This window comes from Amycolatopsis anabasis (genome assembly GCF_009765355.1).
In the GTDB taxonomy this organism is placed as follows: Bacteria; Actinomycetota; Actinomycetes; order Mycobacteriales; family Pseudonocardiaceae; genus Amycolatopsis; species Amycolatopsis anabasis.
The window spans coordinates 1-51767 of sequence record NZ_VTHK01000059.1 but is presented as its reverse complement, the minus strand read 5'-3'; the positions used below and the strand labels follow the sequence as shown (position 1 = coordinate 51767).

At 68.2% G+C, this 51767-nt stretch carries 47 protein-coding genes and 1 tRNA gene; 36 read left to right on the top strand and 12 right to left on the bottom strand.

Features of this window, described 5'->3' with window-relative positions; all coding sequences use genetic code 11:
• Nucleotides 1–461: 461 nt before the first annotated feature.
• Nucleotides 462–674 carry a hypothetical protein gene (locus FXO23_RS42345; protein ID WP_158893121.1) on the bottom strand — a complete coding sequence of 71 codons (213 nt, stop codon included), beginning with the start codon at nucleotides 672–674 and terminating at the stop codon, nucleotides 462–464.
• Between the two features lie 471 nt (nucleotides 675–1145).
• On the opposite strand from FXO23_RS42345, the gene FXO23_RS42340 reads away from it, so the two are divergent.
• Nucleotides 1146–5552 carry an AAA domain-containing protein gene (locus FXO23_RS42340; protein WP_158893119.1) on the top strand — a complete coding sequence of 1469 codons (4407 nt, stop codon included), beginning with the start codon at nucleotides 1146–1148 and terminating at the stop codon, nucleotides 5550–5552.
• A 2-nt stretch (nucleotides 5553–5554) separates the two neighbouring features.
• Nucleotides 5555–6493 (top strand): hypothetical protein, encoded by a 939-nt coding sequence (locus FXO23_RS42335; protein ID WP_158893117.1) that lies wholly within the window; start codon nucleotides 5555–5557, stop codon nucleotides 6491–6493.
• A gap of 571 nt (nucleotides 6494–7064) precedes the next feature.
• Here FXO23_RS42335 and FXO23_RS42330 read toward each other — a convergent pair.
• From FXO23_RS42330 to FXO23_RS42320, 3 genes are all read right to left on the bottom strand, one after another.
• Nucleotides 7065–8366 carry a hypothetical protein gene (locus tag FXO23_RS42330; protein WP_158893115.1) on the bottom strand — a complete coding sequence of 434 codons (1302 nt, stop codon included), beginning with the start codon at nucleotides 8364–8366 and terminating at the stop codon, nucleotides 7065–7067.
• 276 nt (nucleotides 8367–8642) lie between these two features.
• Nucleotides 8643–10445: a tyrosine-type recombinase/integrase gene (locus tag FXO23_RS42325; protein WP_158893113.1), complete on the bottom strand. Its 1803-nt coding sequence runs from the start codon at nucleotides 10443–10445 to the stop codon at nucleotides 8643–8645.
• Nucleotides 10446–10527: 82 nt separating this feature from the next.
• A tRNA-Arg gene (locus FXO23_RS42320) sits at nucleotides 10528–10600 on the bottom strand.
• Between the two features lie 224 nt (nucleotides 10601–10824).
• Here FXO23_RS42320 and FXO23_RS42315 point away from each other — a divergent pair.
• Nucleotides 10825–11751 (top strand): cation diffusion facilitator family transporter, encoded by a 927-nt coding sequence (locus FXO23_RS42315; RefSeq protein ID WP_158893111.1) that lies wholly within the window; start codon nucleotides 10825–10827, stop codon nucleotides 11749–11751.
• Here the strand turns inward: FXO23_RS42315 and FXO23_RS42310 are convergent, their stop codons facing one another.
• Nucleotides 11752–12471 (bottom strand): DUF305 domain-containing protein, encoded by a 720-nt coding sequence (locus FXO23_RS42310; protein WP_246258353.1) that lies wholly within the window; start codon nucleotides 12469–12471, stop codon nucleotides 11752–11754.
• A gap of 6 nt (nucleotides 12472–12477) precedes the next feature.
• On the bottom strand, nucleotides 12478–13314 hold the full coding sequence (locus FXO23_RS42305; protein WP_158893109.1) for a thioredoxin-like domain-containing protein: 837 nt from the start codon (nucleotides 13312–13314) through the stop codon (nucleotides 12478–12480).
• 141 nt (nucleotides 13315–13455) lie between these two features.
• Here FXO23_RS42305 and argS point away from each other — a divergent pair, with 141 nt between their 5' ends.
• The 6 genes from argS (at nucleotide 13456) to rho (ending at nucleotide 22109) form a co-directional block, all read left to right on the top strand.
• A complete protein-coding gene (gene argS, locus FXO23_RS42300) occupies nucleotides 13456–15114 on the top strand; it encodes an arginine--tRNA ligase (RefSeq protein ID WP_158893107.1) in 1659 nt (552 codons plus the stop codon).
• Nucleotides 15115–15121: 7 nt separating this feature from the next.
• Nucleotides 15122–16561 carry a diaminopimelate decarboxylase gene (gene lysA, locus FXO23_RS42295; protein ID WP_158893105.1) on the top strand — a complete coding sequence of 480 codons (1440 nt, stop codon included), beginning with the start codon at nucleotides 15122–15124 and terminating at the stop codon, nucleotides 16559–16561.
• A 2-nt stretch (nucleotides 16562–16563) separates the two neighbouring features.
• On the top strand, nucleotides 16564–17871 hold the full coding sequence (locus FXO23_RS42290) for a homoserine dehydrogenase (protein WP_158893123.1): 1308 nt from the start codon (nucleotides 16564–16566) through the stop codon (nucleotides 17869–17871).
• Complete coding sequence (gene thrC, locus FXO23_RS42285; protein WP_158893103.1) at nucleotides 17868–18938, top strand: threonine synthase; 1071 nt, start codon at nucleotides 17868–17870, stop codon at nucleotides 18936–18938. The genes FXO23_RS42290 and thrC overlap by 4 nt, the downstream gene beginning before the upstream one ends.
• Complete coding sequence (gene thrB, locus FXO23_RS42280) at nucleotides 18935–19819, top strand: homoserine kinase (protein ID WP_246258352.1); 885 nt, start codon at nucleotides 18935–18937, stop codon at nucleotides 19817–19819. The genes thrC and thrB overlap by 4 nt, the downstream gene beginning before the upstream one ends.
• A gap of 376 nt (nucleotides 19820–20195) precedes the next feature.
• Nucleotides 20196–22109, top strand: a complete 1914-nt coding sequence (gene rho, locus FXO23_RS42275; RefSeq protein ID WP_158893099.1) for a transcription termination factor Rho — start codon at nucleotides 20196–20198, stop codon at nucleotides 22107–22109.
• A gap of 162 nt (nucleotides 22110–22271) precedes the next feature.
• On the opposite strand, the gene FXO23_RS42270 is transcribed toward rho, so the two are convergent.
• A complete protein-coding gene (locus FXO23_RS42270; protein ID WP_158893097.1) occupies nucleotides 22272–22817 on the bottom strand; it encodes a CHAP domain-containing protein in 546 nt (181 codons plus the stop codon).
• Nucleotides 22818–23052: 235 nt separating this feature from the next.
• Between FXO23_RS42270 and rpmE the strand changes: the two genes are divergently transcribed.
• Complete coding sequence (gene rpmE, locus FXO23_RS42265) at nucleotides 23053–23280, top strand: 50S ribosomal protein L31 (RefSeq protein ID WP_158893095.1); 228 nt, start codon at nucleotides 23053–23055, stop codon at nucleotides 23278–23280.
• An 89-nt stretch (nucleotides 23281–23369) separates the two neighbouring features.
• On the top strand, nucleotides 23370–24443 hold the full coding sequence (gene prfA, locus FXO23_RS42260; protein ID WP_158893093.1) for a peptide chain release factor 1: 1074 nt from the start codon (nucleotides 23370–23372) through the stop codon (nucleotides 24441–24443).
• Between the two features lie 515 nt (nucleotides 24444–24958).
• Here the strand turns inward: prfA and FXO23_RS42255 are convergent.
• Both FXO23_RS42255 and FXO23_RS42250 read right to left on the bottom strand, forming a co-directional pair.
• Entirely contained in the window at nucleotides 24959–25765 is an 807-nt protein-coding gene (locus tag FXO23_RS42255) for a TIGR03619 family F420-dependent LLM class oxidoreductase (protein WP_158893091.1), read from the bottom strand.
• Nucleotides 25750–26541 (bottom strand): alpha/beta fold hydrolase, encoded by a 792-nt coding sequence (locus FXO23_RS42250; protein WP_158893089.1) that lies wholly within the window; start codon nucleotides 26539–26541, stop codon nucleotides 25750–25752. Before FXO23_RS42250 ends, FXO23_RS42255 begins: the two co-directional genes overlap by 16 nt.
• Before the next feature lie 573 nt (nucleotides 26542–27114).
• On the opposite strand from FXO23_RS42250, the gene FXO23_RS42245 reads away from it, so the two are divergent.
• The 19 genes from FXO23_RS42245 (at nucleotide 27115) to FXO23_RS42155 (ending at nucleotide 43437) form a co-directional block, all read left to right on the top strand.
• A complete protein-coding gene (locus FXO23_RS42245; RefSeq protein ID WP_158893087.1) occupies nucleotides 27115–27459 on the top strand; it encodes a MerR family transcriptional regulator in 345 nt (114 codons plus the stop codon).
• A gap of 191 nt (nucleotides 27460–27650) precedes the next feature.
• Nucleotides 27651–28520 (top strand): peptide chain release factor N(5)-glutamine methyltransferase, encoded by an 870-nt coding sequence (prmC, locus tag FXO23_RS42240; protein WP_158893085.1) that lies wholly within the window; start codon nucleotides 27651–27653, stop codon nucleotides 28518–28520.
• 129 nt (nucleotides 28521–28649) lie between these two features.
• The gene (locus FXO23_RS42235; protein WP_158893083.1) at nucleotides 28650–30650 is read left to right on the top strand and encodes a M6 family metalloprotease domain-containing protein; all 2001 of its coding nucleotides are present in this window, start codon (nucleotides 28650–28652) and stop codon (nucleotides 30648–30650) included.
• Nucleotides 30651–30815: 165 nt separating this feature from the next.
• A complete protein-coding gene (locus FXO23_RS42230) occupies nucleotides 30816–31466 on the top strand; it encodes an L-threonylcarbamoyladenylate synthase (RefSeq protein ID WP_158893081.1) in 651 nt (216 codons plus the stop codon).
• An 87-nt stretch (nucleotides 31467–31553) separates the two neighbouring features.
• Complete coding sequence (locus FXO23_RS42225) at nucleotides 31554–32714, top strand: glycosyltransferase family 4 protein (RefSeq protein WP_158893079.1); 1161 nt, start codon at nucleotides 31554–31556, stop codon at nucleotides 32712–32714.
• Nucleotides 32711–33169 carry a Cg1360 family ATP-synthase-associated protein gene (locus FXO23_RS42220; protein ID WP_158893077.1) on the top strand — a complete coding sequence of 153 codons (459 nt, stop codon included), beginning with the start codon at nucleotides 32711–32713 and terminating at the stop codon, nucleotides 33167–33169. The genes FXO23_RS42225 and FXO23_RS42220 overlap by 4 nt, the downstream gene beginning before the upstream one ends.
• A 321-nt stretch (nucleotides 33170–33490) precedes the next feature.
• Nucleotides 33491–34285 carry a F0F1 ATP synthase subunit A gene (gene atpB / locus FXO23_RS42215; RefSeq protein WP_158893076.1) on the top strand — a complete coding sequence of 265 codons (795 nt, stop codon included), beginning with the start codon at nucleotides 33491–33493 and terminating at the stop codon, nucleotides 34283–34285.
• Nucleotides 34286–34339: 54 nt separating this feature from the next.
• Nucleotides 34340–34600: an ATP F0F1 synthase subunit C gene (locus FXO23_RS42210; protein WP_425484959.1), complete on the top strand. Its 261-nt coding sequence runs from the start codon at nucleotides 34340–34342 to the stop codon at nucleotides 34598–34600.
• A 29-nt stretch (nucleotides 34601–34629) separates the two neighbouring features.
• A complete protein-coding gene (locus FXO23_RS42205; protein WP_158893072.1) occupies nucleotides 34630–35181 on the top strand; it encodes a F0F1 ATP synthase subunit B in 552 nt (183 codons plus the stop codon).
• Nucleotides 35182–35187: 6 nt separating this feature from the next.
• Entirely contained in the window at nucleotides 35188–36009 is an 822-nt protein-coding gene (locus FXO23_RS42200) for a F0F1 ATP synthase subunit delta (protein WP_158893070.1), read from the top strand.
• A gap of 61 nt (nucleotides 36010–36070) precedes the next feature.
• Nucleotides 36071–37714 (top strand): F0F1 ATP synthase subunit alpha, encoded by a 1644-nt coding sequence (gene atpA, locus FXO23_RS42195; protein WP_158893068.1) that lies wholly within the window; start codon nucleotides 36071–36073, stop codon nucleotides 37712–37714.
• 11 nt (nucleotides 37715–37725) lie between these two features.
• Complete coding sequence (locus tag FXO23_RS42190; protein WP_158893066.1) at nucleotides 37726–38661, top strand: F0F1 ATP synthase subunit gamma; 936 nt, start codon at nucleotides 37726–37728, stop codon at nucleotides 38659–38661.
• Nucleotides 38661–40085, top strand: coding sequence for a F0F1 ATP synthase subunit beta (gene atpD / locus FXO23_RS42185; protein ID WP_158893064.1), 1425 nt, complete (start codon nucleotides 38661–38663; stop codon nucleotides 40083–40085). The genes FXO23_RS42190 and atpD overlap by 1 nt, the downstream gene beginning before the upstream one ends.
• A 113-nt stretch (nucleotides 40086–40198) precedes the next feature.
• Complete coding sequence (locus FXO23_RS42180) at nucleotides 40199–40564, top strand: F0F1 ATP synthase subunit epsilon (protein ID WP_158893062.1); 366 nt, start codon at nucleotides 40199–40201, stop codon at nucleotides 40562–40564.
• A gap of 21 nt (nucleotides 40565–40585) precedes the next feature.
• Nucleotides 40586–41020: a DUF2550 domain-containing protein gene (locus tag FXO23_RS42175; RefSeq protein WP_158893061.1), complete on the top strand. Its 435-nt coding sequence runs from the start codon at nucleotides 40586–40588 to the stop codon at nucleotides 41018–41020.
• A 48-nt stretch (nucleotides 41021–41068) separates the two neighbouring features.
• Nucleotides 41069–41236 carry a hypothetical protein gene (locus FXO23_RS42170; protein WP_158893059.1) on the top strand — a complete coding sequence of 56 codons (168 nt, stop codon included), beginning with the start codon at nucleotides 41069–41071 and terminating at the stop codon, nucleotides 41234–41236.
• Between the two features lies 1 nt (nucleotide 41237).
• The gene (locus tag FXO23_RS42165) at nucleotides 41238–41384 is read left to right on the top strand and encodes a hypothetical protein (RefSeq protein ID WP_158893057.1); all 147 of its coding nucleotides are present in this window, start codon (nucleotides 41238–41240) and stop codon (nucleotides 41382–41384) included.
• 144 nt (nucleotides 41385–41528) lie between these two features.
• Nucleotides 41529–42803: a UDP-N-acetylglucosamine 1-carboxyvinyltransferase gene (gene murA / locus FXO23_RS42160; RefSeq protein ID WP_158893055.1), complete on the top strand. Its 1275-nt coding sequence runs from the start codon at nucleotides 41529–41531 to the stop codon at nucleotides 42801–42803.
• 58 nt (nucleotides 42804–42861) lie between these two features.
• Nucleotides 42862–43437, top strand: coding sequence for a Uma2 family endonuclease (locus FXO23_RS42155; protein WP_158893053.1), 576 nt, complete (start codon nucleotides 42862–42864; stop codon nucleotides 43435–43437).
• Nucleotides 43438–43442: 5 nt separating this feature from the next.
• On the opposite strand, the gene FXO23_RS42150 is transcribed toward FXO23_RS42155, so the two are convergent.
• From FXO23_RS42150 to FXO23_RS42140, 3 genes are read right to left on the bottom strand one after another with little or no spacing between them, the layout of a single operon-like run.
• Nucleotides 43443–44063, bottom strand: a complete 621-nt coding sequence (locus FXO23_RS42150) for a LysE family translocator (protein WP_158893051.1) — start codon at nucleotides 44061–44063, stop codon at nucleotides 43443–43445.
• Nucleotides 44060–44683, bottom strand: a complete 624-nt coding sequence (locus tag FXO23_RS42145) for a LysE family translocator (protein ID WP_158893049.1) — start codon at nucleotides 44681–44683, stop codon at nucleotides 44060–44062. Before FXO23_RS42145 ends, FXO23_RS42150 begins: the two co-directional genes overlap by 4 nt.
• Before the next feature lie 45 nt (nucleotides 44684–44728).
• Nucleotides 44729–45346, bottom strand: a complete 618-nt coding sequence (locus FXO23_RS42140) for a LysE family translocator (RefSeq protein ID WP_158893047.1) — start codon at nucleotides 45344–45346, stop codon at nucleotides 44729–44731.
• 127 nt (nucleotides 45347–45473) lie between these two features.
• Here FXO23_RS42140 and FXO23_RS42135 point away from each other — a divergent pair, with 127 nt between their 5' ends.
• The 6 genes from FXO23_RS42135 to FXO23_RS42110 all read left to right on the top strand — a co-directional run bounded on the left by FXO23_RS42135 (nucleotide 45474) and on the right by FXO23_RS42110 (nucleotide 51639).
• Entirely contained in the window at nucleotides 45474–47492 is a 2019-nt protein-coding gene (locus FXO23_RS42135; protein WP_158893045.1) for a protein meaA, read from the top strand.
• Between the two features lie 279 nt (nucleotides 47493–47771).
• Entirely contained in the window at nucleotides 47772–48656 is an 885-nt protein-coding gene (gene ehuB, locus FXO23_RS42130; RefSeq protein WP_158893043.1) for an ectoine/hydroxyectoine ABC transporter substrate-binding protein EhuB, read from the top strand.
• A 19-nt stretch (nucleotides 48657–48675) separates the two neighbouring features.
• Nucleotides 48676–49386 carry an ectoine/hydroxyectoine ABC transporter permease subunit EhuC gene (gene ehuC, locus FXO23_RS42125; protein ID WP_158893041.1) on the top strand — a complete coding sequence of 237 codons (711 nt, stop codon included), beginning with the start codon at nucleotides 48676–48678 and terminating at the stop codon, nucleotides 49384–49386.
• A complete protein-coding gene (gene ehuD / locus FXO23_RS42120) occupies nucleotides 49386–50045 on the top strand; it encodes an ectoine/hydroxyectoine ABC transporter permease subunit EhuD (RefSeq protein WP_158893039.1) in 660 nt (219 codons plus the stop codon). Before ehuC ends, ehuD begins: the two co-directional genes overlap by 1 nt.
• A 7-nt stretch (nucleotides 50046–50052) precedes the next feature.
• On the top strand, nucleotides 50053–50817 hold the full coding sequence (gene ehuA / locus FXO23_RS42115; RefSeq protein WP_158893037.1) for an ectoine/hydroxyectoine ABC transporter ATP-binding protein EhuA: 765 nt from the start codon (nucleotides 50053–50055) through the stop codon (nucleotides 50815–50817).
• A gap of 48 nt (nucleotides 50818–50865) precedes the next feature.
• Nucleotides 50866–51639 carry an enoyl-CoA hydratase-related protein gene (locus FXO23_RS42110; protein ID WP_158893035.1) on the top strand — a complete coding sequence of 258 codons (774 nt, stop codon included), beginning with the start codon at nucleotides 50866–50868 and terminating at the stop codon, nucleotides 51637–51639.
• The last annotated feature ends 128 nt before the right edge of the window (nucleotides 51640–51767 follow it).

Genomic DNA, 51767 nt, shown 5'->3' with positions numbered 1-51767 from the left:
AGTTGCTGGTATCCGGTCGATCCTTTGCGTGACGACGTCGTCCCATATCCGGCGGAAGCGCTCCGCTTGATCAACAAAGGCGAAATCCTCGTCACGCACGGGCGGACTTAAATTTAAAGGCTGGCCAGCAGCATTCTTCACTGCAGGGGGTCATTCGCGTAGGTACTGCGGATCGCTTCGGCAAGAGCTTCCCGCGAGACGTCCGGGCCAGGGATGGAGTGAACCACAGCCGACTCCCTCACAGCCGCGACCAAGGACGGAAACGCCATCATCCCAGACCGCACACGACCGAGCGACAGGGACTCAGTTTGACGCAAGTAGGCACGGTACGTCCGCTCGTAGGTGTGAACCGCGCAAGTCGAACGTCGGAGTCGGCCGAACTAATCCGGACCGAGGCAACAAACGAGCCACATGCGCAGACAAACTGGTTCGCCACCCGAGAGGCTGAACTCTGGCCACCGTCACTCGACCAGGACGGCCCGTTCTACGATCCCGAGCCGTACGACACTCAGTAGCGCGGCCTGATCCACCGGTAGTTCCAGGTGGAATCGAACAATGACCCGGACGCCGAGCCGCTGCTGGATCGTCGGGCGCTGGAACGCGCTCGCCGGGTCGGGCTCGTCGACATCGCTCACCGCCTCGGCGTGCCGTGTCAGCGCACCAGCGGTCACCATCCCAGTGATCCACACGGCGATCGCCGCCCGGACGCCTGGCGAGGCTCAGCCGCGGCCTTGCCGCTGGTCGAGGAGTACCAGGTGGAAGAGAGCGACGACAGCGACCGCTCGCTGGTCACCATTCGTATTGCGCGCCACCGGATCTGGTCGCCTCTGACCGGGGCGGCGCAGTTGGCGTGCAATCCACACCGCGCCACGACGGTGGGGGCCATCGGGAAGGGAGTGCGACGATGCCGGTGCCGGGCATCGCGCCAATCGGAGGTGTCCGGTCCACGACTAGCGGGGCACCGCTATCGGTCGACAGTCGACTGGGCAATACCTCGTTTGGTGAAACTAGTGGTATCCGGTGTTGACTCTGTGTAGTACGTGGCGGTTGCTGTGCGGCCGTTCCAGTGTCTTTGACCAGGTGTGGTTGATCCTCCCTCGACTGTTGGGGATTCTGGCCTGTTGCTCATCGGAGAGGGGATTGTTGTGACCGACGCGGATCGCATGCGTCCGGATGACCCGGCTGTACGCCGCGAGGTGATCAAGCTCGTGCAGTATCTGCGGGACATGGCTGTGTCGAGCCGGTCGGACGTGCTGCGCCTTGAGGGTTTTGAACGCTGCTGGTGGTTAGCAGAGTTGCCGACCGGGGTGGAGTTCGCCAACTCTCCTCGTCGCGATGGCTCGCTGATGCGTGTTGCCCACGTACGCCTTCCGGAGCCGCCCAGCCTGTCCTCTGTGCTTCGGGATCACGTGAACATGCGGGAATGGGTGGACCCCGAGGTGGCTAAACCGCGGGTTTCTGATGAGTTGTCGACCGCTCTCCACCGCGGCGAGAACGGCGAGAGCGACAACGCTCTGCGCGGTGTCTACGAGCGCGCCGTGGTCAGCCGCGACAGGTGGTTGGATGAGGTCGAGGCGATGCGGCCGCGTCGTGAGTTCTATGAAGACTTTCGCCGTGTCGCTCGACAATTGTCAGCTCGTGATGACGAGTACGAATTGGTGCTGTGCTCGGGGTTGGTAGTGGGGCAGGACGCCCAGGCGAACGCGATTAGTCGTCACCTGCTGGCGAAGCGACTGTTTGTGCAGGTGGACGACAAGTCCTCGGTGGTTTTGGTGGGACCGGACGATGATGCGCCACTCCAGCTCGAAGACCGACGGTTTCTGGTTGCTGCTCTCGGCGATCGGCTGGGCATGGCCGACTCGGTGCGGGAAGAGGTCGAGAATTCAACACTGCTTCCACATAGCGAGGGGGCGGACAAGTGGCTGGCGGAATGGGTGGGGCGCATGCTTCCCGAGTCACCGCCGTACGTCCCGCTGCGCACTCCACCGGACTCGTTGGACGGCACCGTTCTGACGGTGACCACTTCTCCTGCGTTGATTCTGCGGCGTCGGGACCGGGCAAGCATCGTCGGTTTCTACGACCAGATCTTGGAGGAGTTGCGCTCGGGAAAAGTGACGGTCCCGCTGGGGCTCGTGCAGTTGCTGCGCACGCTGACGCCTGAACAGCAACGTGAGTGGTTGGCGGCGACCGGCTCTCCCACCGGTGATCTGTTTGAAGCCGATCCGCTGTTCCCCAAGGAATACAACGCGGAGCAGCGCCGTGTGCTTGATCGGGTGCGGGAGGACAATGGAGCAGTCGTGCAAGGGCCGCCAGGCACAGGCAAGACACACACCATCGCGAATCTGTCGGTCGCGCTGTTAGCAGCCGGCCTTCGGGTGTTGGTACTGAGCCAGCGTGAGCAGCCGCTGCGGGTGTTGCGGGACAAGCTGCCGAAGGACATGCAGAGCCTGTGTGTGTCGTTGGTCGGAGCGCGGCGAGGACGTTCCAGCCAGTTGGAATCGAGTGTGCAGGCGATGTCGGCGTATGTCGCCGGCACGGATCTTCGGACGGTCCAGCAAACTGTCGATCGGCATACTGCAGGGCGGGAGGCCGCGCAACGCAAGGTCGCCAGCCTCGAGAAGGAACTCACAGCTCTGCGCGATGCCGAACATATCGAGCACGCCGAGGTCGTCCGCGGGTACCAGGGTCGCCTTGCGCAAATCGCCGAGCAGGTGGTGGCCCAACGAGAGCGCTTCTCTTGGCTGCCACCTCTGCCCGATGGCGCCCCATCGGAGTGTCCACTGTCGGCTGCTGAGCTGGCTGAGTTGCGCCGCATGCTCCTGGACCATCCTCACGGCCCCACGCGAGCCGACGAGAGCGTCCCCGGTGTGGACGACGTGCTGACGCCGGATGCCGTAGGGCAATGGCTACGCGCGATCACGCCTCCGCAGGTGGACGACGAGACACTGCGGCTAGCCGATACCCTCACCGGCCTTCCCACGGACCTCGTGGCTGACTGCCAGCAGCATGTGCAGCGACTGCTCGACCTCGCCACCCACTTGAATGCGCTGGGCGAGCGCGGCCACCCCTGGCTCATCCGTGCAGTGGACGATCTGCTTGCGAACCACAACATCGGACTGTGGCGTGATGTCGTTGGCTATCACGGTCAGGCGACTCAGCTGTACCAACGGGCTCGGGATCCGATCTTCCGCGATGTCGCAGTTGCCGAGCCTGACCCGGGCGCGTGGTCGACTCTGCGGGATCAGGCAGCGGTGCTGCGGGATGGCCTTCAGGCAAAGCAACGTCTGCGCAGGAGGGTCATCGGAACCGACACGGAACTGGCGCGGTCCACGGCGCTGGTTCGGGCTAACTGCAAATTCCGCCAGACGGAGCCGGACACGCCCCAAGCTGCCCATACGGTGCACGAGTACCTTGACATCCTCGCGGGAATCGCGCTCCTGGACCATGTGTGGCGCTACGTAGCATCACCACCCGGCACGGCGACAACTCCGATGGAGCGGCTGGCCTGGCTCCACACCACGGAACCGCACCTGCCTTACGTTCACGAGCTCGACTGGCTCACCCACACGGTGCGTGTCGGCTTGGCGAGCCAGTCGGCGCTCGCCGTGCTCGCCTCCCACCGGGATTGGGTACGACTCGCCAATGCGATGAACGTGGCACGTCACCGACACCAAGCTCACGATGACCAGGGTCGTTACGCCGAGTTGGTGGACTGGTGGGGCGGGCAAGCTCAACGACACGACGCGGTTCCCGAAACCGCGGTGGTGTGGCGTGCGCTCGACGCGCGCAATCTCGACGATTATCGCGATGCGATCGAGAGCCTTGGCCAGGTTCGGCCGATCATCGACCGCCATCGACGTCACCGCGCGCTAGTCGATCAGATGCGGCAGGCTCACCCCGCGCTGGTGTCCGCGCTGACTTCGACGCCGTCCGACGTCGCATGGGATACCCGGATCGCCGAGGTGCACTCGGCGTGGGCGTGGGCACTTGCTGAACGGTTCGTACGCACGTCGCACCTGCCTGGCCTGGATGCCGAACGAGAGGCAGACTTGATGGCTGCCAAGTCCGCGCTGCGGAAGGCCACAGCGGATTTGGCGACGGCGCGGGCGTGGGAACACTGTCTCCGCGACATGAATAATGGCGAACTGCGGGCGCTCCGCAACTTCGGGCACTTTGCCCGGAAGGAAGGACCGGGGCGGGGCAGCTACACGGCCGACTACAGACGTGCCGCCACGGCGGCGATGCGGGCGGCCAAAGGAGCTGTGCCGGCCTGGGTGATGCCGATCAACCGTGTCCCGGAGGTGTTTCAAGCCAAACCGAACTCTTTCGACGTCGTCATTGTGGACGAGTCGAGCCAAGCAGGGCTGACATCGTTGTTCCTGCTGTGGCTCGCACCCCGCGTGATTGTCGTCGGCGACGACAAGCAGTGCACTCCGCTAAGCAGCCAGCGAAACCTTGGCGAAGCGCAAGACCGCTTGCGCGCCGACTTTCCCGACGTACGCGATGACATCCGCATGCAGATGCTCCCCAACGGCAATCTGTACAGCATCCTCGGCAGCGCGTTCCCGACGGTGATCCGGCTCCGCGAACACTTCCGGTGCATGCCGGAAATCATCGATTGGCCCTCGTCCCAGTTCTACGACAAGGAACTGGTTCCCCTTAGACAGTATGGTGCCGACCGCCTTGAGCCGGTAATGATCAACTACGTCCGCGGCGGTCACACCGACGGCACCAGCGATCAGATGACCAACCAGGTCGAAGCAGAGCACATAATCACCAAACTCTCCGAATGCCTCGCCGACCCTGTCTACTCAGAAAGATCATTCGGCATTATTGCTTTGCAGAGCCCCAAACAATGTAAGCTCATTGAGCATCTGTTGTTTGAGCGTATCCCCGCCGAAGACATCGATCGTCACAACATCGCCGTGGGTTCCGCGGCCGACTTCCAGGGCGATGAACGCCACGTCATGTTCGTGTCCACCGTGGTTGCTGGTCGCGCGCGTCAGCAGCGAACCAGCATCAGCTACCAGCAGCGTCTCAATGTGGCCGTCAGTCGAGCGCAAGACCAACTCTGGATCATCACGTCGTTGGGTCCGGATGACCTCGACAGCGACGACCTGCGATACCTGATGATGAATCACTACCGACACGTCGGGAGAAGGAAGGACGTCACCTTAGACGTCGAACAGGTGCCGACACATGTGCTGCGGGATCCTTTCAGTTCCCTATTGCAGCAGCGGGTGTATCGCGCTATCCGTAAACGCGGCTACGAGGCTCACCCGCAAGTGCTCGTCGGCGAGCGCCGCCTGGACATCGTAGTACGCGGGCACGATTCCTCAGTGGCCGTTGTCTGCAACGAATACACGGGGGCTGACCCAGAACAACGCCAAGCCGACGCCACAGCCCTGCGTGAACTGCACCGGGCGGGCTGGCCGTTCTGTCGCGTCTCACACAGCCAGTTCATTCTCGACCCGGAGTCGGCGATGCGCCCGGTCTGGCAAACGTTGGAACAGCACCAAGTGCACCCAAGGACAGGTCACGGGGAGGTGTGACCGTGGAGCCACTGGATGAACAAACGCTTACCGCCCTTGCTGGCCTCATCTGCGGCGACGACACGCTCTACTACCGCAGAGCAGTGGACCTGGTCTCCTTCTTTCGGCGCGCCGGCTGGACCGACATCGCAGACTATAACGGCGACACCCGTCGATCTTGGACAATCGAACAACTCCAACGAAAGCGCAATGACACCAGTGCGATCGAACAAGTCCTGTGCCGCCTGGTGGACCGCCGCGAGTATCCGCATCAACCAGACGTGGTCACCGACATCGAGGTGGACTTGAATCGTTTACTGGAAGCCGAGGGAATCCACGTCGAGATTGACGACGATCTCCGCCCCCACGTCAGAGCCGGTCGGGCAGCTCCCAAACCAAGTGCCTGGGAAGAGCTGAGCAGATCCCAACTTCTGTACCGTATCGAAGATATTGTCACAGACACAGATTTGGTGCCACTGCTCAATCAACGGGTCCGGGAGATCTATGCCTGCCGCGACACCAGTTGCTACCTAGCCGCCATCATCCTCTCCGGCAGCCTGTTGGAGGGTATCCTGCTCGATGCCGCCGAAACCCGTCCGATACCCGACGAGTTGTGGAACGACGCCGAAGTCAAGAAAAGGAACATCAAGAAACCGAGGAACAGTGGTGACTGGAAGCTCTACGCGCTGACCTATGTGGCCCATCGTCTCGGCTGGATCGACAGCGACGTCCACGAGGTGATCGACGCGCTCAGGAAGTTCCGCAACCTGGTCCACGCCAACGAACAACGACGCATCATCGGCGACGTGCCCGACGAAGATACCCTCAACATCTACTGGCCCATAGTGGTCGGAACCATCAACGACCTCGGCCGTACACGACCAAGCCCGGCAAGCCAACCCCACCCCATAGCCAGAGCCAAACGCATGCACGAGCAAGGCCCCTGGGGAGTGTCGACATGACAGCCCCGCGGTGGGATCAGCGCTCTGACGGCGCCCGGCACACCTCGATTACAACCGACCGTAACGCAATTGCCACTGATGGTCACGAACTATCCGGCTCCATCACTTCACCCCAGTTGGTCGGGTGTTTCAGAGTCCACGCCTTCGACAGGGTGTGGGCCACCGCCGGACCGCTCAGCACCTCAACGGGTGCGCTTGTTGTGCGTGTAACCGGGGCAGTCCTTCGTCGTTCCTGGTGAGCAGTGCTTTTTCGGGCGGAAGTCTTTCGTCTCGGGCACTCGTCGGTCACAGGCAGGGCACTGGATGCCTGACTTCTTGCCGTCGGCAATGACGGCCGCGGTCGGCCTGATCCCTTCAGGAGTCGCGCCCCGACACGGTTTCAGCTCGTACCCGATGAGCTTCGTGACATTGACATAGTGCATGACACGAAGGCCGGACCCGTCTTTCCTCTGTCGACAGCGTCTCTCACAAACCGGGCACACACCTGTGCTAGCCACGATTTTCTCCCGTCCGTCGGCGTGCTCCATGCGGTGTGGCGGCGACCGGGCGTTGGGATTTCGCTGGCAGTGCTCTATTTGGTGAGCGCCATCGCGATCCTGGTTGTCCAGCCATTCCCACCCTGCCGTTGTTGAAGATGGCGGCACACGGTGTCGATGCGGCGGCAGGCGAACAGGTAGTCAAGCGCAAGTCGATCCAGGTTGCGGGCTTGCTCCCAGCACAACTGCAGTGCGGGCTCCTCGATTGTCGCATCGTCGTAATCACGGTCGCCATCGCGTCGTTCGAACCTGCGGGCCAAGTGATCGCTGAAGCGTTTCTGGGCATCGACCCGGTCGGAGGCTGCGCCGAGTTCGAGTCGATGATTGTCCATGCTTCCGACGATGGCGACCCCCAGGTAAACCGCCTCGGTGTCCACCGGCTTCAGCAGCCGCTCGACGGAATCGCTCAAGCCCGACTCGGCGATCTCCGCTAGGACGGCGTTGACCCGATCGATCACCTCGTCCACTGCCACCGCCGCAGGACTAGGCCAGGTGGCGTCGCTGCCACGCTGCAGCCGGATGGGTGCTCGGTCGAAGTCCAGCCGCCCATCCTTGCGCCAGGTGACGGTGTTGTCGCTGGCTTCGGCGACAGCGCGGTAGAGCAGGTGGTGACGGTTGGCGGTGCCCAGGATGTCGCGGTGCACCTGATGGACAGTGGAGGCCAGCGGCACGAGGGCACCGTTGAGGCTGACCAAATGGCGGGCTGCGGCGCGGGTGGCTTCCTCGCGGAACCGCAGACGGTCCAGCACGCCTCCGCGACTGACGATCACGACAAGCGCGATCACGGCCGACGCGGAGGCCAGCACCGCTTGCAGCGAACTGTGCGTCACCCAGGAGACGGCCACGGCGAGTTGCCGCCAGGCGGCCGGCACCTCGATCCACGGCGGGCGGACCCAGGCGACAGCGGCAGCCGCGAGCACGACCGACAGGAGCCGGTTTGCCCGGCCCACCAGCGCTACCACGTTCACCGCCCGGTCGATGCCCCGGGCAACCGGCCAGGCACGACGCACATGGGCGCACAACCGGGCACCAGACAGATGCGGCGGAGCCAGCACACCCCCGACCCAAACGCGAACCCGATCCCAATGAAACCCGGCGACCGGTGCGTCCACACGCAGCCACCGGCTCCCGAGCCGCACCGTCCACCATCTGTCGAGCCGCGTGCTTATCACTCGGCCGTGCAGGCGAGCACCGAGCCTGACGAGTCCGCCCACCAGCAACCGCGTCACGACACTCGTGGCGACCACGGTCACTACAACGTAGACGAAGTAGCGCACTGGCCACCACGCCACCGTCCGGTCGATTCCCCCGTAGAGCTGCTCCAGCAACCAGCGCATTCGCCCTTCCCCAGCTCGCTCGGTCGCCCTCCCGGCGTACTAGTCAAGCACTGCTGGCCGACACCGCAAGAGAGCCCCGCGTCCGTTGGTCCCGACGACCCAGGCACGGCGGGCACAGCACTGGCTCACGTCGTAGCGAATGGGACTGCGTGTCAGTGGCCAGTGCGCATTATTCCCTGGGCCAGGGAACGACGGCACAACAAGCCGTCGTGATCCGGTCGTCCGGTCGCGAGCCGCCCCGGCTTCACCGAGCGTTTATCAGCGGATTGCGTTGACCTACAACGCCGCGAAGGTAGTCACCAGGTCTCCTGTATCCGCCAGGCGCACCTCCAGCTCGTAATCATCGAGGTCCACGTCAGCACCACCGTGGCGGCGGGCCGATGCCCTCAGCAGCCGTTCGAGGTGCGTCGGGTTCGCCGGATCGGCGTTGGCCTTGAACATCTTGACCTCCTCGCCGAGGGCGAGTAGCCGCAGGTCAAGCAGGGCCTCGCCGGAGGTGGCCGCGCTGCCGAGATCCATGGGCGTCGATTCGGCGACCGGAGCAGCCGACACGGATTCCTGCGCGGGGTCGGCGGGGCGAATGATCAAGGGACGGCGACCTCGACCGCCTTCGGACAGGAGGCCCCAACTCCGTAGCAGCCCGTGGACACGGTGTGCCGTCCCGATGCTGACGCCGTGGGCTTGGGCCACCTCTTTCACGGAGGGGGCCGGGGTGTCCGCGGGCAGGACGCCATGCAAGATGTCGAGACGCAGTGAGGCGGCGACTTCTTCGTACGGGGCTTGCGGGTTGGTCTTGGCGCGCTCAAGGGGGTCCGGCGGTGCCTCCGGCCGTTTCGGCACACGGGAGAGCAGCGTCTGGGAGGCGCGCTGGTCGGCTTCAGCGACGAAGGCCGCGTAGACCTTGAGGGTGGTGGTGCCGCCCCCGGCGTGGCCGAGGCGGCCCGCAACGGTGCGGATGTCCACGCCGGCGGCAATGAGCTCGGTGGCCGAGTAGTGGCGCAGCTGCTTGATGGTGGTGTCGATGCCGAGCCGCTCGACGAGCCGGTTGTATCGCTGGGTCAGTGAGCGTGGCTTGCGCTGGGTGCTGCCGTCGGGGGCGAGGGAGAAGATGAACGACTCCGGGCTCAACGTCAGCCCCGCTGCGGCTGCCAGTTGTTCGCAGTACTTCTTGAAGTCCACGAGCAACGCGACGGTCTCGGCGTCGAGCGCGACCCTGCGTATCTGGTGGGTCTTGGTGTCCTTGTCCCAGAGATCTTTGCCATCTTGAGCTGCGGCCCGTCGATAGACCAGGACACCTCGCTCAGGCTCGAAGTGCTTCCACCGCAGGCCGCAGATCTCGCCCCGGCGCGCGCCGGTGACCATGAGGACCCAGACCAGGACACCGAAGGCCAGGTCCTTCCACGCTTCGTTCAGGATCCGGGCGGCCTCCTGCGGTGAGGGCGGCCGGGGGTCGGACGGGGGCGGCGGTGGAGGTGTGGCCAGCGCCGCAGGGTTGGCCGAGACCCACTTCCAGATCTTCCGGGCACGCTCGAAGGCGCCGGAAATAATGAAGTGGATCTTGCGGATCGTCCACGCGCCCAGGGGCTCACATTCGTGCGGGTGGCAGCGTGCATCGCACACATGCTCGCGTGAGGTCCGGTGCTCGATGAAGTTCGGGTTGGTGCAGTGGAGGCGGCAGCGCTGCAGCTCGGCGTAGAGAGACTCAAGGAGGTCGGCGTCGACCCGGCGCGCCTTCTCGTCGCCGATCAGCGGGAGAATGTGATTCTTGACATGCCGCTCTTCCGTGCGCTTGGTGGTCTCCTCGCCCTGGTAGTGCTTGAAGTACTTCTCGAACAGCTGGCGGACCGTGGCGTTGGTCTTCGGGTTCCGCCGTTCGTTGACTTCATGGAGTAACCGGATTAAGGCCGCGTCGGCCTGCTCCGCGGCGTCCGGCCCGGCCGGGATGGTCTCTTTCAAGTCGAGGCGTTTGCCGGTGAGCGCGTCAGTACCGGCGTACACGTGGACGCGGAGCGCCCCGCTGGGCAGTTCCTCGATATGACCCTTCTGGGGCCGTTTCGGGCGCGTGGATGATCTCGCCATAGACCCGAGGGTACGGCGCTTTGTTCCATGTTTCGTTCCACGCATGGTGTCCACCGGGCCGAAACTATGGCTCTGACCTGTGTGCCCTCGGCAGGATTCGAACCTGCGACACCTGCCTCCGGAGGGCAGTGCTCTATCCCCTGAGCTACGAGGGCGCCGCTGTGCGACTGGGGGAAGCCTAGCGCATGGCGTTTTGGGGTTGTGCAGGCGGGCATCGGTTTCGAGGGGTGGGAAGAACGGCGGCTTATGCCATCGGGGTATGGGCCGGTCGTAGGTGTCGCCAGTACCGTCGGCGGTGGTAGGTTAGCCTCGCCTGTATTGCTCACATGCGCATATCACTATATGTTGGCCCTGGGGACGACGAACGGGAGGCTTCTCCATGGGACAGGGGCACGGTCACGGGCATGGGCTGACGCCCGACCAGGCGGTCAGCGCCGGCGGCAAGTACCTGGCGCGGCTCTGGATCGCGGTGGGGCTGGGCTGCGTGACCTTCGTGATGCAGGTTTCGGTCGGGCTGGTCACCGGATCGCTGGCCCTGCTCGCCGACTCCGCGCACGTGTTCACCGACATCTTCGGGGTCACCCTGGCGGCGGTGGCCGTCATGGTCGGCCGGCGGCCCGCCCGGAAACGCGGGCGCACCTTCGGCCTCTTCCGGGCCGAGGTGCTCGCCGCCCTGGCCAACGCGGTGCTCCTGTTCGCGGTCGCCGCCTGGGTGCTGTACGAGGCGATCACCCGCATCTCCGCGCCACCCGAGGTGCCCGGGCTGCCGGTGACGCTCGTCGCCTTCGTCGGCCTGCTGATGAACCTCGCCGCCTTCCTGCTGCTGCGCGGTGGCTCGAAGGAGAGCCTCAACGTGCGCGGGGCCTACCTCGAGGTGATGGCCGACATGATCGGCTCGGTCGGCGTGCTGGCCAGCGGTGCCGTCACGCTGTTCACCGGCTGGCCCTACGCCGACCCGATCATCGGGGTGGCGATCGGCCTGTTCGTCCTGCCGCGGGCCTGGCGGCTGGGCCGCAGCGCCCTGCGCATCCTGTTCCAGCACGCCCCGCAGGACGTCGACGTCACCGAGATCAGCACCGAGCTGAACGCGCTGCCCGGCGTGGACAACGTGCACGACCTGCACGTGTGGACCCTGACCTCGGGGATGGAGGTCGCCTCCGCGCACCTCGCCGTCGCGCCGGAAACCGAGACCGCGCGCGTGCTGGCCGACGCGCAGAACCTGCTGGCGACCCGCTACTCGATCGAGCACGCCACCCTGCAGGTCGAGCCCCGGGAATCCGCGAAGCGCTGCCACCTCTCCTGGTGACTACTGCAGCGGCTGGGCGTTCCGGGCGGTGAGCATCTGGCGCATGAGTTCCATCTCGGCGCCCTGGGAGACCAGCATGCTCTGGGTGAGCGCCTGCACGGCCGGCAGCGGGGAATGGTCCTTCGCGTACTGGGCCATCGAGGTGCCGCCCTGGTGGTGCCGGAGCATCAGCTGCAGGAAGTAGACGTCCATCGCCTTGCCGGTCAGCGACCGCAGCTTGGCCAGTTCCTCGGTGGTCGCCATCCCGGGCATCGGCGCACCGCCACTCGCGGCCTGCGTCTGCCCGCCTCCGTGGGAATGGCCGCCCGGTGCGGTCATCCAGGTCATGTACGCCCCGGTCGCCTGCTCCGGCTGCCCCCACAGCATGAGCCAGCCCTTCATCCGGCCGACCTGCTCGGTCTGCGTGCTGAGGATGTCGAAGGCGAGCTGCTTGACCTCGGGGTCGGCCGAGTGGTCGCGCGCCCAGTTGGCCATGGTCACCGCCTGCAGGTGGTGCACCGACATGTCCTGCGCGAACCCGACCTCGACCGAACCGGCGCCGGGTGACGCGGGCGCCTCGTCGATGAGCGACTGGGTGAGCAGCATGCCGACGGTCGCGCCGACGAGCAGCACCGCCGCCATCGCGGCCCCGATGATCACGATCCGGGGCCAGCCGGGCCGTTCCGGCTCACCTTCGTCGACGACCACCGGCTCGGCCGCGGGGTGTTCCTGGTCAGCCAACGAGGTTCAGCCTCCCGGCGGCGGGACCGGCTGCTGACCGCCCGGCATCTGGTCCTGCTGCGCGCCCTGCGAGCCCTTGTAGTCCATCGGTTTGGCGTCCGGGCCGGGCGGGGTCGGGTCGAACGGCGGGGGGTTGTCCGGATCGAACTGGCCCGGGCCGATCGCGTCGCAGGAGGCGCCGACCTCGGGGTAGGTGTTCTGGTTCTGCCGGAGCGCGACGATGAACTGGTCGATCCGCTGGTCGTCCGGCGAATCGAGCTTGAGCTGGTGGCCCCAGGACTGCAGCGAGATCGGCTTGTCCAGCCCGGGGTACGGCGACATCATCGTGTACGGCTTGCCCTCGACGCGGACCTTGAGCTTGTTCACCGCGTCGCCGGTGATCTGCTGCGGGTTGTACGCGATCCAGATCGCGCCGTGCTCCAGCGAGTGCACCATGTTCTCGGTGCGCACCGCGTTCGGGTAGACGATCCCGGTGCAGGCCGCCCAGAACCCGTCGTGCGGCCCGCCGAACGCCGGGGTCCTGTCGTACTTGACCCGCTCGGTCGGCAGCACGTGCACGCTGCCCGGGTAGTCGGCCTTGACCACGCCTTCGATCTTGGTCGACGGGTCGGGGTTGCTCGGCGAGGGCGCGAACGCGGCGGCCGCCTCCTCGCGCGACTTCTGCTCCCGCTTGTCGGCGGACTGCACGTAGTAGTAGCCGAACACCACGCCCGCCAGGGCCAGCACGCCGACGACCGAGAGGACGGTGAGCCACGGCACGCCCTTCTTGCTCACCACCGACGTTGTGCGGGTCGCCTTGGCGACCTTCTTGGGCGTGCCCTTCTTCTTCGTGCCGCTGGCCATGGCTCCCGCATTCTCCGAAGTGCTGTAGCGCCGACGTGGTATGCCTGAAAGGCAAGTGTAGGGACCGCGTGTCTGATCACCGTCAACGGCCGGGGACGGGCGGCTGAGCGGGCCGCCGACCTCGCCTCATACACTCGCGTGGTGACTCCCGCCGCCCTCGCTGACCTGGTCCGTTCGTCCGCCGTGCAGGTCCTTTCCGCACGTGGCCTTGACCACGCCGTGCTTCCGGACCCGGTGACGATCGAACGCCCGCGCAATCCCGAACACGGAGACTACGCGACCAACCTGGCCCTGCAAGTAGGGAAGAAAGTAGGAATCCCGCCGCGCGAACTGGCCGAGGCGCTGGCCGAGGAACTCGGCAAGGCCGACGGCGTCGCCGCCGCCGAGGTCGCCGGGCCGGGCTTCCTGAACCTGCGGCTGGCCGCCGACGCCCAGGGCGAGCAGGTGCGCCAGGTCCTCACCGCGGGCGAGGCCTACGGGCGTGGTGACGCCCTCGCCGGGCGGAAGATCAACCTCGAATTCGTCTCGGCGAACCCGACCGGTCCGATCCACCTCGGCGGCACCCGGTGGGCCGCGGTCGGCGACGCGCTCGGCCGGGTCCTCGCCGCGCAGGGCGCCGACGTCACCCGCGAGTACTACTTCAACGACGCCGGTGCGCAGATCGACCGGTTCGTGAACTCGCTGATCGCGGCGGCCAAGGGCGAGCCCGCCCCGGAGGACGGGTACGCGGGCGCGTACATCTCCGACATCGCGGCCGAGGTCCTCCGCGCCGAGCCCAGCGCGCTCTCGCTGGACGACGCGCAGCGCCGCGAGACCTTCCGCCGGATCGGCATCGACCTGATGTTCACCCAGATCAAGCAGAGCCTGCACGAGTTCGGCACCGACTTCGACGTCTTCTTCCACGAGGACTCGCTGCACGCCTCGGGCGAGGTCAACCGGGTGGTCGAGCAGCTCAAGGAGTCCGGGAACCTCTACTTCGAAGACGGCGCCTGGTGGCTGCGCAGCAAGGAATACGGCGACGACAAGGACCGGGTCGTCATCAAGCAGGACGGCAACCCGGCCTACATCGCCGGTGACCTGGCCTACCTGCGCGACAAGCGCGAGCGCGGTTTCGACCTGTGCATCTACATGCTCGGCGCGGACCACCACGGCTACATCGCCCGGCTGAAGGCGGCCGCGGCGGCGTTCGGGGACGACCCGGCGGTGGTCGAGGTCCTCATCGGACAGATGGTCAACCTGGTCAGCGACGGCAAACCGGTCCGGATGAGCAAGCGCGCCGGGACCGTGATCACCATGGAGGACCTGGTCGAGGCGGTCGGCGTGGACGCGGCCCGCTACGAGCTGACCCGGTACTCGGTGGACTCCACCCTGGACGTCGACCTCGACCTGCTGCGCAAGCACAGCAACGAAAACCCGGTGTACTACGTCCAGTACGCGCACGCCCGGCTGGCCTCCCTGCAGCGCAACGCGGCCGATCTCGGGCTCAAGTTCGACGCCGCCACGGTCGACTTCGGCCTGCTCACCCATCCGCGCGAAGGCGACCTGATCCGCACGATCGGCGAGTTCCCGACCGTGGGAAAGCGCGCCGCCGAACTGCGCGAGCCGCACCGGGTCGCCCGCTACCTGGAGAGCTTGGCCAGCGCCTACCACAAGTTCTACGACGCCGCGCGCGTGCTGCCGCAGGGTGACGAGGCGGCGACCCCACTCACGTTCGCCCGCCTCGCGCTGTGCGAGGCGGCCCGCCAGGTCCTCGCCAACGGTCTCGCCCTGCTCGGGGTCTCCGCCCCAGAACGGATGTAGCAACCACATGTGCGCTCACCCCGCCGGTCCCCGGCACGCCGACGTCTACCCGCACGCCGACACCTCGGGCCTGCCACCGTCCACTTCGGACGAACTGGACCGGCTCTACCCGAAGGTGTGGCCCCGCAACTCCTTCCGCGCCCCGGACGGGGTGGTCCGCATCGCCGGTGTGGACGTGCGCGAACTGGCCGAAACCTACGGCACGCCGCTGTTCGTGATCGACGAGGCCGACTTCAAGTCGCGCTGCGCCGAGTACGCCGAAGCCTTCGACGACCCCGCGCTGGTGCACTACGCGTCCAAGGCGTTCCTGTGCACCGAGGTCGCGAAATGGGTCGCCGCGGCCGGGCTGAGCCTGGACGTCTGCAGCGGCGGCGAGCTGGCCATCGCGCAGCGGGCCGAGTTCCCGCCGGAGCGGATCACCTTCCACGGCAACAACAAATCGATCGCCGAACTGGAAGAGGCGGTCGCGGCCGGGGTCGGCACGATCGTGCTCGACTCCTATTTCGAGATCGCCCGCCTGGCCGACATCGCCGCGCGGCGGGAGATCGTGCAGTCGGTGCTGGTGCGGGTCACCGTCGGCGTCGAGGCGCACACGCACGAGTTCATCGCCACCGCGCACGAGGACCAGAAGTTCGGCTTCTCGCTGGCGTCCGGCGACGCGGCCGAGGCCGTGCGCCGGGTGCTGAACGCGCCCTCGCTGAAGCTGGTCGGCCTGCACAGCCACATCGGCTCGCAGATCTTCGACCCGGACGGGTTCGAGGTCGCCGCGCGCCGGGTCGTCGGCCTGATCGCCGAACTGGCCAAGGAGCACGGCAACGGGCTGCTCGAGCAACTGTCCGTTGTGGACCTTGGTGGCGGGTTCGGCATCGCCTACACGGACAAGGACAACCCGCCGCCGCCCGCGCAGATGATCACCCAGATCCGGGAGATGGTGCGCAAGGAGTGCGAGTTCGCCGGGTTGCCGGTGCCCCGGATCGCCGGGGAGCCGGGCCGCGCGATCGCCGGCCCGGGCACGGTCACGCTGTACGAGGTCGGCACGATCAAGGACGTCTCGCTCGGCGACAACGCGGTGCGCCGTTACATCAGCGTCGACGGCGGGATGAGCGACAACATCCGCACCTCGCTCTACGACGCGGTCTACGACGTGCGCCTGGTGTCCCGCAAGAGCGTGGACGGCGACCAGGAGACCGTGGGCGCCGCGCTGTCCCGCGTGGTGGGCAAACACTGTGAATCCGGCGACATCGTGGTCCGCGACTGCTGGCTGCCCGACACCCTGACACCCGGCGACCTGATCGCGGTCGCGGCGACCGGCGCCTACTGCTACTCGATGGCGAGCAATTACAACCGGCAGCCGCGGCCGCCGGTGGTCGCGGTCCGCAACGGCAGCGCCCGGCTGCTGCTGCGGCGCGAGACGACGGAGGACATGTTGCGCCTGGAGGTGTCGTGAGTTTGTCCACTGCGGACGGGCGCGCCATCAAGGTGGCCCTGCTGGGCTGCGGAACCGTCGGCGGCGAGGTCGCGCGCCTGCTCACCGAACAGGCCGGCGAACTCGCCGCCCGCGCGGGCGCGCCGGTCGAACTGGCCGGGATCGCGGTGCGCCGGCCGGACAAGCACCCCGAACTGCCCGCCGAATTGCTGACCTCGAACGCCGCCGAACTCGTCGAACGCGAGGACATCGACGTGGTGGTCGAGCTGATCGGCGGCATCGAGCCGACCCGCACCTGGCTGCTTTCCGCGCTGCGCGCCGGGAAGTCCGTGGTGACCGCGAACAAGGCGCTGCTCGCCGAGCATTCGGCCGAACTGTCCGAGGCGGCCGACACGGCCGGGGCGGACCTGTACTTCGAGGCGTCCGTGGCCGGGGCCATCCCGCTGCTGCGGCCGCTGCGCGAGTCCCTGGCCGGTGACCGGATCACCCGCGTGATGGGGATCGTCAACGGCACCACGAACTACATCCTGTCCGCCATGGACGCCACCGGCGCGGGCTACGCGGAGACCCTCGACGAGGCGAGCCGGCTCGGGTACGCCGAGGCGGATCCGACCGCGGACGTGGACGGTTACGACGCCGCGTCCAAGGCGGCGATCCTGGCCGCGCTCGCGTTCCACAGCCGGGTCACCGCCGCGGACGTGCACCGCGAGGGCATCGCCGGGGTGTCCGCTTCGGACATCGCCGCGGCGAAGATGCTGGGCCGCACGGTCAAACTGCTCGCGATCTGCGAGCGGGTCACCGCCGAGGACGGCGGCGAGTCGGTCTCCGCGCGCGTGCACCCGGTGATGATCCCGCGCGGCCATCAGCTGGCCGGGGTGAGCGGCGCTTTCAACGCCGTCTACGTGGAGGCCGACGCCGCGGGCGAGCTGATGTTCTACGGGCAGGGCGCGGGCGGCGCGCCGACCGCCAGCGCGGTGCTCGGCGATCTGGTCGCGGTGGCGCGCAACAAGGTCGTCGGCGGCCGGGGCCCGCGGGAATCCGCGCACGCCGCGCTGCCGGTGCGCCCGATGGGGCTGACCCCGACCCGCTACCACATCAGCCTCGACGTGGCCGACATCCCGGGCGTGCTGGCCCAGGTGGCGCAGGTGTTCGCCGCGCACGACGTGAGCATCGCGACCGTGCGGCAGCGGGACAAGAACTCCACGGCGAGCCTGGTGATCGTGACCCATCTGGCCCAGGACGCCGCGTTGCAGTCCACTGTGGACGAGATCGCGAAGCTGGACGTGGTGCGCGAGGTGGTCAGCGTGATGCGCGTGGAAGGCGAAGAATGATGAGTCAAGTGAAACCCGGCTGGCCGGGCATCATCGAGGCCTACGCCTCCCGGGTTCCGATCCCCGCCGGCGCGAAGGTGATCACCCTCGGCGAGGGCAACACCCCGCTGCTGCCCGCGCCGCACCTGTCCGAGCTGACCGGCTGCACGGTCTACCTCAAGGTCGAGGGCGCCAACCCGACCGGTTCGTTCAAGGACCGCGGGATGACCGTCGCGATCACGCACGCGCTGGCCAGCGGTCTGCAGGCGGTGATCTGCGCGTCCACCGGCAACACCTCGGCCTCGGCCGCGGCCTACGCCGCCCGCGCGGGCCTGACCTGCGCGGTGCTCGTGCCCCAGGGCAAGATCGCGATGGGCAAACTCGCCCAGGCGGTCCTGCACGGCGCCCGGATCCTCCAGGTGGACGGCAACTTCGACGACTGCCTCGAACTCGCGCGCAAGACCGCGGCCGATCATCCGGTGACCCTGGTCAACTCGGTCAATCCAGTGCGCCTGGTCGGCCAGAAGACCGCCGCGTGGGAAATCTGCGACGTGCTGGGCGAGGCTCCCGACATCCACTGCCTGCCGGTCGGCAACGCGGGCAACATCACCGCCTACTGGTCCGGCTACGCCGAGTACGCCGCCGACGGTGTGGTGGAAAGCACACCGCGGATGTTCGGTTTCCAGGCGGCGGGCGCGGCCCCGCTGGTTTCCGGTGAACCGGTCAAGGAACCGGACACGATCGCCACCGCGATCCGGGTCGGCAGCCCGGCGTCCTGGGACTCCGCGGTCAAGGCGAAGAACGCCAGCGGCGGGCTCTTCGAGAAGGCGACCGACGCGCGGATCCTGGACGCCTACCGGCTGCTGGCCCGCCGGGAAGGCGTGTTCGTCGAGCCCGCCTCCGCGACCAGCGTGGCCGGGCTGCTGCTCACCGCCGCGGACGGCCGGATCCCGAAGGGCTCGACCGTGGTGTGCACGGTGACCGGGCACGGCCTCAAGGACCCCGCCACCGCGCTGGAAGGCAACGTCGAGGTGGAACCCCTCGCGGTCGACCCGAACGCCGTGGCGGCCGCGCTGGACCTCTCGTGACAAAAGAGTTCAAAGTCACCGTTCCCGCGTCCACGGCGAACCTCGGTCCCGGGTTCGACGCGCTGGGCCTGGCGCTCGGCCTGCAGGACGTGGTCGAGGTGCGGCTCGCCGACGCGGGGCTCAAGGTCGAGGTGCTCGACGCGGGCGCCGGTGGGATCGCGGACGTGCCGACCGACGAGTCGCATCTCGTCGTGCGCGCGCTGCGGGCCGCCTGCGCGCGGCTGGACTGCCACCCGCCCGGTCTGCATCTGCGCTGCCACAACGCGATTCCGCACGCGCGGGGGCTCGGTTCGTCCGCGGCGGCGGTGGTCGCCGGGGTCGCCGCCGGATACGCGCTGGCCGGGCGGGAACTCGACGCGGAGGCGTTGCAGATCGCGGCGGAATTCGAGGGCCACGCGGACAACGCGGCCGCCAGCCTGCTCGGCGGGCTGGTGATCGCGTGGTGCGCGGGCGGGCGCTTCCACGCCGAACGGCTGGACCCCCACCCGGGCCTGAGGCCGGTGCTCGCCGTGCCCGAGGCGCGCTCGTCCACCGACGCGACCCGCGGCCTGCTGCCCGCGCACGTCCCGCACGCCGACGCCGCCTTCACCGCGGGCCGGGCCGCGCTCGCCGTGCACGCGCTGACCCGCCGCCCGGACCTGCTGCTCGCCGCGACCGAGGACCGGCTCCACCAGGACTACCGCGCCCCGGCGCTCCCGGAGAGCGTGCGCCTGGTGCGCGCGTTGCGGGCGCACGGCGTCGCCGCGGCGGTGTCCGGCGCCGGGCCGTCCGTGCTGGCGTTGACTACGGAGGGAATACTCCCGGGTAGTGTAGACGTTGACGGGTTTACCATCGCCGAAATGCCGATCGACCTGGTCGGGGTCAAGGTTGAGGTGCGGTAACACGCCAGGCCCAACAAGGGGGTGGTTGTTGCACCTGGCTCCGGCGCGGTCTACCCTCGGGGGCGTTCGATCACCGTGCGCAGTCCGCACCCGGTGTCGGTCCCGGGGAGTCCTTCCCGGATCGCATCTTTCATTGAGCCGATAACTCCGCATCAAGGTGCAGGGGTTGACCTAGGCGGGTACCCGGCGGCGGTGGCGGATTCCGCGTGTTCCACCTGGGACACGCACACTCCCGTGCTGGCGGCTCCGCCGCTGTGACCTGCACGTCTCGGCAGGACGGGCCGGCACCGGGAACGAGCAAGCCGTCTCGCAATTCGGACGCGGGCGGCAGTCCGCTGATCCACCTGGAGGCGTGGATCGGTCAGGAAGGACATGTGTGAGCAACACCGATCTCTTAAGTGGCGACGTGGATACCCAGGCGACACCGCAGGTGGAGTCCGGGGCAGGGGAGAAGGCCAACGGCACCACCGCCGCACCGAAGCGCCGCACCGGCGGCCTGTCCGGCATGGTGATCGCTGACCTGCGGGAACTCGCCACCGAACTGGGCGTCGGCGACACCACTGGAATGCGAAAAGGTGACCTGATCGCCGCGATCCGTGAACGCCAGGGCAAGACCAAGCGCCGCACCAGTGCGGCGAGCAACAACACGCTTCCGCTCGACGGCATCGGCGGCGACAAGCCCGCCGAGAAGACCGCCGAGCCCGCCCAGCCGGAGCCTCAGCAGCCCGCCCAAGAACCGAAGGCGCGCACCGAGGAGACCAAGGCTCCGGCCGCCGAAGCGCAGCAGCAGGGGGGCTCCGCCGAGGCCCAGCAGGGCGAGGACACCGGCCGCCGCGAGGGCAGCCGCCGGCGCCGCAGCTCCAGCCGCGCGGCCGGCAGCCCGGACGCGGGCGGCCAGCGTGGTGGCGACCAGTCTGGTGACCAGCGCTCGGGGCAGCAGCAGCGCGGTGACCAGGGCGGTGGCGACCAGCGCCGGCAGAACGACCGCCAGCAGAACAACCAGCAGAACCAGCGTGGCCAGCAGGGCAACCGCTCGGACGACGACGAGGACGGCGGTGGCCGTCGCGGCCGCCGGTTCCGCGACCGCCGGCGCCGGGGCAGCGGCGGTGGCCGGGGCGACGGCGGGCCGGACACCGAGATCCGCGAGGACGACGTCCTGCTCCCGGTCGCCGGGATCCTGGACGTGCTGGACAACTACGCGTTCGTCCGCACCTCCGGCTACCTGGCCGGGCCGAACGACGTGTACGTCTCGCTCTCGCTGGTGCGCAAGTTCGGCCTGCGCCGCGGTGACGCGATCACCGGCGTGGTCCGGCAGCCGCGGGAAGGCGAGCAGCAGCGGCAGAAGTTCAACCCGCTGGTGCGCGTCGACACGATCAACGGCCTCGAGCCGGAGCAGGCGAAGAAGCGCGCCGAGTTCACCAAGCTGACCCCGCTGTACCCGAACGAGCGCCTGCGGCTGGAGACCGAGCCGCACAAGCTCACCACCCGCGTCATCGACCTGGTGATGCCGGTCGGCAAGGGGCAGCGCGCACTGATCGTCTCGCCGCCGAAGGCCGGTAAGACGACGATCATGCAGGACATCGCGAACGCGATCACCACGAACAACCCCGAGTGCCACCTGATGGTCGTGCTGGTGGACGAGCGGCCGGAAGAGGTCACCGACATGCAGCGGTCGGTGAAGGGCGAGGTCATCGCCTCCACCTTCGACCGCCCGCCGTCGGACCACACCTCGGTGGCCGAGCTGTCCATCGAGCGCGCGAAGCGCCTGGTGGAGATGGGCATGGACGTGGTCGTGCTGCTCGACTCGATCACCCGCCTCGGCCGCGCGTACAACCTGGCGGCCCCGGCGTCCGGCCGGATCCTGTCCGGTGGTGTCGACTCGACGGCGTTGTTCCCGCCGAAGCGGTTCCTCGGCGCGGCGCGCAACATCGAGAACGGCGGCTCGCTGACCATCTTCGCCACGGCGATGGTGGAGACCGGGTCCACCGGTGACACGGTGATCTTCGAGGAGTTCAAGGGCACCGGTAACGCGGAGCTCAAGCTCGACCGCAAGATCGCCGAGCGGCGCGTCTTCCCGGCGGTGGACGTCAACCCGTCCGGTACCCGCAAGGAGGAGCTGCTGCTCTCGCCGGACGAGCTCGCGGTGACGCACAAGCTGCACCGGGTGCTGCACGCGCTGGACTCGCAGCAGGCCATCGACCTGCTGATCTCGCGCCTGCGCAAGACGAAGACCAACATCGAGTTCCTGATGCAGGTCTCCAAGACCGCGCTCGGCCCGGACGAGGACTGACCCGAAACGGGGGGGGGGTCGTGAGTGTTCCGACCGGTTCTAACCGGTCTGTCCACTCACGACCACCGCGGCGGCAGGAAGGGAGCTTCACTCCCGCCGGACAGCAGCGAGGGACCTTTACTACGGTTCTGCCGTAGTAAAGGTCCCTCGCTATTTTTGGGTCTACCGGTGGGGCACGGCGGCCGGGGTCCAGCCGCGGTAGTTCTTGAAGTAGTTCACGCTGCTCGCGTGGCCGATCTTGCCGCCGATGCTGGTCGCGTAGATGCCGCCGTTGCCGTCGGCGATGCCGACGTGGCCGTAGGCGCTGATGTTCCAGTAGACGAACGCGCCGAGCGGGGGCCGGCTGCCGTCGGTGTGCTTCGGGCTGGCGCCGTTCCAGTGCGCGTTCGCCGAGGCCCAGACGCCGGTGGTGCCGTAGGCGTTCTCCACGGCCTTCTCGCAGTAGCCCTGCCAGCCGGTGCTGCCCATGTGGTTCTTGAACCACTGGACCGCGCCCGCCGGGGTGCCGTCGCCGGCGCCGAGGACGGCCAGTTCGCTGTCGGAGACGGTGGTGAACTCGATGGCCGGGTTGATGTCGGCGGCCGTGATCTCGGCCGAGGTGCTGGCACTGCCGACTGCCGGGGCCGCCACCACCGAGGCGGCCGCGACGGCGGCCACCGCGACCGACCTCGCTAGCAGGGTGCGGAGATTCCTGGTGGACTTGAGCACGATTCCACCTTCCTCGATCGGGTGAGCAAATCACTGACCGCGCCAGGTTCCCGGCATCCTGTACAAAAGACGTACATGGTTGATGACCCACCGTGTACATCCGCCCGGGAATACTCCCTGCCCGGGGCGCGTTGACCCCGCTGTCAGCACGTCTGGCAGAATTACCCGCTGAAGTCCGGCTCCGGTTCACCTCGCGCTGTTTCGGGGACCCGGCGGCCAGTCAAGAGAGGACACCATGAAGAGCGGTATTCACCCCGAGTACGTGGTCACGACCGTGACCTGTGGCTGCGGTAACACCTTCACCACCCGGAGCACGAAGACCTCGGGCAGCATCCACGCCGAGATCTGCTCGAACTGCCACCCGTTCTACACCGGCAAGCAGAAGATTCTGGACACCGGTGGCCGGGTCGCGCGCTTCGAGGCTCGCTACGGCAAGCGGCAGAAGAAGACCGACGCCAAGTAGCTTCATCGACGGCGCCTGTTCCCTGTTGCGGGGAACGGGCGCCGTTTTCATGTTTTTCGTGCTGTGTCCGACAGAAACGAGGTAGGGCCGTGGATTCGAGTTCCCTGGGCGGGCTGCTCGACGAGTACGCCGAGCTGGAGAAGCAGCTCGCCGACCCGGCCGTGCACGCCGATCAGTCCCGTGCCCGGAAACTGGGCCGCCGGTATGCCGAGCTGAGCCCGGTGATCAAGGCCATCGGCGAACTGGACACGGCGCGCTCCGATCTGGAGGCCGCGCGCGAACTCGCCGCCGAGGACCCGGCCTTCGCCGCCGAAGCCGACGAGATCGCCGCGAAGATCCCGGCGTGCGAGTCGCGGCTGACGGAGTTGTTGCTGCCCCGCGACCCCTACGACGCCTCGGATGTCGTCATGGAGATCAAATCCGGCGAAGGCGGCGAGGAGTCCGCCCTCTTCGCGGGCGATCTCCTGCGCATGTACCTCCGCTACGCCGAACGCCACGGCTGGAAGGCCGAGGTGCTCGACTCGGTCGACTCCGACCTCGGCGGCTACAAGGACGTCACCCTCTCCATCAAGGGCAAGAGCGACGGCCCGGACGGCGTGTGGGCCCGCCTGAAGTTCGAAGGCGGCGTGCACCGCGTGCAGCGCGTGCCCGCGACCGAATCCCAGGGGCGCATCCACACCTCGGCCTCCGGGGTGCTGATCTACCCGGAACCGGAGGAGGTCGAGGTCGAAATCGACCCGAACGACCTGCGCATCGACGTGTTCCGCTCGTCCGGTCCGGGCGGGCAGAGCGTGAACACGACCGACTCCGCGGTCCGCGTGACGCACCTGCCCACCGGGATCGTGGTCTCCTGCCAGAACGAGAAGTCGCAGATCCAGAACCGCGCGCGGGCGATCCAGGTGCTCCAGGCGCGGCTGCAGGCGATCGCCGAGGAGGAAGCGGCGAGCAAGGCCGCCGACGCGCGGCGGTCCCAGGTCCGCACGGTCGACCGCTCGGAACGCGTGCGCACCTACAACTTCCCGGAGAACCGGATCTCCGATCACCGCGTGAACTACAAGGCGTACAACCTCGACCAGGTCCTCGACGGCGACCTCGACGGCGTGCTCGACGCCCTGGTCACCGCCGACCGCGAAGAACGCCTCGCCGCACACGCCTCCTCGTAACCGAACTTCCCCCAATGTGGCTTTCGGTACCTTCAACGCCCCGAAAGCCGCATTGGGTACTTTGAACGCCCCCAATGCCACATTGGGGGATTCTCGGTGAGCGGCTTCGCGCCGTGCTCGCCGGGTGCCAGGGTGGGGAACTCGCCTACCGAAATGGGGAACTCGGTAGACCGGAACGGGGAACTCGCACGTCCGAAACGGGGGACTCGCGGCAGGTGGGGGCCGTTGCCGCGAGTTCCCCGTTCCGGGAGTAGGCGAGCATCACTGCGGCCTTCGGCGCACGCGGGAAGGCGAGGTTCCCCACGTCGCATCGAGCACGCTGAGCACCTCTCGAGAAGCCCTACCGAGAGAACCCCGGTGGGTATCGCACCCCTCGCATCCGGTAGCACGCATGCGCCCTGCGGGGCCCCCACGGACAACTCGTGTGCCCGAGTGTGCAACTCGTGTGCCCGAACGTGTAACTCGCGTGCCTGAGTGTGCAACTCGCGGAGAAAACCCTCAGCGGGGATTCTCGGTTAGCGGAGGGCGGTGGCGAAGCGGGTCATGCGGGATTCGAAACCGTCGTCCGGGCTGAACCACACGGCGAGGGCGTCGGCGCCCGCTTCGGCGAAGGCGTGTGCTCGGTCGACCGCCTGTGCGAACTCGGTTTCGCCGCCGTTCCAGGCGATCCGGGTGCCCACCCGAATGTCGCGTGTGGACAGTTCGCGAATACGGGTCACCTTCTGCGCGAATTCCGCGGGCGTGAGTTCGACGCCCTGCCATTCGTCGGCGAGGGTAGCCGCCCGCCGCAGGGCGGCGTCGGAATTGCCGCCCACCATGATCGGCAGGCGGCGGCGCGGTTTCGGTTCGAAGAAACCGGTTTCGTAGGAATAGTACTCGCCGCGGAAGCCGCCTTCGCCGTGAAAGAGGTGACGGAGCAAGGAAATCGCTTCGTCGGTGCGGGCGGCGCGGGTGCGGAAGTCGGCGCCGACATTGGCGAATTCCGTGCGTTCCCAGCCGATGCCGACGCCGAGGGTGAGCCGTTCCCCGGAGAGGCGGTCCAGCGTGGCCGCCTGCTTGGCGACCGCGAACGGATTGCGCAGGGGGAGCACGAGGACCGAGGTGCCGAGGTGGATGGCACTCGTGCGGGCGGCCACATAGGACAGTGTGGTCAGCGGTTCGTAGACGCCGCCGAATACCTCGCCGAATTCGCCGGGCGGGAGGAGGTGGTCCGGCAGCCACGCGGTGTGGTAGCCGAGTTCTTCGGCCCGGGCGGCGAGGCGGACCAGGAATCGCGGGTCCATCGCCGGGGCTTCGTTGGGCAGGATTACCTGGAGGTCCATGGTTCGGATCCGATCTCGGTGAGGAAGTTCTGGATCGCGGCGAGCCAGGCGTCGCGGGCTTCGGTGCCGACGTCGTGGCCCGAGTCGACTTCGGCGAGCCGGGCGCCCGGGATGCTCGCGGCGAGTTCGCGGGACAACGCGGGGTCCACCAGCTCGTCGCCGGTCGGGGAGACGACCAGGGTCGGCACCGCGATCCGGGCCAGGTCGGCGCGGGTGTCGATCGTGGTGAGCAGGGTCAGGTGGTCGGCGCTGCCGCCGGGGACATAGCCGATCAGGTAGTCGATCGCGGTGGCCAGCTGGGCCTCGGTGAGCGAGTTCAGGTGTTTCGCGCCGCTGCCGACCACCAGCAGGTACTTCGCGAGCAGCGCGCGGTCGCCGTCGAGCAGGTCCCGCCAGATCTCCGCGCCGAGCCGCAGGCGGAGATCCGGCCGGGCCAGGCCCGCGGTGAGCACCAGCCCGGTCACGCGCTCGGGGTGCCGGACGGCGGCCCGGACCGCGACGGCGGTGCCCATCGAATAGCCCAGCACGGCGAAGCGCTCGAGCCCGGCGTCCGCGGCCGCGGCCACCGCGCCGTCGGCCAGGGCGTCAAGGCTGAGCGGATCCGCCGAACGCGGAGTGCCGCCGGACCCGGGGTAGTCCGGGCCGACGACCGTGTGCCTCCGGGCGAGGTCGTCCAGGATCGTGCCGAAGCTGTCCTCGACCGAGCTCGCGGCGCCGTGCGCGAGCAGGAGGCCGGGGCCGGAACCCCGGACGGTGCTGGTGAGCTGAAGCGTCATGCCGCGACCGTAGAACCCTGACATCGATGTGAAGGTCAAGCGCGCGTGAGCGGGGTCTCGGCCTGGCCGATCCGACTTCCACCAGCTCGGCGCCGGGGATCCCGGCGGCCAGTTCGCGGGAGAGTTCGGGGGCCGCCAGCCCGTCGATCGAGGCGGCGAGCTCCTCGGGGCGCAGCGCGTTGAGGTGCTTGCCGCCGGTCGCCACCAGGGTGAGGAACTTGGCCAGCAGCGTGCGGTCGCCGTCCAGCAGGGTCCGCCAGATGTCCGCGGCGAGCCGGAGCCGGTTGTCGCCGCGGGTGAACCCCGAGGTCAGGGTCAGCGTCCGCGGCGACGGCGACCAGTTCGTCGGCCACCTCGTCCAGCGCGAGTGGCGTCTCGCCGCGGGGGGTGCCGCCCGAACCGGGGTAGTCCGGCCCGACCACGGTGTGCGTGCCCTCGATGTTGCCGCCGGCGCCGTGCGCGAGCAGCAGGCCGGGGCCGGAACCCCGGACGACGTGCGCGAAATGTTTGCTCATGCCGCGACGTTAGGAACTCACATCGATGTGAAGGTCAAGGCCGGATGGGGCGGGTCACATGCTGATCGGGGAGTTGTCGCGGCGCACCGGCGTCAGCCCGCGGCTGCTGCGCTACTACGAGGAGCAGGGACTGCTCGAAGCCGGGCGCGGCCCGAACGGTTACCGCTGGTACGGCGAGGATTCGGTGCTCACCGTGCGGCAGATCCGCGCGCTGCTGAACGCGGGCCTGTCCACCGGGGTGATCCGTTCGGTGCTGCCGTGCACGCGAGGCGAGCGGCCGGAGTTCGACCTGTGCCCGGACCTGCGCGCCCTGTTGAACCGCGAGCTGGCGGCGATGGACGAGCGCATCGACGGCCTCCGCCGCACCCGCGGCGCCCTGGCCACCTATCTCACCGGCGCCTGATCCCGCGGTGGCGGCGGGAGGAAGGGACCTTTGCTCACGTCTGACCGTAGTAAAGGTCCCTCGCTCCCGATCTCCGGGAGTGAAGGTCCCTTCCTGCCGGTCGCCGCGTTCGCGGCACTTCGGGGAGAAAGTGCCGCCCGAGGGCGAGCTTGGTCGCGGCGGGGCGGCGCGGGTATGCCAGTCTGGACACCGTGAAGAGACAGCCGTTGCGTCTGGCGATCATGGAGGCGACCCGGATTCTCGAGGACGCCGGGGTGGCGTCCCCGCGAACCGACGCCGAACTGCTCGCGGCGCACGTCCTCGGCGTCGAACGGGGCCGCCTTCCCCTGGTGCCGCTGGTCGACCCGGGCGTCGTGGACGCGATCGGCCAGCTCGTCGCGCAGCGGGCCAAACGCGTGCCGCTGCAGCACCTGACCGGCTGGGCCGCGCTCGGCGAGATCACCGTCGACGTCGGCCCCGGTGTCTTCGTGCCCCGGCCGGAGACCGAACTGCTGCTGGACTGGGGGCTCGGCGTGCTCAAGGGCCGCGAGTACCCGATCGTGGTCGACCTGTGCACCGGCTCCGGCGCGCTCGCGCTCGCCGTCGCGCACGCGCGGCCGGACGCGGTCGTGTACGCGGTGGACGTCGATCCGCAGGCGCTCGCGTGGGCGCGGCACAACGCCGAGGCGCGGGTCGCGGCCGGGGACGCCCAGATCCGGTTGTACTCCGGGGACATCGCCGACAACACGATGTTCGCCGAGCTCGACGGCCTGGTCGACCTCGTGCTGTGCAACCCGCCGTACGTGCCGCCGGGCGCCGAGCTGCCGCCCGAGGTCGTCGACTTCGACCCGGCGCAGGCCGTGTTCGCCGCCGACGGCGGGCTCGCCATGATCCGGCACGCGGTGAACGCGGCGGCCCGGCTGCTGCGCCCCGGCGGCGGGATGGCGATCGAGCACGACGACACGCACGGTTCCGCGGTGCCCGCGCTGGTGGCCCAGCGCAAGGTGCTCACCGAGGTCGCCGATCACCAGGACCTCGCCGGACGCCCGCGGTTCGTCACCGCGCGGCGCACCGGCGCGTGACCCGACTTCCGGCGTAGGACAAGCAGATCTCGCAACATACGACGATCGGCCGATGCGCGGGAGATATCGGAATTCCTACTGTGGATCAAGCGGCCGCCGTCTGCAGCGGCCCATCCGCGAGGAGCTCCGATGCGTTCGTTCGGTCGTAGAGCACGCTGGATTCGCAGGGCGAGTGGCATCTCCGTACTGGGAATCGCGACGCTGCTGTGTTCGCTGGTCAGCACCCCGGGCCTCGCCCAGGCCGCGACCCGGGACTGGCCGGCGCCGCTGGATTCGGCGACCTGGGAGAACCAGGACCACATGACCTGGGACGACTACCGGAAGGTGCCCGGCACCGACTGGGCCAACCCCGACCGCAAGGGCAGCGTGCGCACCTTCAAGGGCGCGGTCGTCCTCGTCGACTACCCCGACCAGAACTTCGCCGTCACCCAGCCGCCGCGCTCGACGGTGTTCGGCAACCCGAGCCCCGAGGCGAGCAACATCCCGCGCGCCCAGGTCGCCAAGTTCTACCAGGACTTCCTGAACAAACCGGGGGCGCTCAACCGCGGGCACACCATCCACGAGTACTGGATGGAGGACTCCGGCGGGCGGTTCGGCGTCGACCTGACCGCGTTCGGGCCCTACCGGTTGCCGGGCAAGTCCTTCGAGTACGGCATGGAGTTCCAGCCGGACAGCGCCTGCCCGCCGGGCGCCAACTGCCGCCGCGACCTGCGCGCCGACGGCGGCGCCGCCTGGAAGGCCGACGTCGGTGACATCAGCAAGCAGTTCGACTTCGTCTTCTACCTCTCCGCCGGTCAGGACGAGAGCGCGACCTGGCAGGAATTCGGCGAAATGAAATTCGGCACCAGGGAAGGCGTGCCCGCGGAATTCGGGCCCGGCGTTCCGGGCATGACGAACTGGACGGGTACCCGGTACGTGCCGTGGACCTCGTGGAAATCCGCCGCGTCGATCTGGCCGAACGCGGTCACCGGTTCCTCGACCCAGGCGGAAAGCTCGGGGCAAGGCGTTTACGCGCACGAATTCAGCCACATCCTCGGCATCGGCGACAACTACAACAACCCGTTCGGAAATCCGCCCTCCCGCGCGTACACCGGACCTTGGGAAATGCTTTCCCGGGGCAGTTTCAACGGTCCCGGCGGCCCGCACACCCGCTGGCAGATCCCGGCCACCCAGGGTGGTTCGATGGGCGCCCAGCACATGCTGCGCAACAAGCTCAAGCTGAACATCGTCTCCCCGCAGGACGTGCTCCAGCTCGACCGGAACAAGCTCGCCCAGACCGGTCCGGTCTCCGCGCGGATCACCGCCCGGGTCGCGCAGGCGCAGCCGGGCGCCTACAGCGGGATCAACATCGCCCTGACCGGCGGCGACAAATCCCCGAAATGCGACCGGAAAACCGATCCGTTGTGCGACGGCGGCGGGTACCACAACTACACGGTCGAGGTCGTCGACCGGATGGGCGCGGATTCCTTCGCACCCGATTCCGGGGTCCTGATCGCCAAGACGAAGAACAAGGACGAGGCGCCCTTCGAATGGATCATCGACGCCAATCCGCAGGACATCGGGATGACCGACTACGTCAAACCGGACGGCACCCCGGTGAAGATCACCATCGGTGACTACCGCCAGCTCAACGACGCCGCCTTCAAGGCGGGCACCGAGTCGGCGAGCAAGTACGAGTACACCGACCAGGCCAACCGGCTGCGCTTCCTGGTCACCGATGTCGCCCGCGACCAGAACGGCGTGCTGTCCTACACGGTGACCGTGGCCTCGCTGGACGGCGCCGGGCAGCAGGAACGCGGGGTGGCCCTGTGGCCGTCGGCCCCCGCCTACGCCTTCGGCGGGCTGGCGACCTGCCGGTTCCCGGTGTTCAACACCGGCCGGGCGAACGGGGCCACCGCGCCGTTCGACGCGGACACCTACCGGCTGACCGCCACCACCGCGTCGAAGGGCTGGGCGGTCCGCCTGCCGAACGAACTGGTCACCGCGAAGTTCGGCCAGCACGTTCCGGCCACGGTCTACGCCAAGCGCGGCGAAGGCGGCAGCCATCTCGGCACGGTCACCCTGACCGCCACCTCGGTCGGCGACCCCGGCAAGACCGCCACCGCCACCTGCACCGCCTTCGGTTTCTAGAGCCACACGCGTGGCGTGTCGGTGCGCCACGCGCGCGTGTCCGCGTTCTGTGCACCCGTGTTCAGCGGTCGTGCACGCGGCAGCCCTTCGCGTGCCCCGAGTCCCCGGCAGCTGGGGGTGGGACTCGGGGCACGCGACTGTGCGCGCATAGCTAGGCTCCCGGGTATGAGTGCGGTGTACGACTGCAGCCAGCGCGCCTCCCGGGCCGACGGATTGGCGGCCGCGGCGGGCGCGGTGCGTTCGAGTCGCCTGGTCGTCCTGCCCACCGACACCGTGTACGGCATCGGGGCGGACGCCTTCGACTCCGGCGCGGTGCATGCCCTGCTGCGCGCGAAGAACCGCGGCCCGGACATGCCGGTCGGCGTGCTCGTCGGGTCCTGGTCCACAGTGGACGGCCTGGTGCTGGGCGTGCCGCCGCACGCCCGGGCACTGATCGAGGCGTTCTGGCCCGGCGACCTGTCGATCGTGCTGCCGCACGCCCCGAGCCTGCAGTGGGACCTGGGCTCCACCCGGGGCACGGTGATGCTGCGGATGCCGCTGCACCCGGTCGCCCTCGAGCTGCTGCGCGACGTCGGTCCGATGGCGGTGTCCAGCGCGAACGTCTCCGGCCGCCCGCCCGCGACCACCGCCGCCGAGGCGCAGGAACAGCTCGGCGACTCGGTCGCGGTCTACCTCGACGGCGGGCCGAGCGGCGACCCGGTGCCCTCGACGATCGTCGACCTCACCGGCGACGAACCGGTCGTGCTGCGCGAGGGCGCGGTCAACGTCGCCGCGCTGTCCGAAGTGCTCGGTGTCGAGGTGGAAAGCCCGTCGTGAACCGGGTCCGGTAGGCAAACTCGGACCGCACACCACACGGGGTAACCTGCAGCCCCGTGACCTGGAACCTGGAGGCGTAACCGCGCCGTGCCACCCACCGCGCCCGCTGGGCTCCCGATCCGGGAGTACATCCTCGTCGCCCTGATCGCGGCGACGGTCACCTTCCTGTTCACCGGCCTGGTCCGCAAGTTCGCCACCCGCATCGGCGCGATCGCCACCCCGCGCGCCCGCGACGTGCACGTCATCCCGATCCCGCGGATGGGCGGGCTCGCCATGTACCTCGGCGTGCTCGGCGGGATGGCCCTGGCGCACCAGTTGCCGGTGCTCAGGCGGGCCTTCGAGTACTCGCTCGACCCGGTCGGCGTGCTGGTCGGCGGCGGGGTGATCGTGCTGATCGGCGCCCTGGACGACCGGTTCGAACTCGACGCGTGGACCAAGCTCGCCGGGCAGGTCATGTGCGCCGGGATCCTGGTGCTCTTCGGCGTGCAGTGGATGGAGGTCTGGGTTCCCTGGGGCGGGGACGCCGAATCGATCGGCTCGGTCGTCGTGCTCGACCGCAACCAGGGCGCGCTGTTCACCGTGCTGCTCGTGGTGGTCATGGTCAACGCGATGAACTTCGTCGACGGGCTGGACGGCCTGGCCGGTGGGCTCGGGTTCATCGCCGCGGCGGCCGCGTGCGCGTTCTCGATCGGCGTGCTGTCCTCCACCAACGGGTACGTCGGCGCCTACCCGCCCGCGCTGATCGCCGCCACCCTGGCCGGGGCCTGTCTCGGCTTCCTGCCGCACAACTTCCAACCGGCGAAGATCTTCATGGGCGACTCCGGCTCGATGATGATCGGGCTGATGCTCGCCTCGGCCAGCGTCTCGGCGTCCGGGCGCATCCCGTACCCGGCGTTCGAGGCGACCGACATCCTCGGCCTGCTGTCGCCGCTGTTCGTGGTCGCCGCGGTCCTCTTCCTCCCGGTGCTCGACCTGCTGATGGCGGTCATCCGCCGCACCCGCCGCGGGGAGAGCCCGTTCGCGGCGGACAAGATGCACCTGCACCACCGGCTCCTGGAGATCGGCCACTCGCAGCGCCGGGCCGTGCTGCTCATCTACCTGTGGGCCGGACTGCTCGGATTCGGCGCGGTCTCGGTGACCCTGTTCGACACCGCCGCGGTCTTCTGGATCGTCGGTGCGGGCCTGCTGCTCGCGATCTTGGTTTCGGCCATCCCTAGACTGAGGTCACGCAATCAGGGAGCGCCATGAGTGACACAGCGGCCAAGAAGGCCGACCAGGAAGAGAACCCGCACGCCCAGGCCGTGCTGAAGCTGGCCGACGCGATGCTGCGGGCCACCCTGATCGTGGGCTTGGGGACGATCGCGGTCGCGGCGGTGGTGGCCACCATCTGGGTCGGCCTGCCCGGATTGCTCGGCGCACTGGTCGGCGGCGCGGTCGCGTTCGCCTCGTCGCTGGCGACCATCGGGATGATGCGGTTCTGCGCGGCGATGGACCCGATGTTCGTCATGATGGTCGCGCTGGCCAGCTACGTGGTGAAGGTGCTGATCCTGCTCGGCGTGATGACCCTGCTCCGGGGCGTCGACGCGCTGCACCCCTACGCGCTGGCGATCACCATGCTCGCCGCGTTCGTGTTCACCGCCGCGGGTGAGGTCAGGGCGTTCAAGCAGACCAAGATCCCGACCATCATCCCCGACTCGAAGTAGGCCGGTCGGACGCTTAGGAGTACGCCCGTACGGCGTCGATTTACCGGCTGGTATGGTCCGCGTTGGAGGCGGATTCCCAGCCGACCTCCTGGTGGCGAAACCCGAACTGCAGCGTGGCGATCGACGTACCCGCCGCACCCGCAGTCGCTCGGAGCGCCGTAGCCAGGTGTGACCGGCCGGGAACCAGAGCGTGAGACCGCGATCACCACGCAGAAGGTATCCGCCTCCGGGTACCCGGAACGTATCGGGTACGTTAAGTCCAGATCGTGACGATTCCCCCGGCGGAGTGAACGCCGGCCGGGAGAACCGGAAGGAGCCCAGTTGGGCGCGCTGGTACTAGCCGAAGGTGACAAGTTCAAGCCACCCGGCGCCGAGAGTTTCGACCTCCCGCCGCTGTTCGGCTCGGGCGACTGGGGCTTCACCAAGCCGATGCTGCTCATCGTGCTGTCGGTGATCATCGTCGCCGCATACTTCCTGCTCTCGTCGAGGAAGCTGTCGATCGTCCCGGGCAAGGGACAGTTCATCGCGGAATCCATCTACGACTTCGGGCGCAACAACATCGCGCGGGAACAGATCGGCGCGAAGGACTTCAAGCCGTTTATCCCGCTTGTTCTCGGATTGTTCACCTTCATTCTGGTGAACAACATCTTCGGGATCATCCCGGTCATCCAGTTCCCCTCGATGTCGCATTTCGGCTTCCCGATCGCGCTGTCGGTGCTCGTGGTCTACCCCGTCTACCACTACGTGGGCATCAAGCGGCACGGATTGGGCGGCTACTTCAAGAAGAGCCTCGCGCCCCCCGGTGTGCCGGTGTTCGTGCTGCCGCTCTTCGCGCTGATCGAGTTCGCCGAGAAGTTCTTCCTGAACCCGCTCACGCTCGCCATCCGGGTTTTCGCCGCCATGTTCGCCGGGCACCTCATCATCGGGGTGTTCGCCATGGGCGGCAGCTACCTGCTGACCGAGGCGAGCGCCGGGCTGAAGCCGGTCTCGATCGTCGCCTTCCTGGCCGCCATCCTGATGACCTTCCTGGAAGCGTTCATCCAGGTGCTGCAGGCCTACATTTTCGCGACCCTCGCGGCGGGTTACATCGGCGCCGCGCTGGCGTCGGACCACTAAAAGGAAAAACACAAGCCCCCGATCCGCGTAGTTGCGGACCGAGTTGGAAGGGAAATGCAAGTGAGCAACGTTCTTGCGCAGGCCGCCGAGACCGCGGGCAACATCAACCCGGGTCTCGCCGCCATCGGTTACGGCCTCGGCGCCATCGGCCCCGGTATCGGTGTGGGTCTGATCTTCGCCGCGGTCATCAACGGCACCGCCCGTCAGCCGGAGGCCCAGGGCAAGCTGATGAACCAGGGCTTCACCACGTTCGTGCTGACCGAGGTGCTCGCCCTGATCGGTATCGTCATCTACTTCATCGCCTCCAACGCCTGAGTTAACCGCTCATCGCTTAAGGAGACGTCGTGGTGAATAGCCAACTGGTGCTGGCCGCTGAGGAGCAGCCGAACCCGATCATCCCGCACTACCCCGAGATGATCATCGGGTTCATCGCCTTCATCGTGCTGATCTGGCTGCTCAAGAAGTACGCCGTGCCGCGCTTCGAGGCGCTCTACCAGGAGCGGACCGAGAAGATCGAGGGCGGGATCGAGAAGGCGGAGAAGGCACAGGCCGAGGCCGAGGAGGCGCTGGAGAAGTACCGCGCCCAGCTGGCCGAAGCCCGGGCCGAGGCCGCCAAGATCCGGGACGACGCCCGCCTGGAGGCCGAGCAGATCAAGGAAGAGCTGCGGGCCCAGGCCGAGGAGGAGTCCCAGCGGATCATCGCCCAGGGCGAGGCCTCGCTGCAGGCGCAGAAGGCGCAGATCGTCGCCGAGCTCCGGGCCGAACTCGGCCGCAACTCGGTGGAGCTGGCCAGCCGGATCGTCGGCGAGTCGCTCGAGGACGAGGCACGCCGCCTCGGCACGGTCGACCGGTTCCTCGCCGAGCTCGGGTCCGGTGCTAACGGAGCGGGGAAGTAGATCCTGATGACGCTGCATGCTGCGAGCCGTGAGTCGCTCGGCCTCGCCGAGAACCGTCTCGGCGAGGTACTCGGTGACGCGGGTGCCGATCCGGCCGCCGTCGGTGCGGAGCTGTTCTCCGTGGTCACCTTGCTGACCAGGGAGATCGGGCTGCGCCGCGCGGTCGCGGACGCCTCGGCCGTGCCGGAGTCCCGGAAGCGGCTGGTCCGATCGCTGCTGGAGGGCAAGCTCTCCGAGCCGGCGCTGACCGTGCTCGACACCGTGGTCACCAGCCGGTGGTCCAGCCCGCGCGAACTGCTCGACGGCCTCGAGTCGCTCGGCCGGTCCGCCCTGCTGACCAGCGCCGAGAAGACCGGCAACCTGGACACCGTCGAGGACGAGTTGTTCCGGATTGCCCGTATCGTGGCAGCAGAGCCGGAACTGGATCGTGCCCTGTCCGAGCAGGCGGCGCCCGCGGAGGCGAAGCGGAACCTGGTGCGCGGCCTGTTCGCCGACAAGGTGGACGTGGTCACCGAAGCCCTGGCCGAACAGGTCATCCTGCGCCAGCGGGGCCGCGGCGTCGGCCGCGGCCTGGACGAGCTGGTGCGGCTCGCCGCGCAGCGGCGGGAGCGTTCGGTCGCCCACGTGACCAGCGCGGCGCCGTTGTCCGCGGAGCAGCAGGCGACGCTGGCCGAGAAGCTCAGCGGCATCTACGGCCGGCCGATCGTCCTGCACGTCGAGATCGAGCCCCGCCTCGGCGGCGGGCTCGTCGTCCGGGTGGGCGACGAGGTGATCGACGGCAGCACGGCGGGTCAGATCGAGGCGCTGCGCAAGCGGCTGGCGAGCTGATGGCCACGACGTCACAACAGACTTTGCACACTGGCAAGAACGAAGCGAGAGCGGGAACGACATGGCGGAGCTGACGATCTCCTCGGACGAGATCCGCAGTGCGATCGAGAACTACGTCTCGAGTTACTCCCCGGACGTAAGCCGGGAAGAGGTCGGCACGGTCATCGACACCGGTGACGGCGTCGCGCACGTCGAGGGCCTGCCCTCGACGATGGCCAACGAGCTGCTGGAGTTCCCCGGCGGCATCCTCGGCGTCGCCCGGAACCTCGAGCCGCGCCAGATCGGTGTGGTCATCCTGGGTAACTACGAGTCGATCCAGGAAGGCCAGGAGGTCAAGCGCACCGGCCGGATCCTCTCGGTTCCGGTGGGCGACGCCTACCTCGGCCGCGTGGTCGACCCGCTCGGCAACCCGATCGACGGCCTCGGCGACATCGAGACCACCGAGACCCGCGCGCTCGAGCTGCAGGCCGCCTCGGTGGTGCAGCGCCAGCCGGTGAGTGAGCCGCTGCAGACCGGCATCACCGCGATCGACGCGCAGACCCCGATCGGCCGCGGCCAGCGCCAGCTGATCATCGGTGACCGCAAGACCGGCAAGACCACGGTCTGCACCGACACGATCATCAACCAGAAGCGCAACTGGGAGAGCGGCGACCCGAAGCAGCAGGTGCGCTGCATCTACGTCGCGGTCGGCCAGAAGGGCTCCACGATCGCCGGGGTCAAGAAGACCCTGGAGGACGCGGGCGCGATGGAGTACACCACCATCGTCGCCGCCCCGGCCTCGGACTCCGCCGGCTTCAAGTGGATCGCGCCGTACACCGGTTCCGCGATCGGCCAGCATTGGATGTACGACGGCAAGCACGTCCTGATCGTGTTCGACGACCTCACCAAGCAGGCCGAGGCGTACCGCGCGATCTCCCTGCTGCTGCGCCGCCCGCCGGGCCGCGAGGCGTTCCCCGGCGACGTCTTCTACTTGCACTCGCGGCTGCTGGAGCGGTGCGCGAAGCTGAGCGACGAGCTGGGTGGCGGTTCGCTGACCGGTCTGCCGATCATCGAGACCAAGGCCAACGACATCTCGGCCTACATCCCGACCAACGTCATCTCGATCACCGACGGGCAGTGCTTCTTCCAGTCGGACCTGTTCAACTCGGGTCAGCGCCCCGCGGTCGACGTGACCACCTCGGTCTCCCGAGTCGGTGGTGACGCGCAGATCAAGGCGATGAAGTCGGTCTCCGGTTCGCTGCGCATCGACCTGTCGCAGTATGAGGAGCTGAAGGCGTTCGCCGCCTTCGCCTCCGACCTGGACGCCGCCTCGAAGGCCCAGCTGGACCGCGGCGCCCGCCTGTACGAGCTGCTCAAGCAGCCGGAGAACTCGCCGATCCCGGTCGAGCAGCAGGTCGTCACCGTGTACCTCGGCACCCGGGGCCACTTCGACGACGTGCCGATCGAGGACACCGCGCGCTTCAACCGCGAGCTGATCGACAACATCCGGCACAAGCACGACGACATCCTCACCGAGATCCGCGACAAGGGTAAGTGGACCGACGATCTCGCCGAGCGCGCCATCGCGGCCACCGCCGAGTTCAAGAAGGGCTTCACCACCTCCGAGGGCAAGACGCTGCTCAACGAGGCCGAGGCCGAGGCGATGGATGCCGACAAGGTGGGGCAGGAGACCGTGAAGGTCGCCAAGCCCGCCCCGAAGAAGTGATGGTTCCCTAGATGGCCGCACAGCTGCGCGAACTCCGGCAGAAGGTCCGCGCGACCAAGTCGATCGGCAAGATCACCAAGGCGATGGAGCTCATCGCCACCTCGCGGATCGGCAAGGCGCGGGCCCGGATGGAGGCCTCTCGTCCGTACGCGGAGGAGATCACGAACGTCCTGTCCGCGCTCGCCGGCGCGGCGTCCAATCTGGACGACCCGTTGCTGGTGGAGCGGGCGAACCCGAAGCGGGCCGCGGTCCTGGTCGTGACCAGCGACAAGGGCCAGTGCGGTGGGTACAACACCAACGCGCTGCGGGTGACCGAGGAACTGCTGTCGCTGCTGCGGGAGCAGGGCAAGACGCCCGTGCTGTACGTGATCGGTGGCAAGGGCCTGAACTACTACAGCTTCCGCGGCCGCGAGGTCACGGACAGCTGGGCCGGGTTCACCCAGGTGCCGCACTACGAGAACGCGTCCGAGGTGGGCGACACCCTGGTCAAGGCGTTCCTGGCCGGTGCGGACGACGAGGGCGACGGCCCGGGCGAGGACGGCGTCCTCGGCGTGGACGAATTGCACATCGTCTACACCGAGTTCAAGTCGATGCTCACCCAGACCCCGGTCGCCAGGCGGATCGCGCCGCTGGAGGTCGAGTACTCGGAGGAGCAGCCGGACGTGCTGCCGCCGACCTACGACTTCGAGCCCAGCGCGGACAGGCTGCTCTCGGCGCTGCTGCCCAAGTACATCAAGACGCGGATCTTCGCGGCGCTGCTGGAGTCGGCCGCCTCCGAGCTGGCCGCGCGGCGGACCGCGATGAAGGCGGCCTCGGACAACGCGAGCGAGCTGGTGGAGACCTACAGCAGGCTGGCGAACCAGGCCCGCCAGGCCCAGATCACCCAGGAGATCAGCGAAATCGTCGGTGGGGCTAACGCACTCGCCGCTGCAGGAAGTGATGACTGATGACTACGACTGAACCCGCTCTCAAGGGGCGCATTGTCTCGGTGACCGGCCCGGTCGTCGACGTCGAGTTCCCGCGCGGCGCGATCCCCGAGCTGTTCAACGCCCTCAAGGTGGAGATCGGCTTCGAGGAGCTCCGCAAGACCGTGACCCTCGAGGTCGCCCAGCACCTGGGGGACAACCTGGTCCGGACCATTTCGCTGCAGCCGGAGGACGGCCTGGTCCGCGGCGCCGAGGTCACCGACACCGGCGCGGCGATCTCCGTCCCGGTGGGCGAGAAGGTCAAGGGCCACGTCTACAACGCGCTCGGCGACTGCCTCGACGAGCCCGGCTACGGCGCCGACCTGGAGCGGTGGGGCATCCACCGCAAGCCGCCGGCGTTCGACCAGCTCGAGGGCCGGACCCAGATGCTGGAGACCGGCCTGAAGGTCATCGACCTGCTCACCCCGTACGTGCAGGGTGGCAAGATCGGCCTGTTCGGCGGCGCCGGCGTGGGCAAGACGGTGCTCATCAAGGAGATGATCACCCGTGTCGCCAAGAACTTCGGTGGCACCTCGGTGTTCGCCGGGGTCGGCGAGCGCACCCGTGAGGGCACCGACCTCTTCCTGGAGATGAGCGAGGACGGCGTCATCAACGACACCGCGCTCGTGTTCGGGCAGATGGACGAGCCGCCGGGCACCCGTATGCGGGTCGCCCTGTCCGCGCTGACCATGGCGGAGTACTTCCGCGATGTGCAGAACCAGGACGTGCTGCTGTTCGTCGACAACATCTTCCGGTTCACCCAGGCCGGTTCCGAGGTGTCCACCCTGCTGGGCCGGATGCCTTCGGCGGTGGGTTACCAGCCGACGCTGGCCGACGAGATGGGTGAGCTGCAGGAGCGGATCACCTCGACCAAGGGCCGGTCGATCACCTCGATGCAGGCGATCTACGTGCCCGCGGACGACTACACCGACCCGGCGCCCGCGACCACCTTCGCGCACCTGGACGCCACCACCGAGCTTTCCCGGTCGGTGTTCCAGAAGGGCATCTTCCCGGCGGTGGACCCGCTGGCCTCGACCTCGACGATCCTCCAGCCGGGCATCGTCGGCGAGGAGCACTACCGGGTCGCCTCCGAGGTCATCCGGATCCTGCAGAAGTACAAGGAACTGCAGGACATCATCGCGATCATGGGTATGGACGAGCTGTCCGAGGAGGACAAGCTCACCGTGCAGCGGGCTCGCCGGATCGAGCGGTTCCTCTCCCAGAACATGCTCGTGGCCGAGACCTTCACCCAGATCCCGGGTTCCACGGTGCCGCTGTCGGAGACCATCGAGGCGTTCGACAAGATCGCCAAGGGCGACTTCGACCACTACCCGGAGCAGGCGTTCCTGGGTATCGGTGGTCTGGACGACCTGGAGAAGAAGTACAAGGAAATCACCAAGAAGTGAGCCTGACCAGCGGCGGGGCCGACTGTCCTTAGTGGACTTCGGCCCCGCCGTTGGAATAATCGCGGTGGGACCATCTACACTCATATCAAGCGCCCGAGGTGAAGGAGAGCTACGTGGCTGAGATTTCCGTCGAGCTTGTCGCCGTCGAGCGCCGCCTCTGGTCGGGCAAGGCCACTTTCGTGGTGGCCCAGACCACCGAGGGCGAGATCGGCATCCTCCCTGGTCATGAGCCGGTTCTCGGCCAGCTCGTCGAGGGTGGCGTGGTCAAGGTGACGACCACCGACGGCGAGACGTTCTGCGCCGCGGTGCACGGCGGTTTCCTGTCGGTCACCGGGGACGGGGTCAGCGTACTGGCCGAGTCCGCCGAACTCGCCGAGGAGATCGACGTGGCGGAGGCCAAGGCGGCGTTGACCGCCGACGACGAGGCCGAGCGGACCAGAGCGAGCGCCAGGCTCCGCGCCGCCGGGCAGTCGGCCTAGCCGGACGAGCGGGGGCCGGCCGTGGTGGTGACCGTGGTGGTTCTAGGGCTCCTGCTTGTCCTCGCGCTGCTCGCGCTGTGGTACTCGATGCGCTGGGTGCGCATGCGCAAGAACGGTGGCGTCAGCGTGGCCCTGCGCTGGCGCCCGGACAACGCCCGTGAGGGCTGGCATCTGGGCATCGGCCGTTACGAGGGCGACGATTTCGCGTGGTACCGGGTCTGGAGCCTGCGCACCGGCCCGGACCGCGTGTTCGAACGCGAGGCCCTGAACATCGCCGACCGCCGCGATCCGACCGGTACGGAGTCCTACGCGGTCCCGGCCGGTTCCACGGTGCTGCGGTGCGAATCGGACCGCCAGGAGGCCATCGAGATCGCCATGGGCCCCGGCGCGCTGACCGGTTTCCTCTCCTGGCTCGAATCGGCCCCTCCCGGCCGCCGCCTCCCGCGCGCGAGCTGAACGCTTTCGTTACCGCGCCCGGCTGCCGAAATGCGTACCGTGGAAGGCATGGACGAGGAGCTGGAGCGGGAGCAGCGCTGGCAGCACCTGCCCGAGCGGGTGCTCCCCGAACAGATGACCATGAGCCATCCCACCGAACCGGGGCTCGACTCGACTCCCGAGATCGACCTGGAGCGGTACTGGCTCAACCGCACCGTCGGCGTCCTGGGGATCTGACATGACCGAGCCTTCGCAGCGCTGGCAGGCGCTTCCGGAGCGGATCCGGCCGGAACAGTTGGTCACCACGCAGGACGTCGATCCGGGCCAGGACCACAAACTCGAGATCGATTACGAACGCTGGTGGGCCACTCAGGACGGTGGCTGACACTTTCCGGCGCGGTTCGCGCCCAACGAGTTATATCGTCACCGAAGCTTGCCGCGTTTCACTTTTTCCGCCGAATGTCGCCGGTTTCCGGCTAGTCATCCCCCTTTGATCGCGTGCCGGGGACGGCAGGCATGATGTGCGTCCATGAGCGAGCACTTCGACGTGCATGGCGGGGCACGGTTGGTCGGCGAAGTCGACGTCGTGGGGGCGAAGAACAGCGTTCTCAAGCTGATGGCGGCGGCGTTGCTCGCCGAAGGCACCACGACCATCACCAACTGCCCGCAGATCCTGGACGTTCCGCTGATGGCGGACGTGCTGCGCAGCGTGGGTTGCGAGGTCGTCCTGGACGAGGACACCGCGACGATCACCACCCCGGCCGAGCTGTCGCACCGCGCCGACTCGCCCGCGATGGGCAAGCTGCGGGCGTCGGTGTGCGTGCTGGGGCCGCTGGTGGGCCGGTTGAAGCAGGCCGTGGTGGCGCTGCCGGGCGGGGACGCGATCGGCCAGCGGCCGCTGGACATGCACCAGAGCGGGTTGCGGGCGCTCGGCGCGACGAGCACGATCGAGCACGGCTGCGTGGTCGCGAAGGCCGACGAGTTGCGGGGCGCGCAGATCTGGCTGGACTTCCCGAGCGTCGGCGCGACCGAGAACATCCTGATGGCCGCGGTGCTCGCCGAAGGCACCACGGTCATCGACAACGCGGCGCGCGAACCGGAACTGGTCGACATCTGCACGATGCTCATCGAGATGGGCGCCAAGATCGAAGGGCTGGGCACGTCGACGCTGACCGTGCACGGCGTCGACTCGCTGCACCCGACCGAGCACCGGGTGATCGGCGACCGGATCGTGGGCGCGACCTGGGCGTTCGCCGCCGCCATGACCCGGGGCGACGTGACCGTGCGGGGCGTCAACCCGCACCACCTCGACCTGGTCCTGGACAAGCTCCGGCTCGCGGGGGCGGACGTGACCGCCTTCGACGGCACCGGTTTCCGCGTGGTGCAGAACGACCGGCCGAAGTCGGTCGACTTCGTGACCCTGCCCTACCCGGGTTTCGCCACCGACCTGCAGCCGTTCGCCGTGGCGCTGTCCGCGGTGTCCGAGGGCACCTCGATGATCACCGAGAACGTGTACGAGGCGCGGTTCCGGTTCATCGAGGAGATGGTCCGGCTCGGCGCGGACGCGCGGACCGACGGCCACCACGCGGTGGTGCGCGGGGTCGACTCGCTGTCCAGCGCCCCGGTGTGGGCCTCGGACATCCGCGCGGGCGCCGGGCTGGTGCTGGCCGGGCTGTGCGCGGACGGCGTCACCGAGGTGTGGGACGTGTTCCACATCGACCGCGGCTACCCGAACCTGGTGGAGAACCTCAACCGCCTCGGCGCCCGCATCGAACGCGTCGCCACCGACCCCGAGCGCTCCTGACGCGGTATGGACGGTATGAACGGTATCCTCAGGCGTACGCACGACGTTTGGGGTTCCGATGACCGCGTTGCCCGATTGGATGGTGCTCCAGCCCCAGGGCCTGAGCGCCGCCGATTACGAAGCGCTGCCTGAAGAGGTCTGCCGTCGCATCGAGATCGTTGATGGAGCCATCGTCGTGAACCCCGCGCCGCGCCGAGCGCACCAGATCGTCGCCCGGCGACTGGCCAATGTTCTCGAAGATGCGTGTGGTGATCGGTTCCTGGTCGCGACGGACGTGGATCTTCGGTTGCGGGATGTTCCGCTGTTGAACCGCCGACCGGACATCGTGGTGTACGAGGCCTCGCTGGCGGACGATGCGGTTCTGCGGCCGGAGCACTGCTTGCTGGTCGTCGAGGTGATGTCCCCTGGTTCCGTGACCGCCGACCAGACCGACAAACCGGCCGAGTACGCCGCCGCCGGGGTCCGGCACTTCTGGCGCATCGAGAATGCCGCGGACGGTGCGGACCAGATGGCGGTGTTCCGCTACCGTCTCGACCCCACGACCAGGGCTTATGCCTCAGCCGGGGTGAGCGCGGGTAGCCTGGCCGTCTCCGATCCGTTCGCCGTTTCGGTCGTTTTCGCCGACCTGCTCTGAAGCGGTCACTCGGTGGCCAGGGCGGCGCCGAAGCCGAGGAGGGCGGTGCCGGTGAGGGCGTCCACGGCCCGCCGGATCTTCCGCTGCTGCAGCCAGCCGCGTACTTTCCGCACCGCCAGCAGCACCAGCAGCAGCCACACCTGGCCGGACACGGTGACCGTGTAGGCGAGGATCAGCGCGTCCCCGGGCGTGCCGTGCACCGGGTCGAGGAACTGCGGCAGGACCGACAGGTACAGCGCGAGGACCTTCGGATTGGTGAGGTTGCAGAGCACGCCCTGCCGGTAGCAGCGCCAGCCGCTCAGGCGCGGTCCCGGACCGGTGGGCCCGCGGTAATCGCCGCGCCAGGCCCCGCGCAGCGCCTGGAGGCCGAGGTAGCAGAGGTAGGCGACCCCGGCCCAGCGCAGCGTCTGGAACACCGGCTGCGAGTGCACGATGACCGCGCCCAGCCCGAGCGCGGACACCGTGGCCTGCAGCGAACTCGCGGTGGCGATGCCGCCGCACGCGAGCAGCCCGCCCCGGGTCCCGCCCGCGAGCGCGGATTTCAGCACCACCATGGTGTCCGGGCCCGGCGCGATGACGATCAGGGCGATGAAGGCCAGGAAACTGCCGTAGGTCGCCCAGGTCATGATTCGGTCGCCAGGGCCACGCCGAAGCCGATCAGCGCGGTGCCGGTGACCGCGTCCACCGCGCGCCGCACCTTGCGCTGCTTCAGCCACACGCGCACCTTGTGCACGAAGAACATGAGCACCAGCAGCCAGAGCCCGCCGAGCACCGCGACCGTGTACGCGAGCACGAGCGCGTCGAAGGTCGACGGCTGGGCCGGATCCAGGAACTGCGGGAGCACCGACAGGTACAGCGCGAGCACCTTCGGATTGGTGACGTTGGACAGGAAGCCCTCCCGCCACCGCCGGAACCCGCTCGTCCGCGACCCGACCTGCTCCGCGGTGCGGTAGTCACCCCGCCAGGCGCCGCGCAGCGCCTGGAGGCCGAGGTAGCAGAGGTAGGCGACCCCGGCCCAGCGCAGCGTCTGGAACACCGGCTGCGAGTGCACGATCACCGCGCCCAGTCCGAGCGCGACCGCGGTGCCCTGCACCAGGTTGCCGACCGTGATCCCGCAGGTCGCCAGCAATCCGCCGCGCGTCCCGCCCGCCAGCGAGTTCTTCAGCATGACCATGGTGTCCGGCCCGGGCGCGAGCACCACCAGCACGACGAAGACCAGGTAACTCCCGTACGCACCCCAGTTCATGCCCGCACGCTAACCCGATCACCACTCCCCGCGCGACCCCCCCGGTCACTCGGTGGCGAGGACGGCCCCGAAGCCCAGCAGGGCGGTACCGGCGGTCGCGTCGACCGCGCGGCGCACCTTGCGGCGGGCGAGCAGGCCGCGGATCCGGCGGACCAGGAACAGCACCACGAGCTGCCAGGATCCGGCGACCACCGCGGTCGTGTAGGCGAGCAGCATCGCGTGCCACGTCGAACTCGCCGGGTCGAGGAACTGCGGCAGCATCGAGAGGTAGAAGACCAGCACCTTCGGGTTGGTGAGGTTGCACAGGAAACCCTCGTTCCAGCGCCGGAAACCGCGCGCGTGGCCGCCGGAGTCCGCGAGCCCGCGGTAGTCGCCGCGCCAGGCCGAACGCAGCGCCTGCACGCCGAGGAACACCAGGTACGCGATGCCCAGCCAGCGCAGCGTCTGGAACAGCGCCTGCGAGTGCACGATCAGCGCGCTCAGGCCGAGCGCCGCCGCGGTGCCGTGCACGAGGTTGCCCATGGTGATGCCCAGCGCGGCCAGCAGACCGCCGCGCGGGCCCGCGGCGAGCGTGCTCTTCATGACCACGAGCGTGTCCGGGCCGGGCACCAGCACCACCAGCAGGACGAACAGGACGTATCCGCCGTACGAAGCCCAAGTCACCTAACCGACGTTAGCGGATAGCCGGTGACGAGGACAGGCAGAGATCCGCGCGGACGTGTCCCATTCCACTGGGCCCAATAAGTTACCGGCGGGTACACTCGATGGGACGTCCACCGGGAGGTTCACCGTGCCCTATCCATCGGATCGTGAGCGCGACCGGCCCTGGGTGATGCGCACCTACGCCGGGCATTCGTCGGCGGCCGCGTCGAACGAGCTGTACCGCCGGAACCTCGCCAAGGGGCAGACCGGCCTCTCGGTCGCCTTCGATCTGCCGACCCAGACCGGCTACGACCCCGACCACAAGCTCTCCAAGGGCGAGGTCGGCAAGGTCGGCGTGCCCGTCGCGCACATCGGCGACATGCGCCGCCTCTTCGACGGCATCCCGCTCGCCGAGGCGAACACCTCGATGACGATCAACGCGCCCGCGATGTGGCTGCTCGCCCTCTACGTCACGGTCGCCGAGGAGCAGGCGAAGGCCGAGGGCCGCGACGTCGACGAGGTGCTCGCGAAACTCACCGGCACCACGCAGAACGACATCATCAAGGAGTACCTCTCCCGCGGCACCTACATCTTCCCGCCGGGGCCGAGCCTGCGCCTGATCACCGACATGATCGCGTGGACCGTCCACCACGTCCCGAAGTGGAACCCGATCAACATCTGCAGCTACCACCTGCAGGAGGCGGGCGCGACGCCGACGCAGGAGGTCGCCTACGCGCTGTGCACCGCGATCGCCGTGCTGGACGCCGTGCGCGACGCCGGGCAGATCGAGCAGTCCGATATGGCCCGCGTGGTCGCGCGCATCTCGTTCTTCGTCAACGCGGGTGTGCGGTTCGTCGAGGAGATGTCCAAGATGCGCGCGTTCACCGCGCTCTGGGACGAGATCACCCGCGAACGGTACGGCGTGGCGGACCCCAAGGCGCGGCGCCTGCGGTACGGCGTGCAGGTCAACTCGCTCGGCCTGACCGAGGCCCAGCCGGAGAACAACGTGCAGCGGATCGTGCTGGAGATGCTCGCGGTCTCGCTGTCCCGGGGCGCCCGGGCGCGCGCGATCCAGCTGCCCGCCTGGAACGAGGCGCTCGGCCTGCCGCGGCCGTGGGACCAGCAGTGGGCGCTGCGCATGCAGCAGGTGCTCGCCTACGAGACGGATCTGCTGGAGTACGAGGACATCTTCGACGGTTCGCGGGTCATCGAGTCCAAAGTGGACGAGATCAAGGCGGGCGCGCGCGAGGAGATCGCGCGGGTGCAGGAAATGGGCGGTGCGGTCGCCGCGGTCGAATCCGGCTACATGAAGTCGCAACTGGTGGCCTCGCTCGCCGAGTACCGCCAGAAGATGGAATCCGGCGAGCAGATCCTGGTCGGGGTCAACAAGTTCGAGACCACCGAGCCGAGTCCGTTGCAGGCCGAGGGCGCCAAGGCCATCGAGACGATCGACCCGGTGGTGGAGAAGCAGGCGATCTCGGCGGTCGAGGAGTGGCGGGCCCACCGCGACAACGACGCGGTCGAGCGTGCGCTGGCCGGGCTGCGCGAAGTCGCGCGGACCTCGGAGAACCTGTTCGAGGCCACGCTGAAGTGCGCGCGGGCCGGGGTGACCACCGGGGAATGGGCCGGCGCGTTGCGCGAGGTGTTCGGCGAGTACCGGGCGCCGACCGGGGTCTCGGCGTCCTCGGCTTCGGCCGAGGCGAGCGACGAGCTGTTGCGGGTGCGCGAACGGGTCCGGGCCACCGGCGAGGAACTCGGCGAGCGCCTGCGCATCCTGGTCGGGAAACCCGGTCTGGACGGCCATTCCAACGGCGCCGAGCAGGTGGCCGTGCGGGCCCGCGACGCCGGGTTCGAGGTGATCTACCAAGGCATCCGGCTCACCCCGGAGCAGATCGTGGCCGCCGCGGTGCAGGAAGGCGTGCACGTGGTCGGGCTGTCGGTGCTGTCCGGTTCGCACCTCGAGGTGGTGCCCGAGGTCGTCGACGGTTTGCGTGCCGCGGGCGCCGGGGACATTCCGGTGATCGTGGGCGGGATCATTCCGCCGGACGATGCGAAATTGTTAGTCGATCGTGGTATCGCGCGCGTTTTCACGCCGAAGGACTACGAGTTGACCGGGATCATGGACGGAATCGTCTCGGTGATCCGGGAGACGCACGGGCTGGCGTAAAACCACCTATTCGGTACCCGCGTCCCAAAGCCTATTCGGTACCGCCGTCCCAAAAATATCCAACGGATATCGTGCGTTTCTTGTTTGCCAAGGACTACCGGGTTTGCCTGCGGATATCCCGTGTTGACGTGGTGACGACCACGGTGTGTGCCGCAGCTGGCACGGAATGTTGATCTCTTTCCGGTAACAGACGGTGGTGATCTTTCAACTTCCTTTGACCGGCCCGAGGACGCCACCTACGTTCGATTGCCAACGAACCAATCGAAAAGGGGTGCGGTCATGACGCACGGCGAGTGGACGCGAAGGAATTTCTTCCGGCGTTCGGCGGCGATGGGCGCGGTGGCGATCGGCGGGCCGGTGTTGCTTTCGTCTTGTGCGAGCAGTGCGGACACCACGACCTTCGAGGGCGCGAAGAAATCCAAGAAAATCAAGGTTGGTTTCGGTAACGAGGCGCCGTACGGTTTCACCGACGCGAGTGGCCGCCTGACCGGAGCGGAGCCGGAAGTGGCCAGGGTCGTCCTGAAGAACCTGGGGATCGACGAGATCGAGGCCGTGCCTTCGGACTTCGGTCAGCTGATTCCCGGCCTGCAGGCCAAGAAGTTCGCCTTCGTCGCGGCCGGAATGTCCATCCGGCCGGACCGGTGCCAGAGCGCCGCCTTCTCCGCCCCGGAGTTCAAGGTCGCCTCCTCCTTCCTGGTGCCCAAGGGAAATCCACAGGGGATCAAGCGGTTCGAGGACATCATCGGCAAGGACGTGAAGATCGCCGTCCTCACCGGCGCGGTCGAGAAGGGCTACGCGGAAGAGGCCGGTGTGCCCGCCGACAAGATCGTCACGCTGGACAACCAGGACAACATCCTGCGGCAGGTCCGCGACGGCCGCGTCTACGGCGCCGCGCTGCTCGACATCACCAGCCGCTGGCTGCTCAAGCAGAACCCGGACGCGCCCCTGGAGTCCACGGAATCCTTCCAGGGCAGCAAAAAGGCCCCCGATGTCGGTGCGTTCACGTTCCGCAAGGGCGAGGACGAGTTCGTCAAGGCGTTCAACACCGAGTTGCAGAAGGTCAAGAACAGCGGGCAGTGGCTGGAGATCGTCGCCCCGTTCGGCTTCGGCCAGAGCAACGCACCGGGCCCGGAGTTGACCACCGAAGCGCTGTGCAAGGGCTGACCGGAAGAGCGGACGCATCGTGTTCGACAACCTGTCGGTCCTCCTGCCGCGGCTGCTGAGCGGGCTTCCCTACACGCTCGCCGCCGCGGCCGGCGGTATCGCGTTGACCATCGTGCTGTCGTTCGCGGCGGGGCTCGGCCTGCTGGCCCCCTCGCGGACCGTCCGGGGCATCACCCGGGTCTACGTCGAGGGCTTCCGCGGCACGTCCGAAGTGGTCCAGCTGTTCTGGATCTATTTCGTGGTCCCGATTCTGGTCGGCCTCGAGCTCCTGCCGCTGACCGCGGGCATCCTGGTGCTCGGGCTCAACCACGGCGCGTACGGCGCCGAGATCGTCCGGGGCGCCGTGCAGTCCGTGCCCCGGGCGCAGCTCGAAGGCGCGATCGCGTTGAACTTCACCCCGGCACAACGGATGTGGCGGGTGGTCCTGCCGCAGGCGGTGGTGGAAATGCTGCCGTCGTTCAACAACCTGTTCATCCAGCTGCTCAAGAGCACGGCGATCCTGTTCTTCATCGAGGTGCCGGAGATCTTCAAACAGGGCGAGATCCTCCGGCCCGCGTGGGGCAAGGACATCGGCCTGATCTACCTCGTCGAACTGGTGCTGTACCTGCTGCTCGCGATCGTCATCACCGGTGTCATGCGGTGGCTGGAAAAGCTGGCGGCCCGGCGGATCGGCCGGACCGCGCCCAGCCGGGAACGGGCGCTGGCCAAGGTGTCCGGGGGCGGTGTGTGATGGAGATCTGGGACTGGGACAAGGCGATCGCGGTCATCCCGGCGATCCTGCAGGGCTTGGTCGTCACCCTGGAGATCACCGTGCTCGGCTCGCTGCTGGCGTATGTGCTCGGTCTGGTCTTCGCGATCATCCGCCGGGCCCGGATCCCGGTGGTGGACCAGGTGCTGTGGGCGTTCATCGAGATCATCCGCAGCACCCCGCTGCTGATCCAGGTGTTCGCGCTGTTCTACGTGCTGCAACCGGCGCTCGGTCTGCAGCTTTCGCCGTTCCTCACCGGCGTGATCGGGCTCGGCGTGCACTACGCGTGCTACACCGCCGAGGTGTACCGCGCGGGCATCGACGCCGTCCCGAAAGGACAGTGGGAGGCGGCGACCGCGCTCAGCCTGCCGAAGTCGCGGGTCTGGCTCGGCGTGATCCTGCCGCAGGCGGTTCCCCGCGTCCTGCCCGCACTGGGCAACTACACCATTTCCATGTTCAAGGAAGTGCCGCTGCTGCTCGCGATCGGCGTGCTCGACATCGTCAACCAGGCCAAGGAACAGGGATCCGAGGACTACCGGTTCATCGAGCCGTACACCATGGCGGGCCTGGCGTTCCTGTTGCTGAGTTACCCGGCCGCGATCCTCGTGCGGAAATTGGAGCGTCGTGTCGCAAGCAAATGAGAACGAGATGATCCGCTTCGACGGCGTCGGCAAGCGGTTCGGTGACAACGTCGTGCTGAAGGGGCTGGACTTCACCGTCGCGCCGGGCGAGTTCGTGACCTTGATCGGGCCGAGCGGTTCGGGCAAGACGACGATCCTGCGCCTGCTGATGACGCTGGAGAAGGTGTCCGAGGGCACCATCCGGGTCGGCGGCGAGTACCTGAGTCATCTGGAGCGGGGCGGGAAGCTGGTCCCCGCCAACGAGGCGCACCTGCGCGAGGCGCGCAAGCGGATCGGCATGGTGTTCCAGCAGTTCAACCTGTTCCCGAACATGAAGGTGCTGCGCAACATCACCGAGGCGCCGATCCGGTCGCTGGGCAAACCGCGCGAGGAGGCCGAGGCGCGGGCCCGGGAACTGCTCGACCTCGTCGGCCTGGGCGACAAGGTGGACGCGCACCCGTCCCAGCTGTCCGGCGGGCAGCAGCAACGGGTCGCGATCGCGCGGGCGCTGGCGATGGAACCGTCCGTGCTGCTGCTGGACGAGGTCACCTCCGCGCTGGACCCCGAACTGGTGACCGGGGTGCTGCACCTGCTCAAGGACATCGCGGAGAGCACCGACATCACGTTCCTCTGCGTCACGCACGAAATGCAGTTCGCGCAGGACGTCTCGGACCGCGTGATGATGTTCGACCACGGCCAGATCCTGGAGGACGCCCCGCCGGAGAAGCTGTTCACCTCACCCGAACACGAACGGACCCGCGAGTTCCTCAGCGCCGTCATCGGCCGCGCCTGACCCGCGCGGGGTTGGGCGGGGCCCCGGCGGGCGCGGTAGCGTCGGGGGATGGGCGAGTACGAGCACATCCTCGTCAAACGCGAGGACGACACGATCACGATCACCATGAACCGGGCCGCGCGGCGCAACTCGCTGTCCGCGGAACACCTCGCCGAGCTGCTGGACGCCTTCGTCGAGGCCGGGCAGACCGACGCGACCGGCATCGTGCTGGCCGGTGCCGGGCCGGTGTTCTCCGCCGGGCACGACTTCGGCGATGTCGCCGCGCGGGACCTGATGGGCGTGCGGGAACTGCTGCGGCTGTGCACGGACCTGATGGGCACCATCCAGGCCGTGCCGCAGGTGGTGATCGCGCGGGTGCACGGGCTGGCCACCGCGGCGGGCTGCCAGCTGGTCGCCTCCTGCGATCTGGCGATCGCGGCGGAATCGGCCGGATTCGCGCTGCCGGGCGGGAAGGGCGGCTGGTTCTGCCACACCCCCGCGGTGCCGGTGGCCCGTTCGATCGGGCGCAAGCGGCTGATGGAACTGGCGCTGACCGGGGACGTCATCGACGCGCCGACCGCCCTGGACTGGGGCCTGGTCAACCGGGTCGTCCCGGACGCCGAACTGGACGCGGCCGTCGCGGACCTGCTGGCCCGGGCCACCCGCGGCAGCCGGGCGAGCAAGGCGATCGGCAAGCAGACCCTCTACGCCCAGCTCGACCGGCCGGAGGCCGACGCCTACTCGATCGCGCTCGAGGTGATGGCCTCGGCGTCCCAGCTCCCCGGCGCCCGCGAAGGAATGGCCGCCTTCCTGGAAAAACGCCACCCCAACTTCCCGGACTGATCGCCGAAAGCTCCCAATGCGGCATTGGGGGCGTTGGAGGTACCCAATGCGGCTTTCGGGGCGTTGGGTGCCCCGAAAGCCACATTGGGGAGTTTTCATCCTGTTGGTGCTGGTCAGTGGGGTTGACG

Coding starts and splice junctions, on each gene's coding strand:
- FXO23_RS42345 (WP_158893121.1), bottom strand. CDS start 674: ATGGTGACCGCTGGTGCGCTGACACGGCACGCCGAGGCGGTGAGCGAT.
- FXO23_RS42330 (WP_158893115.1), bottom strand. CDS start 8,366: ATGCGCTGGTTGCTGGAGCAGCTCTACGGGGGAATCGACCGGACGGTG.
- FXO23_RS42325 (WP_158893113.1), bottom strand. CDS start 10,445: ATGGCGAGATCATCCACGCGCCCGAAACGGCCCCAGAAGGGTCATATC.
- FXO23_RS42315 (WP_158893111.1), top strand. CDS start 10,825: ATGGGACAGGGGCACGGTCACGGGCATGGGCTGACGCCCGACCAGGCG.
- FXO23_RS42305 (WP_158893109.1), bottom strand. CDS start 13,314: ATGGCCAGCGGCACGAAGAAGAAGGGCACGCCCAAGAAGGTCGCCAAG.
- lysA (WP_158893105.1), top strand. CDS start 15,122: ATGTGCGCTCACCCCGCCGGTCCCCGGCACGCCGACGTCTACCCGCAC.
- thrC (WP_158893103.1), top strand. CDS start 17,868: ATGATGAGTCAAGTGAAACCCGGCTGGCCGGGCATCATCGAGGCCTAC.
- rpmE (WP_158893095.1), top strand. CDS start 23,053: ATGAAGAGCGGTATTCACCCCGAGTACGTGGTCACGACCGTGACCTGT.
- FXO23_RS42255 (WP_158893091.1), bottom strand. CDS start 25,765: ATGGACCTCCAGGTAATCCTGCCCAACGAAGCCCCGGCGATGGACCCG.
- FXO23_RS42250 (WP_158893089.1), bottom strand. CDS start 26,541: ATGACGCTTCAGCTCACCAGCACCGTCCGGGGTTCCGGCCCCGGCCTC.
- FXO23_RS42245 (WP_158893087.1), top strand. CDS start 27,115: ATGCTGATCGGGGAGTTGTCGCGGCGCACCGGCGTCAGCCCGCGGCTG.
- FXO23_RS42235 (WP_158893083.1), top strand. CDS start 28,650: ATGCGTTCGTTCGGTCGTAGAGCACGCTGGATTCGCAGGGCGAGTGGC.
- FXO23_RS42230 (WP_158893081.1), top strand. CDS start 30,816: ATGAGTGCGGTGTACGACTGCAGCCAGCGCGCCTCCCGGGCCGACGGA.
- FXO23_RS42220 (WP_158893077.1), top strand. CDS start 32,711: ATGAGTGACACAGCGGCCAAGAAGGCCGACCAGGAAGAGAACCCGCAC.
- FXO23_RS42210 (WP_425484959.1), top strand. CDS start 34,340: ATGCAAGTGAGCAACGTTCTTGCGCAGGCCGCCGAGACCGCGGGCAAC.
- FXO23_RS42200 (WP_158893070.1), top strand. CDS start 35,188: ATGACGCTGCATGCTGCGAGCCGTGAGTCGCTCGGCCTCGCCGAGAAC.
- atpA (WP_158893068.1), top strand. CDS start 36,071: ATGGCGGAGCTGACGATCTCCTCGGACGAGATCCGCAGTGCGATCGAG.
- FXO23_RS42190 (WP_158893066.1), top strand. CDS start 37,726: ATGGCCGCACAGCTGCGCGAACTCCGGCAGAAGGTCCGCGCGACCAAG.
- atpD (WP_158893064.1), top strand. CDS start 38,661: ATGACTACGACTGAACCCGCTCTCAAGGGGCGCATTGTCTCGGTGACC.
- FXO23_RS42170 (WP_158893059.1), top strand. CDS start 41,069: ATGGACGAGGAGCTGGAGCGGGAGCAGCGCTGGCAGCACCTGCCCGAG.
- FXO23_RS42165 (WP_158893057.1), top strand. CDS start 41,238: ATGACCGAGCCTTCGCAGCGCTGGCAGGCGCTTCCGGAGCGGATCCGG.
- murA (WP_158893055.1), top strand. CDS start 41,529: ATGAGCGAGCACTTCGACGTGCATGGCGGGGCACGGTTGGTCGGCGAA.
- FXO23_RS42155 (WP_158893053.1), top strand. CDS start 42,862: ATGACCGCGTTGCCCGATTGGATGGTGCTCCAGCCCCAGGGCCTGAGC.
- FXO23_RS42150 (WP_158893051.1), bottom strand. CDS start 44,063: ATGACCTGGGCGACCTACGGCAGTTTCCTGGCCTTCATCGCCCTGATC.
- FXO23_RS42145 (WP_158893049.1), bottom strand. CDS start 44,683: ATGAACTGGGGTGCGTACGGGAGTTACCTGGTCTTCGTCGTGCTGGTG.
- ehuB (WP_158893043.1), top strand. CDS start 47,772: ATGACGCACGGCGAGTGGACGCGAAGGAATTTCTTCCGGCGTTCGGCG.
- ehuD (WP_158893039.1), top strand. CDS start 49,386: ATGGAGATCTGGGACTGGGACAAGGCGATCGCGGTCATCCCGGCGATC.
- ehuA (WP_158893037.1), top strand. CDS start 50,053: ATGATCCGCTTCGACGGCGTCGGCAAGCGGTTCGGTGACAACGTCGTG.
- FXO23_RS42110 (WP_158893035.1), top strand. CDS start 50,866: ATGGGCGAGTACGAGCACATCCTCGTCAAACGCGAGGACGACACGATC.